At 71.9% G+C, this 56,320-nt stretch carries 52 protein-coding genes and 1 pseudogene (1 of these 53 cut by a window edge); 29 read left to right on the top strand and 24 right to left on the bottom strand.

Annotated features, from left to right (window positions below; genetic code table 11):
- From LCH29_RS32615 to LCH29_RS32575, 9 genes are all read left to right on the top strand, one after another.
- Window positions 1-1,302: the 3' portion of an ABC transporter substrate-binding protein gene (locus LCH29_RS32615; protein WP_446465296.1), read on the top strand. Its footprint begins 303 nt before the window's first position; only the last 1,302 of its 1,605 coding nucleotides appear in the window; the start codon falls outside the window, past its left edge; the stop codon is at window positions 1,300-1,302.
- 3 nt (window positions 1,303-1,305) lie between these two features.
- Window positions 1,306-2,235: an ABC transporter permease gene (locus tag LCH29_RS32610; protein WP_446465295.1), complete on the top strand. Its 930-nt coding sequence runs from the start codon at window positions 1,306-1,308 to the stop codon at window positions 2,233-2,235.
- Window positions 2,236-2,238: 3 nt separating this feature from the next.
- Window positions 2,239-3,165, top strand: coding sequence for an ABC transporter permease (locus LCH29_RS32605; RefSeq protein ID WP_446465294.1), 927 nt, complete (start codon window positions 2,239-2,241; stop codon window positions 3,163-3,165).
- The gene (locus tag LCH29_RS32600; RefSeq protein WP_446465293.1) at window positions 3,165-4,037 is read left to right on the top strand and encodes an ABC transporter ATP-binding protein; all 873 of its coding nucleotides are present in this window, start codon (window positions 3,165-3,167) and stop codon (window positions 4,035-4,037) included. Before LCH29_RS32605 ends, LCH29_RS32600 begins: the two co-directional genes overlap by 1 nt.
- Window positions 4,034-4,906, top strand: a complete 873-nt coding sequence (locus LCH29_RS32595; protein WP_446465292.1) for an ATP-binding cassette domain-containing protein — start codon at window positions 4,034-4,036, stop codon at window positions 4,904-4,906. The genes LCH29_RS32600 and LCH29_RS32595 overlap by 4 nt, the downstream gene beginning before the upstream one ends.
- Entirely contained in the window at window positions 4,903-5,922 is a 1,020-nt protein-coding gene (locus LCH29_RS32590) for an aldo/keto reductase (RefSeq protein WP_446465291.1), read from the top strand. Before LCH29_RS32595 ends, LCH29_RS32590 begins: the two co-directional genes overlap by 4 nt.
- A 341-nt stretch (window positions 5,923-6,263) precedes the next feature.
- Complete coding sequence (locus LCH29_RS32585; RefSeq protein ID WP_446465290.1) at window positions 6,264-7,469, top strand: sialidase family protein; 1,206 nt, start codon at window positions 6,264-6,266, stop codon at window positions 7,467-7,469.
- Window positions 7,462-8,163 carry an SDR family NAD(P)-dependent oxidoreductase gene (locus tag LCH29_RS32580; protein WP_446465289.1) on the top strand — a complete coding sequence of 234 codons (702 nt, stop codon included), beginning with the start codon at window positions 7,462-7,464 and terminating at the stop codon, window positions 8,161-8,163. The genes LCH29_RS32585 and LCH29_RS32580 overlap by 8 nt, the downstream gene beginning before the upstream one ends.
- A 138-nt stretch (window positions 8,164-8,301) precedes the next feature.
- Window positions 8,302-9,099, top strand: coding sequence for an endonuclease I family protein (locus LCH29_RS32575; RefSeq protein WP_446465288.1), 798 nt, complete (start codon window positions 8,302-8,304; stop codon window positions 9,097-9,099).
- Between the two features lie 24 nt (window positions 9,100-9,123).
- Here the strand turns inward: LCH29_RS32575 and LCH29_RS32570 are convergent, their stop codons facing one another.
- The gene (locus LCH29_RS32570) at window positions 9,124-9,756 is read right to left on the bottom strand and encodes a ScbR family autoregulator-binding transcription factor (RefSeq protein ID WP_446465287.1); all 633 of its coding nucleotides are present in this window, start codon (window positions 9,754-9,756) and stop codon (window positions 9,124-9,126) included.
- A gap of 187 nt (window positions 9,757-9,943) precedes the next feature.
- Between LCH29_RS32570 and LCH29_RS32565 the strand changes: the two genes are divergently transcribed.
- Window positions 9,944-10,804, top strand: coding sequence for a ScbA/BarX family gamma-butyrolactone biosynthesis protein (locus LCH29_RS32565; RefSeq protein ID WP_446465286.1), 861 nt, complete (start codon window positions 9,944-9,946; stop codon window positions 10,802-10,804).
- Between the two features lie 287 nt (window positions 10,805-11,091).
- Window positions 11,092-11,769 (top strand): HAD family hydrolase, encoded by a 678-nt coding sequence (locus tag LCH29_RS32560; RefSeq protein ID WP_446465285.1) that lies wholly within the window; start codon window positions 11,092-11,094, stop codon window positions 11,767-11,769.
- A 28-nt stretch (window positions 11,770-11,797) separates the two neighbouring features.
- Here LCH29_RS32560 and LCH29_RS32555 read toward each other — a convergent pair whose 3' ends face one another.
- From LCH29_RS32555 to LCH29_RS32540, 4 genes are all read right to left on the bottom strand, one after another.
- A complete protein-coding gene (locus LCH29_RS32555) occupies window positions 11,798-12,307 on the bottom strand; it encodes a hypothetical protein (RefSeq protein WP_446465284.1) in 510 nt (169 codons plus the stop codon).
- 83 nt (window positions 12,308-12,390) lie between these two features.
- On the bottom strand, window positions 12,391-13,383 hold the full coding sequence (locus LCH29_RS32550) for an SCO0930 family lipoprotein (RefSeq protein ID WP_446465283.1): 993 nt from the start codon (window positions 13,381-13,383) through the stop codon (window positions 12,391-12,393).
- A 220-nt stretch (window positions 13,384-13,603) separates the two neighbouring features.
- The gene (locus LCH29_RS32545; protein WP_446465282.1) at window positions 13,604-15,118 is read right to left on the bottom strand and encodes an NADH-ubiquinone oxidoreductase-F iron-sulfur binding region domain-containing protein; all 1,515 of its coding nucleotides are present in this window, start codon (window positions 15,116-15,118) and stop codon (window positions 13,604-13,606) included.
- Window positions 15,115-15,855 (bottom strand): hypothetical protein, encoded by a 741-nt coding sequence (locus LCH29_RS32540; RefSeq protein WP_446465281.1) that lies wholly within the window; start codon window positions 15,853-15,855, stop codon window positions 15,115-15,117. Before LCH29_RS32540 ends, LCH29_RS32545 begins: the two co-directional genes overlap by 4 nt.
- Before the next feature lie 496 nt (window positions 15,856-16,351).
- Here LCH29_RS32540 and LCH29_RS32535 point away from each other — a divergent pair, with 496 nt between their 5' ends.
- Entirely contained in the window at window positions 16,352-17,530 is a 1,179-nt protein-coding gene (locus LCH29_RS32535) for a PucR family transcriptional regulator (protein ID WP_446465280.1), read from the top strand.
- A gap of 117 nt (window positions 17,531-17,647) precedes the next feature.
- Here the strand turns inward: LCH29_RS32535 and LCH29_RS32530 are convergent, their stop codons facing one another.
- The 3 genes from LCH29_RS32530 to LCH29_RS32520 are packed head-to-tail and all read right to left on the bottom strand — an operon-like array spanning window position 17,648 to window position 20,702.
- The gene (locus LCH29_RS32530) at window positions 17,648-18,625 is read right to left on the bottom strand and encodes an RNA polymerase sigma factor (RefSeq protein ID WP_446465279.1); all 978 of its coding nucleotides are present in this window, start codon (window positions 18,623-18,625) and stop codon (window positions 17,648-17,650) included.
- Window positions 18,625-20,145 carry a DUF1996 domain-containing protein gene (locus tag LCH29_RS32525; protein ID WP_446465278.1) on the bottom strand — a complete coding sequence of 507 codons (1,521 nt, stop codon included), beginning with the start codon at window positions 20,143-20,145 and terminating at the stop codon, window positions 18,625-18,627. The genes LCH29_RS32530 and LCH29_RS32525 overlap by 1 nt, the downstream gene beginning before the upstream one ends.
- 20 nt (window positions 20,146-20,165) lie before the next feature.
- Window positions 20,166-20,702, bottom strand: a complete 537-nt coding sequence (locus tag LCH29_RS32520) for a DUF4142 domain-containing protein (protein ID WP_306664808.1) — start codon at window positions 20,700-20,702, stop codon at window positions 20,166-20,168.
- Between the two features lie 958 nt (window positions 20,703-21,660).
- Between LCH29_RS32520 and LCH29_RS32515 the strand changes: the two genes are divergently transcribed.
- The 8 genes from LCH29_RS32515 (at window position 21,661) to LCH29_RS32480 (ending at window position 30,650) form a co-directional block, all read left to right on the top strand.
- Window positions 21,661-22,263, top strand: a complete 603-nt coding sequence (locus LCH29_RS32515) for a hypothetical protein (RefSeq protein WP_446465277.1) — start codon at window positions 21,661-21,663, stop codon at window positions 22,261-22,263.
- Window positions 22,264-22,384: 121 nt separating this feature from the next.
- Window positions 22,385-23,470 (top strand): LacI family DNA-binding transcriptional regulator, encoded by a 1,086-nt coding sequence (locus LCH29_RS32510; RefSeq protein WP_446465276.1) that lies wholly within the window; start codon window positions 22,385-22,387, stop codon window positions 23,468-23,470.
- 120 nt (window positions 23,471-23,590) lie between these two features.
- Window positions 23,591-24,940: an ABC transporter substrate-binding protein gene (locus tag LCH29_RS32505; RefSeq protein WP_446465275.1), complete on the top strand. Its 1,350-nt coding sequence runs from the start codon at window positions 23,591-23,593 to the stop codon at window positions 24,938-24,940.
- Between the two features lie 67 nt (window positions 24,941-25,007).
- Window positions 25,008-25,970: a carbohydrate ABC transporter permease gene (locus LCH29_RS32500; RefSeq protein ID WP_446465274.1), complete on the top strand. Its 963-nt coding sequence runs from the start codon at window positions 25,008-25,010 to the stop codon at window positions 25,968-25,970.
- Entirely contained in the window at window positions 25,967-26,854 is an 888-nt protein-coding gene (locus LCH29_RS32495; protein WP_446465273.1) for a carbohydrate ABC transporter permease, read from the top strand. Before LCH29_RS32500 ends, LCH29_RS32495 begins: the two co-directional genes overlap by 4 nt.
- Window positions 26,855-26,910: 56 nt before the next feature.
- Window positions 26,911-27,891: a hydroxyacid dehydrogenase gene (locus LCH29_RS32490; protein WP_446465446.1), complete on the top strand. Its 981-nt coding sequence runs from the start codon at window positions 26,911-26,913 to the stop codon at window positions 27,889-27,891.
- A 48-nt stretch (window positions 27,892-27,939) separates the two neighbouring features.
- Entirely contained in the window at window positions 27,940-29,895 is a 1,956-nt protein-coding gene (locus LCH29_RS32485) for a DUF2264 domain-containing protein (protein WP_446465272.1), read from the top strand.
- Entirely contained in the window at window positions 29,892-30,650 is a 759-nt protein-coding gene (locus LCH29_RS32480; protein WP_446465271.1) for a sugar phosphate isomerase/epimerase family protein, read from the top strand. Before LCH29_RS32485 ends, LCH29_RS32480 begins: the two co-directional genes overlap by 4 nt.
- A 28-nt stretch (window positions 30,651-30,678) precedes the next feature.
- Here LCH29_RS32480 and LCH29_RS32475 read toward each other — a convergent pair whose 3' ends face one another.
- The gene (locus LCH29_RS32475) at window positions 30,679-31,212 is read right to left on the bottom strand and encodes a hypothetical protein (RefSeq protein WP_446465270.1); all 534 of its coding nucleotides are present in this window, start codon (window positions 31,210-31,212) and stop codon (window positions 30,679-30,681) included.
- A 317-nt stretch (window positions 31,213-31,529) separates the two neighbouring features.
- Between LCH29_RS32475 and LCH29_RS32470 the strand changes: the two genes are divergently transcribed.
- Together LCH29_RS32470 and LCH29_RS32465 are read left to right on the top strand one after the other, a co-directional pair.
- Window positions 31,530-33,011, top strand: coding sequence for an NCS1 family nucleobase:cation symporter-1 (locus LCH29_RS32470; protein WP_446465269.1), 1,482 nt, complete (start codon window positions 31,530-31,532; stop codon window positions 33,009-33,011).
- A 129-nt stretch (window positions 33,012-33,140) separates the two neighbouring features.
- Window positions 33,141-34,133, top strand: a complete 993-nt coding sequence (locus LCH29_RS32465) for a pirin family protein (protein WP_446465268.1) — start codon at window positions 33,141-33,143, stop codon at window positions 34,131-34,133.
- Window positions 34,134-34,267: 134 nt separating this feature from the next.
- On the opposite strand, the gene LCH29_RS32460 is transcribed toward LCH29_RS32465, so the two are convergent.
- From LCH29_RS32460 to LCH29_RS32440, 5 genes are all read right to left on the bottom strand, one after another.
- On the bottom strand, window positions 34,268-35,026 hold the full coding sequence (locus LCH29_RS32460) for a lysophospholipid acyltransferase family protein (protein ID WP_446465267.1): 759 nt from the start codon (window positions 35,024-35,026) through the stop codon (window positions 34,268-34,270).
- Between the two features lie 74 nt (window positions 35,027-35,100).
- A complete protein-coding gene (locus LCH29_RS32455) occupies window positions 35,101-35,859 on the bottom strand; it encodes a GNAT family N-acetyltransferase (protein WP_123107641.1) in 759 nt (252 codons plus the stop codon).
- Window positions 35,860-35,999: 140 nt separating this feature from the next.
- Window positions 36,000-36,668 (bottom strand): peptide deformylase, encoded by a 669-nt coding sequence (locus LCH29_RS32450; RefSeq protein ID WP_446465266.1) that lies wholly within the window; start codon window positions 36,666-36,668, stop codon window positions 36,000-36,002.
- Between the two features lie 336 nt (window positions 36,669-37,004).
- Window positions 37,005-37,502: a DUF2267 domain-containing protein gene (locus LCH29_RS32445; RefSeq protein ID WP_446465265.1), complete on the bottom strand. Its 498-nt coding sequence runs from the start codon at window positions 37,500-37,502 to the stop codon at window positions 37,005-37,007.
- Between the two features lie 70 nt (window positions 37,503-37,572).
- Complete coding sequence (locus LCH29_RS32440) at window positions 37,573-38,079, bottom strand: winged helix-turn-helix transcriptional regulator (RefSeq protein ID WP_446465264.1); 507 nt, start codon at window positions 38,077-38,079, stop codon at window positions 37,573-37,575.
- An 85-nt stretch (window positions 38,080-38,164) separates the two neighbouring features.
- Here LCH29_RS32440 and LCH29_RS32435 point away from each other — a divergent pair, with 85 nt between their 5' ends.
- The 3 genes from LCH29_RS32435 to LCH29_RS32425 are packed head-to-tail and all read left to right on the top strand — an operon-like array spanning window position 38,165 to window position 41,201.
- Window positions 38,165-38,935 (top strand): methyltransferase domain-containing protein, encoded by a 771-nt coding sequence (locus tag LCH29_RS32435; protein WP_446465263.1) that lies wholly within the window; start codon window positions 38,165-38,167, stop codon window positions 38,933-38,935.
- Window positions 38,936-38,985: 50 nt separating this feature from the next.
- Complete coding sequence (locus tag LCH29_RS32430; RefSeq protein ID WP_446465262.1) at window positions 38,986-39,468, top strand: NUDIX domain-containing protein; 483 nt, start codon at window positions 38,986-38,988, stop codon at window positions 39,466-39,468.
- A gap of 20 nt (window positions 39,469-39,488) precedes the next feature.
- Window positions 39,489-41,201 carry a sensor histidine kinase gene (locus tag LCH29_RS32425; RefSeq protein WP_446465261.1) on the top strand — a complete coding sequence of 571 codons (1,713 nt, stop codon included), beginning with the start codon at window positions 39,489-39,491 and terminating at the stop codon, window positions 41,199-41,201.
- On the opposite strand, the gene LCH29_RS32420 is transcribed toward LCH29_RS32425, so the two are convergent.
- Both LCH29_RS32420 and LCH29_RS32415 read right to left on the bottom strand, forming a co-directional pair.
- Window positions 41,140-42,036, bottom strand: coding sequence for a hypothetical protein (locus LCH29_RS32420; RefSeq protein ID WP_446465445.1), 897 nt, complete (start codon window positions 42,034-42,036; stop codon window positions 41,140-41,142). The genes LCH29_RS32425 and LCH29_RS32420 overlap by 62 nt on opposite strands.
- Before the next feature lie 98 nt (window positions 42,037-42,134).
- On the bottom strand, window positions 42,135-42,854 hold the full coding sequence (locus LCH29_RS32415) for a response regulator (RefSeq protein ID WP_446465260.1): 720 nt from the start codon (window positions 42,852-42,854) through the stop codon (window positions 42,135-42,137).
- 200 nt (window positions 42,855-43,054) lie between these two features.
- Between LCH29_RS32415 and LCH29_RS32410 the strand changes: the two genes are divergently transcribed.
- The gene (locus tag LCH29_RS32410) at window positions 43,055-43,636 is read left to right on the top strand and encodes an Rv1733c family protein (protein WP_446465259.1); all 582 of its coding nucleotides are present in this window, start codon (window positions 43,055-43,057) and stop codon (window positions 43,634-43,636) included.
- A 24-nt stretch (window positions 43,637-43,660) separates the two neighbouring features.
- On the opposite strand, the gene LCH29_RS32405 is transcribed toward LCH29_RS32410, so the two are convergent.
- The 5 genes from LCH29_RS32405 to LCH29_RS32385 all read right to left on the bottom strand — a co-directional run bounded on the left by LCH29_RS32405 (window position 43,661) and on the right by LCH29_RS32385 (window position 48,301).
- Window positions 43,661-44,326 (bottom strand): CBS domain-containing protein, encoded by a 666-nt coding sequence (locus LCH29_RS32405; RefSeq protein WP_446465258.1) that lies wholly within the window; start codon window positions 44,324-44,326, stop codon window positions 43,661-43,663.
- Between the two features lie 23 nt (window positions 44,327-44,349).
- Window positions 44,350-45,045, bottom strand: coding sequence for a helix-turn-helix domain-containing protein (locus LCH29_RS32400; protein WP_446465257.1), 696 nt, complete (start codon window positions 45,043-45,045; stop codon window positions 44,350-44,352).
- 6 nt (window positions 45,046-45,051) lie between these two features.
- Window positions 45,052-46,119: an alcohol dehydrogenase catalytic domain-containing protein gene (locus LCH29_RS32395; protein ID WP_446465256.1), complete on the bottom strand. Its 1,068-nt coding sequence runs from the start codon at window positions 46,117-46,119 to the stop codon at window positions 45,052-45,054.
- A gap of 644 nt (window positions 46,120-46,763) precedes the next feature.
- Entirely contained in the window at window positions 46,764-47,672 is a 909-nt protein-coding gene (locus tag LCH29_RS32390; protein ID WP_446465255.1) for a universal stress protein, read from the bottom strand.
- Window positions 47,669-48,301, bottom strand: a complete 633-nt coding sequence (locus LCH29_RS32385; protein WP_446465254.1) for a CBS domain-containing protein — start codon at window positions 48,299-48,301, stop codon at window positions 47,669-47,671. The genes LCH29_RS32390 and LCH29_RS32385 overlap by 4 nt, the downstream gene beginning before the upstream one ends.
- A 181-nt stretch (window positions 48,302-48,482) precedes the next feature.
- On the opposite strand from LCH29_RS32385, the gene LCH29_RS32380 reads away from it, so the two are divergent.
- Complete coding sequence (locus LCH29_RS32380) at window positions 48,483-50,876, top strand: phosphoketolase family protein (protein ID WP_446465253.1); 2,394 nt, start codon at window positions 48,483-48,485, stop codon at window positions 50,874-50,876.
- 6 nt (window positions 50,877-50,882) lie between these two features.
- On the opposite strand, the gene LCH29_RS32375 is transcribed toward LCH29_RS32380, so the two are convergent.
- The gene (locus tag LCH29_RS32375; RefSeq protein WP_446465252.1) at window positions 50,883-52,172 is read right to left on the bottom strand and encodes an FAD-binding protein; all 1,290 of its coding nucleotides are present in this window, start codon (window positions 52,170-52,172) and stop codon (window positions 50,883-50,885) included.
- Between the two features lie 225 nt (window positions 52,173-52,397).
- Between LCH29_RS32375 and LCH29_RS32370 the strand changes: the two genes are divergently transcribed.
- Window positions 52,398-53,255 (top strand): MIP/aquaporin family protein, encoded by an 858-nt coding sequence (locus tag LCH29_RS32370; RefSeq protein ID WP_446465251.1) that lies wholly within the window; start codon window positions 52,398-52,400, stop codon window positions 53,253-53,255.
- A 10-nt stretch (window positions 53,256-53,265) separates the two neighbouring features.
- On the top strand, window positions 53,266-54,783 hold the full coding sequence (gene glpK / locus LCH29_RS32365; RefSeq protein WP_446465250.1) for a glycerol kinase GlpK: 1,518 nt from the start codon (window positions 53,266-53,268) through the stop codon (window positions 54,781-54,783).
- A gap of 9 nt (window positions 54,784-54,792) precedes the next feature.
- Here glpK and LCH29_RS32360 read toward each other — a convergent pair.
- Together LCH29_RS32360 and LCH29_RS32355 are read right to left on the bottom strand one after the other, a co-directional pair.
- Window positions 54,793-54,966, bottom strand: a pseudogene (locus LCH29_RS32360) (beta-galactosidase); the annotation flags it as partial.
- A gap of 213 nt (window positions 54,967-55,179) precedes the next feature.
- A protein-coding gene (locus LCH29_RS32355) for an IS630 family transposase (protein WP_446465249.1) occupies window positions 55,180-56,261 on the bottom strand; the annotation gives its coding sequence in 2 pieces (ribosomal slippage) (window positions 55,180-55,778 and window positions 55,778-56,261; 1,083 coding nt in all).
- Window positions 56,262-56,320 lie beyond the last annotated feature (59 nt).

The following is a 56,320-nucleotide window of genomic DNA, read 5'->3' as shown; positions in this document are numbered from 1 at the left end:
GCCGACCGCTTCGAGATGACCGAGCCCACCCGCTGGACGGTGCGGCTGCGGGACGGGGTGCGCTACTCCGACGGCAGCCCCGTCACCGTCAAGGACGTGGCGACCGCGCTGAAGATGTACTGGGGCGTCAACGGCTCGTTCATCGTCGGGCTGTTCCCCGAGCGGCCCGCCCTCGAAGCGGTGGACGAGCGCACGTTCTATCTGCACACCAAGCGCCCGGTCCCCATCCTCGACCAGCTGATGGCCAACATCCTCATCAGCCCGGCCGCCAAGAACCGGCCCGAGGAGCTGTCCGGCGGCGTCGGCTCCGGTCCGTACGTGGTCACCTCGGCGAACTCCGGCACCGGCGAATACGCGCTCGCCGCCAACGACCGGTACTGGGGGCGGCGTCCCGCCACCCCGGGGGTGCGGGTCCGCTTCGTCCCCGAGGAGTCCAGCCGCGTCGTCTCGCTCCGCAGCGGCGAACTGGACGTCATCGACACCATCACCCCCGACTCGGCCGAGCAGTTGCGCGGACTGCCCGGGGTGCGCCTCGACCGCACCACCGGCACCCGCGTCAACCAGCTGTTCTTCAACTTCCGCAAGCCCCACGGCCATCCGCTGGCCGACCCGCGGGTGCGCGAGGCGCTGAGCTACGCCATCGACGGCAAGTCCCTCGTCGACGACGTGCTCACCGGATCCGCCCAGCAGGCCGAGGGCGTGGTCCCGCTCGCCCTCAAGGGCGCGATACGCACCGGCGGTTACGTCCACGACCCCGGCAAGGCGCGCAAGCAGCTCGCCGCGCTCGGCCACCGTGACCTCAAGGTGAAGATCATCTGGGAGTCCGGAGAGTTCCCCGGCGACACCTCGGTGATGGAAGCGGTCCTGGAGATGCTGCGCGCCGTCGGCGTCCGCCCGACGCTCCAGCAGTTCGAGCCCGGCGGCGACATCCAGCAGTGGCGGCAGGGCCGCCGCGGCGACTGGGACGTCCTCGGCAACGGCTTCTCCGTCCCCACCGGGCACGCCAGCACCAGCCTCCAGGGCATGTACGGCGGCACCCCGGAGAAGGAGAAGACCCGCGACACCTACCAGGGCTACGTCTTCCCGAAGATCGCCGACCGGCTGGCCGACGCCTCCGCCGAAACCGACGAGAAGACGCGGAACGCCAAGCTCGCCGCCGTCCAGAGGGAAATCTGGAACACCCGCCCCTGCCTGTGGGCCTTCGTCCCCGACGTGGTGCTGGCCCGCCGCTCCCGGGTCCGGGACGTGACGCTCCTCCAGCTCAACTCCTACGACCTCGCCGCCGTGCGCCTGGAGGGCTGAGCCGTGCTGCGCTATCTGATACGCCGCCTTGGCCAGAGCGTCCTGACCATCTTCCTGACCCTCTCCACCGTCTTCGTCCTGGTGCGCATGGCACCCGGCGACCCGGCCGCCGCCCTGGCCGGACCCAACCCCAGCACCGCGGACCTCGCCCGGATCCGTGAACAGTTCGGGCTGGATCAGAGCCTGCTCACCCAGTACGGCGTCTTCCTGCGCGATCTGTTCACCGGCGACCTCGGGACCAGCTACTCCTTCCACGCCCCCGCCTTCGACGTGGTGTTCGACCGGGTCCCCTACACCATCACCCTCGCCCTCTCCGCGATCGTGCTCACCACCGTGGTCGCCGTGCCGCTGGGGGTGTGGATGGCCCGCCGCGCCGACACCAAGCGCGAACTCGGTGCCAATGTGCTGACCATCGCCGGACAGTCCATGCCGGACTTCTGGATCGGCGTCATGCTGCTGACCGTCTTCGCCGTGCTGATGCCGGTCCTGCCCGCCTCCGGCTTCACCACCTGGAGCGGCCTGGTGCTGCCCACCGTCACGGTGGCAACCCTTCAGATGGCGCTCATCTCCCGGCTGGTGCGGCGCGAGATGGTCGCGGCCCTCAGCTCGCCGTACGTCACCACGGCCCGCTCCCGCGGTGTCTCCGAGCGCGCCCTGACCTGGCGTTACGCCATGGGCAACTCCGCCATCCCGGTGCTCACCGCGCTCGGCACCCGGTTCGCCGCGATGCTCAACGGCGTCGTCGTGGTCGAGGTGGTCTTCGGCTGGCCCGGCGTCGGCTCGCTGGTCGTCCGCGCCCTGGAGACCCGCGACTACCCGCTGATCCAGGCCACCGTCCTGGTCACCGCCGCGCTGGCGGTCCTCGTCCAACTCCTCATCGACCTGGCGTACCCGCTGCTCGACCCGCGGGTACGCCTGGGAAAGGCGGCCTGAGACATGAAAGGCGCCCTCGAACCCCCGGCCCCCGCCGAGGCCATGCCCGCGGCCCGCGCCAGCCGGGTCACCGCCCGCGACCTGGTCCGCGCGACCGCCACCCGGCGCCGCCGCAGCGCGGGCCTCAAGCTGTGGACGGGCACGGTGTGCACCCTGCTGGTGGTGGTGCCCGTCGCCCTCGCGCAGCTGCTGCCGCTGCCCGGCGCGAACGACCAGGACCTCTCCCGCCGACGGCTCGCCCCGCTGACCGACGGCCATCTCTTCGGCACCGACCAGCTCGGCCGCGACCTGCTCTCCCGGGTGCTGCACGGCGGCCAGGTGTCCCTGTCGATCGGTGTGCTCGCCGTCCTCGTCTCCGGCCTCATCGGCATCGTCGCGGGCGCCGCCGCCGGATACTTCGGCCGCTGGGTGGACGCGATCGTCTCCCGGCTGCTGGAGGCGCAGATGTCGCTGCCGCTGCTGATGATGCTGCTGCTCGTCGTCGCCCTGTTCGGCCCGTCCGTCACCGTCATCACCTGCGTGATCGCCATCGCCCAGTGGCCCGAGGTGGCCCGGTTGACCCGCTCACTGGTGCTGGTCGAACGCGAGAAGCCGTACGTGGCCGCCGCCCGGGTGCTGGGGCTGCGCCAGATCGCCATCCTGGCCCGCCACATCATCCCCAACATCGTCCGCCAGGCGTCCCTGGTCGTCCTGCTGCTGCTCGCCCAGGCCGTCCTGCTGGAGAGCGCGCTCAGCTACCTCGGCGCCGGACCCCAGCGGCCGTTCGCCACCTGGGGGCGCATCATCTCCGACGGCCAGGACTACATCACCACCTCCTGGTGGCTGGTGACCCTGCCCGGCCTCGTCATCGCGCTGCTGGTGGTCGGGGTCAACCTGCTGGGCGACGGGCTGCGCGACCGTACCCGCCGACGCGCGACGGAGGGATCCTGATGAGCGACGCGACCGGCAACGCGACGATCGACCGGCAGGCTCCGCTGCTGGAGGTCGAGGACTTCCAGATCGAGCTGATCACCGACCGCGGTGTGGTCCGCGCGGTCGACGGCGTCGGCTTCACCCTCGCCGCGGGCGAGACCGTGACCCTCATCGGCGAGTCCGGCTCCGGCAAGTCCACCACCGCGATGGGCCTGCTGCGGCTGCTGCCCGAGGGGCTGGCCGTGCTGTCCGGCACCGCCCGCATCCAGGGCGTCGACGTCGTCGCCGACCCCCGCGCGGCCCGCCGGATCCGTGGCCGCGGCGTCTCCCTCATCCCGCAGGACCCGATGACCGCGCTCAGCCCGGTGCACACCATCGGCCGCCAGCTCGCCGAGGCGCTGCGCATCCGCCACCCGGAGCTGTCCCGCGCCGACGCCCGCGCCCAGGGCATCGACCTGCTCGGACGGGTACGGATCCCCCGCCCCGAGACCCGGTGGGGTGCCTACCCCCACCAGTTCTCCGGCGGCATGCTCCAGCGCGTCCTCATCGCCATCGCGCTCGCCGCCGAACCCGAGCTGCTGGTCGCCGACGAGCCGACCTCGGCCCTCGACGTCACCGTCCAGGCGGGCGTCCTCGACCTGCTGATGGAACTCCAGGAACGCACCGGCATCGGCATCCTCATGATCACCCACGACCTGGGGGTGGCCCGGCTGGTGTCCGACCGCATCCATGTCATGCGCGGCGGCCGCTTCGTGGAATCCGGGCCCGTCGAACAGATCGTGGAACACCCCGCCGAGGCGTACACCCGCGATCTCCTCGCCGCCGTCCCCACCCTGGGCCCCTGGGACGAGACCCCTGCCGCTCCTTCCGCAAAGGAGGCGTCGCTGTGACCACACCCCTGCTGGCCGTCGAGGACCTGGTGGTCGAATACCCGGTCCCGGGCGGTGTGTTCCGCGCGGTGGACGGCGTCGGCTTCACCGTCGCGCCCGGCGGGGCGCTCGCCATCGTCGGCGAGTCCGGCTGCGGCAAGTCCACCATCGCCCGCTCCCTCGTCCGGCTGCTGCGCCCCACCGAGGGACGCATCCTGCTCGACGGCACCGACATCGCGTCGCTGCCCGAGCGGCGGCTGCGGCCGCTGCGGCGCCGGGTGCAGATGGTTTTCCAGGACCCGTATGGATCACTGGACCCGCATCTGACCGCCGAGGAGATCGTGGCCGAGCCGCTGCGGCTGGCCGGGATGCGGTCCGCCGCCGAGCGCGGCCGCCGGGCCGCCCAGCTGATCGACCAGGTGGGCCTGCCCACCAGCGCCCTCCAGCGCCGCCCCGCCGAGTTCTCCGGCGGCCAGCGCCAGCGGATCGGCATCGCCCGCGCCCTGGCCAGCGGGCCCGACCTGCTCGTCTGCGACGAGGCCACGTCCGCGCTGGACGTCTCCGTACAGGCCCAGGTGCTCCAGCTGCTGCGCGAACTCCAGGCCGAACGGAACCTCGCCTACATCGTCATCTCCCACAACCTCGGAGTGGTCCGCGAGATCAGCTCCGAGGTGGTGGTGATGCGCGGCGGGCGGATCGTCGAATCGGGCCCGACCGCGGACGTGCTCGCCGCGCCCACCGAGCCGTACACCAGGGCGCTGCGGCGCGCGGCGCTCGACCCGGCGACGATGCGGGGGCGCAAACCGCGCGCCCTGGTGTCCGCGATCGCGACCGACCAGGACCATGGTCCTGGCCAGGACCCTCACCGAACTTCAGGAGCAACGCAGTGAACGCGCACGCGCAGACCCACACCACCTCCCAGGCGTCGCCCGGCGGGGTGACCGTGCCCGGAGCCCCGGTGCCCCTGTCCCGGCTGGTGCTGGGCACCATGACCTTCGGTGACACGGTGGACCGGGCGGGCGCCGAGGCGATGCTGGACGCCGCGCTCGACGCCGGGGTCACGGGCGTGGACACCGCCAACGCGTACGTCGGGGGCGTCACCGAAACCCTCCTCGCCGCACTGCTGCCCGGCCGTCGCGACCGGATCGTCCTCGCCACCAAGGCCGGGATGCCGCACGCCGACGCCGGTGAGCACTCCCCGCTGTCCGCGCGCGGCATGCGCGCGGCCCTCGAAGGCAGCCTGCGCCGCCTCGGCACCGACCACGTCGACCTCTTCTACCTCCACCAGCCCGACCGCGCGGCCCCGCTGGAGGAGACGCTGAGCACGGTCGCCGAGTTCGTCGCCGAGGGCAAGGTCCGCGCGCTCGGCGTCTCCAACTACGCCGCCTGGCAGATCGCCGAACTGACCCACACCGCCGACCGGGTGGGCGCCCCGCGCCCGGTGGTGGCGCAGCAGCTGTACAACCTGCTGGCCCGGCGCATCGAGGAGGAGTACCGGGAGTACGCGGCCACCACTGGCCTGCGCACGATGGTCTACAACCCGCTGGGCGGCGGCATGTTGACGGGGCGTCATGTCTTCGGGGAGGCCCCCGAGTCCGGCCGCTTCGGCGACTCCAGGCTCGCCGCGATGTACCGGCAGCGCTACTGGGACCCCCGCCTCTTCGAGGCGGTCCGCGACCTGGGGCGCATCGCCGACGAGGCGTCCATCCCGCTGACCGACCTCTCGCTGCGGTGGCTGCTGGGCCGCGACGGCGTGGACGCCCTGCTGCTGGGCGGCTCCCGGATCGAGCACCTGCGCGCCAACCTGGCCGCGGCCGCCGCGGGGCCGCTGCCGGAGGACGTGGTGGCGGCGTGCGACGAGGTGGGCGCCCGGCTGAGGGGGCCGATGCCCGCGTACAACAGGTAGCCCCGTGGATTCTCCCCACCCCGCCCCTTCCCGAACCGAGGGCTCCGCCCCCGGGCGCCCGAACGCCTCGGGCGTGTTCCCGCGCGGCCGGGGTTCCGGACGGGCCTCGCCGCGCCACTCCGGCCGCGAGCCGGGCGCCGAGGGAAGACCCTGGATCCCCGAACCGGGGGCCCGTCACCGGGCCATGGACGCCTTGGGCGTGTCCCAGGCAGGCGGGTTCCGGACCGCGCCCCGCCATGCTGTCCGGCCGCAGGCCGGACGCCGGGTCGGCGCGGGGCGGGGGCGACCGGCCGATGACGTACACAGACCTACCACCGCACACCACGAGGAGCCCGGCGCCCATGACCGCCGACCATGACACCGCGATACCCGTGACGGACGGGCGGCTCCGGCCGCGGCCGGGCGACCCGGCGCGCCAGGAGGCGTTCCTGCCCGCACCCGCCGTCCAGAACCACGCCGCCAACCTGACCGCGCTGCCCGGCGGCGACCTCGGCTGCGTATGGTTCGGCGGCACCCAGGAGGGTGTGCCGGACATCTCCGTGTGGTTCTCCCGGCTGGCACCCGGCTCCGACACCTGGTCGGAGCCGGTCCGGCTGTCCGACGACCCGGCGCGCTCGGAGCAGAACCCGCTGCTGTTCCCCACCCCGGCCGGTGAACTGTGGTTGCTCTACACCGCCCAGCAGGCGGGCAACCAGGACACCGCGGAGGTCCGGGTCCGGGTGTCGGACGACAACGGGGACACCTGGGGCGCGCCGCGCACCCTCTTCCCGGCCACCGCCGGGGGCGGGGTGTTCATCCGTCAGCCGATCGCGGTCCTGGACGGCGGGCGGTGGCTGCTGCCGGTGTTCCACTGCGTGTCCACCCCGGGCGCCAAGTGGGTCGGCGACCATGACACCAGCGCGGTGATGATCAGCGACGACGAGGGCCGCACCTGGCGGGAGCGGCCCGTGCCGGGCTCCACCGGCTGTGTGCACATGAACGTCCACCCGCTCCCGGGCGGCACGCTGCTGGCCCTGTTCCGCAGCCGGTGGGCCGACGCGGTGTACCGCTCGCACAGCACGGACGGCGGGGAGAACTGGAGCGAGCCGGAGCCCACCGGGCTGCCCAACAACAACTCCTCCGTCCAGTACGTCCCGCTCGGCGACGGACGGCTGGCGCTGGTGTACAACCACAGCAGCCGCGCGGACGCGACGGCCCGCCGGGTCTCGCTCTACGACGAGATCGACGACGACGGGGAGGCGGGCGACGCTCCGGCCGCCACCCCCGCGCAGGCGGAAGACGCCCCCGGTGCCTTCTGGGGCGCGCCCCGGGCGCCGATGACGCTGGCGCTGTCGGCCGACGGCGGCCGCACCTGGCCCGTACGGCGCGATCTGGACGTGGGCGACGGGCACTGCCTGACCAACAACTCACGCGACCGGCTCAACCGGGAGCTGTCGTATCCCACCATCCGGCAGACCCCGGACGGCACGCTGCACATCGCGTACACGTATCACCGCCAGGCCATCAAGTACGTCCGCGTCAGCCCGGACTGGGCGGCCGATGACTGAGCCCCCGGCCGCGCCCCACGCCGTGGTCACCGGCGCCAGCTCCGGCATCGGTGCCGCCATCGCCGCCCGGCTGCTGGACGAGGGGTGGCGGATCACCGGGATCAGCCGTACGGCCCCGCCGGGCGCCCGCGACCGGCTGCGCTGGCTCCCGGCCGACCTGGCCCGGCCGGAGGAGCTGCCGGAGGCGCTCACCCCGATGGACGAGGACGGCCCGCTGGACGCCCTCGTGCACGCGGCGGGCGTCCAGCGCTCCGCCCGGCTGGGCGAACTGGACGCCGAGGACGGGTCCCTCATGTGGCGTATCCACGTCCAGGCGGCGACCGTCCTGGCGGACGCGCTGGTGGACCGGGTCCGGGACGGCGGCCGGGTGGTGCTGGTGGGCAGCCGGACGATGACCGGCGTCCCGGGCAAGAGCCAGTACGCGGCCACCAAGGCGGCGCTGACGGGCCTGGCCCGGTCCTGGGCGGCCGAACTGGCGCCGCGCGGGATCACCGTGAACGTGGTGGCGCCGGGGCCGACGGACACCCCCATGCTGCGGGACCCGGGCCGCAGCCGTACCCCGCCCGTCCTTCCGCCGCTCGGGAGGCTCGTACGCCCCGAGGAGGTGGCCGGGCTGACGTCGTTCCTCCTGGGCCCGGAGGGCGCTGCGATGACCGGCCAGACGCTGGTGATGTGCGGGGGCGCCTCGCTCTGACAACCGGGTCCGGGGGCCCTGTTTCGGTCATGGCCCTGACACGGAATCTCTTCGTGATGTTCACCATTGGACGATCCTGTGTCTGCCACGCTTTCGGGGATCGAACAACGGTCGTAAATCGGGGAGAGGACACCACACATGACCCGTGTGACCCGCTGGAAATCCCTGGCACTGCTGGCCGGCGTCGTGACGGTCGCCGTCACGGCGCAGACCCCGGCCACCGCGGTACCCACCAGCACGGCGTACGACGACACGTACTACAAGGACGCGATAGGCAAGACCGGGGAGCCGCTGAAGGACGCCCTGAACCAGATCATCAGCAGGGACGTCAGCAAGCTCTCGTACGACGAGGTCTGGGACGCCCTCAAGAAGACCGACGAGGACCCGGACAACTCCGCCAACGTCATCCTGCTCTACACCGGCCGGTCCCAGAGCAAGGACGCGAACGGCGGAAACGCCGACGACTGGAACCGCGAACACGTCTGGGCGAAGTCGCACGGCGACTTCGGCACGTCCACCGGGCCCGGCACGGACATCCACCATCTGCGCCCGGCCGATGTCTCGGTCAACAGCACCCGTGGCAACAAGGACTTCGACGAGGGCGGCTCGGAGGTGGGGGAGGCGCCGGGCAACCGCACCGACGACGACTCCTTCGAGCCCCGTGACCAGGTCAAGGGCGATGTGGCCCGGATGATCCTGTACATGTCGGTCCGCTACGAGGGTGGCGAGGGCTACCCCGACCTCGAGCCCAACGACAAGGTCGACAACGGCAGCCAGCCCTTGATGGGACGGCTCTCCGTGCTGAAGAAGTGGAACGACGAGGACCCGCCGGACGCCTTCGAGAAGAAGCGCAACCAGGTCATCTACGACGACTTCCAGCACAACCGCAACCCGTTCATCGACCACCCGGAGTGGGTCGCCGAGATCTGGAAGTAACCCGGCCCCGCATCCGGCCCCCGGTCACGCGCCCCGGGCCGCCGCCAGCAGCTCGGCGGTGCGTCCGGGGTGTCCGGGGGCGGCCCGCAGCGAGGGCAGCAGCAGGGTCCACAGTTCGGCCAGATGGTCCTCGACGAGCCGCCGCCCGTCGAGGGCCTCGGACACCGTGTGCAGGCCGAAGAAGGCACACACGATGGTCCTGGCCGCGGGCAGCGGATCGACGTGGGCGGCCAGCTCGCCCTCGCCGTGGGCCCGTTCCAGCATGGCCCCGACGGCGTCGATCCACCCGATGAACGGGGGCGGGAAGGGCGCCGCGATCAGGGAGCGCTCGGTCCACAGCCGGGCCCCCGCCCGTACCACGATGTCATCGCGGAAGGCGCGGGCCACCGCGAAGCTGAGCCGGACGAGCTGCTCCAGGGCGGGCACATGGAGTCCGGAGTGCCGGTCGATCAGGGGCGGCCAGGTGGCGAAGTGTTCCTGCACCACGGCGAGGGCGAGTCTTTCCTTGCTGGTGTAGTGGAAGTAAATCGCCCCGCTGGTGTGACCCGAACGGGCGGTGATGTCGCTGATGCTCGTTCCGGCGTAGCCGCGTTCGTCGAAAAGGGATGCGGCCGCTTCCAGAAGAGACCGGCGTGTTTGTTCGGCCCGTTCTTGCACGTGTTCGTCGTCCTATCAATCAGCCGGTCCGGTGTGACGGAGTGAACTTAGCGGACTTTCGGCCGCTGATGGTGATGAGGACAGACAGGTCAAACATTATTAGTATTTTATGGTGATCGTTCGCGAGGCTCGCGGCCTCTCGGAGCCGACCGGTCCCACCGGTCGGCCGCTCAGTTGGTCCCGCACCGTGGCGCGTGAAGCCGTGCACCGGGTTTCGGTGGCCGAGGTGCTGCTCACCGACGTCCGTACGCTGGGTGACGGACGGTTCGAGGCGGCCGCCCAGTGGCCCCGCTCCCATCCGACGTTCCCGCACGGCGGGGACGGCCGGCACCATCCGCTGATGATCGCCGAAACGCTGCGCGAACTGGGGATCTACATCCCGACCCGGTACTACGCCGTGCCCGCGGGCGCGCACTTCCTGATCCGCGACCTGTTCTTCCGGCTCGACCCGGAGACCGAGCCCCGCGCCCCGCACGGGGCGACCGACATCACCTGCCGGATCGCGGTGACGGACGTCCGCACCGCACAGCCCACCGGGCGGTGCGTGTCCGGCATGCGGCTCGACGTCGGTCTGTGGGCGGGTGGCCGGATCTTTGCGCGGGCCGGGGGCACCGCCCGCTTCCTCGACGGCACGGCCTACGCGGAGACCCGCTCCGCCCACTCGGGCCAGACCGCGAGGCGCCGACTGCGCGCCGCCGTACGGCCCTCACCAGGGCAGTTGGGCGTACCGGCGGCCCGGGACGTGCTGGTGGTGCGGGACGGGGGAGTGGTGTACCTGGACCCCGCGGACCCCCGCCACCCGTTCTTCTTCGACCACTGGAGCGACCATGTGCCGGGGCTGGTGCTGCTGGAGGGCGCCCGGCAGGCCGCGGCGCTGGCCACCGGGGGCCTGCTGATCCGCCCCCTGGCCTGCCGGATGAAGGCGATCCGGTTCACCGAGTCCCATCCGCCCGCCGTGGTCGAGTGCGTCTCCCACGGCAGAACGTGTGTCTTCCGGCTGCGCCAGGCGGACATCTGCACGGCGGTCGGTGTGCTCCAGTACGGCTGACCGCACACCAGGACGACGAACACCCCGAACGACGAACACCACGAGCGGCGAACGCGCTGAGCGACGAACAAACCGCCGACGCTGAGTGACCCCTTGCTTACTCGGGGTCATCTCACTAACGTAGTGATCGTTATGTTTCGGGCAGGCAATTCTCCGCCTGTACGGCTTTTCCATGCCACATCCGGCATTCGGCGCGCAGCGCCCGCCCAGAAATTCACCGCGCTGCTCCCCGTGGCTACAGGCGAATCCTGCGCCGATTCCCCCATCTCTCCTGGAACGGCAGGCAGATGACAGCAGAAACCCTTCTCGCATGGACCCCCGCCGCCATCGTCTTCGACTGTGACGGCACTCTGATGGACTCCGAACGGCACTGGGAAAAGGCCCGCGAAGTGGTGCTCGCGGACTACGGGGCCGTCTGCGACGAGGAGTTCGCGGGGCGCACCAAGGGGCTCCACTACACCGAATGCGGCCGCATGATGGCCGAATTCGCCGGACTCCCGGACCTCGCCGACGAGATGACCCGGCAGCTGCTGAGCGCATTCCGCAGACTGGTCGCCGAAGACCCGGTCACCATGCCGGGCGCGGCCGAACTCGTCCACAAGGCGGCGGCGTTCGCACCGCTGGCCGTGGCGAGCAACTGCCCGCGCGACGTGGTCGAGGACGGGCTCTCCAAGGCCGGGCTGCTGCGCTACTTCGACCATGTGCTCGTCCCCGGCGGGGAAGTGCGGCCCAAACCCCATCCCGATGTGTATCTGGCGGCCGCCCGCCTGTGCGGTGCGGCCCCCGGTGACGCGCTAGCGGTGGAGGACTCCCACTGCGGCTTCCTGTCCGCCTCCCGGGCCGGGCTGAGGGTGCTCGGCGTGGGACCGCGCAAACCCGTCGACGAACGTCCCCCGGTGGATCTGTGGGTCTCCACGCTCGCCGACCCCGACCTCCTCAAGTGGGCCGAATCCCGGGCGGCTTGAGGCCCTAAAGGGAGGATCCGTGCACCGGTCAGTCCATCTTCATCCCGTCGTGCTCCTTGCCGCCGCCCGACTCGGAACCACCCTGGGACTTCGACCCACCGTGGTGCATCATCGAGCCCTGCTCGATGGCGCCGCCGAGCTTCGCGCGCAGGGGCTTGAGGGATTTCGAGGACTGACCGGTGACCGACCAGCGGGCACCGACCAGATACATGCCCCCGTAGTCCTTCGAGGTGTTCAGCCAGTCCGTCTGGCCCTTCGCGGTGGCGAAGGTGACCATGGTGTACCGGTCGCCCTTGCTGGACTGGCAGGAGCCCTGGCGCAGTTCGTCCGCCTCGGTGACGATGGTCGCCTTGCAGCCGATGGCGTCGGCGATCTGCGTCAGGGCCGCGGGCTTGCCCGGCTTCCCCAGCTCCTTGGCGGCGTGCGCCTGCTCCTTCTTCTTGCCGTCCGCATGGCTGCTTCCGCCACAGCCGCTCACCAGGCCGCCCGCACAGAGCAATGCCGCACCGAGCGCGGCGGCACGGAGTACGCGTGACACTTCAAACCCTCCCGTCGAGGTCCGGCGGGGAGCCCGAAGCGCCGCCGCTCCGGGCCCCCGTCGGGATGGACCATCGTGCCGTCTTACTGGGTCACCTTCTTGCCCTTGTCGTCGAGCGCGAACCAGGTGCCCTTGACGCCCTGGCCGTTGGTGTCGCCCGGCTTCTTGTCCCCGGCGAAGGTGTAGAGCAGCCAGCAGTCGAAGGCGGCCTGCTTGGTGCCGTCGGGGCGGGTGAAGGAGGTCACCTTCGAGGCGTCCACCCCGGAGACCTTGGTGGTGTCGATGGCCTTGACCGGCTTCCACTTGTCCAGGCAGGCGGCGTCGACGCAGGCCGTCTTCATCGGCCACGCGCTGTCCTTGTCGAACCGGTAGACGGTCATGCCCTCGCCGTTCACCATGATCTTGCCCAGGTCGGCGTTGTTGTTGACCATCAGCTCCAGGGCGCCGCCCCCGGCCTTCTTGCCGGCCGGCTTGCCGTCCGGGGCCAGCGCGTTCCAGGTGCCGCCCACGCCTTGGCCCTTGGTGTCGCCCGCCTTGGTGTCGCCCGCGTAGCGGTAGACCGGCCAGCCCTCCAGGGTCAGCTGCTCGCTGCCGTCGGAGCGCTTGACCTTGCCGAGCTTCTTGGAGTCGATGCCCGCGCCGGCCGTGGCGTCGTCCGCGGGGACCGGCGGCCACTTGGTGGCGCACGCGTCGTTGCAGTTGGACTTGGCGGGCTTGGGGGTGTCCTCGTCGAACCGGTAGAGGGTCATCCCCGCGCTGTCGGACACGAACTTGCCGAGCTTGGCGTCGCTCTTGACCGCGAGCTCCTTCGCCGCGCCGGTCTTGCTCCCGCCCGCCTCGCCACTGCCCGCCGCCGCGCCGGTGTCACTGCCGTACCCACCGGTCGCGCCGGCCCCCGCGGCCGCCGCGCCCGCACCCGCCGACGCCGATGCACCCGCACTCGCCGTCTGGCTGCTGCCGCCCACGGGCTGGACGTTCGCGCTGCCCGCGGAGGTGTCATTGCTGCCACACGCCGCCGTCAGCATGACCATCGCCGCGGACACTCCCGCAAATGCGATCTGACGCCGCTTCTCCATGACCACTCCCTGCGAAATCCTTATCGGTGTCCGGCGGTGAAGGCGCCGACACCATGCCCATACGGAGCCCGTGGCGAGGGACGTTCAGTCAGTTAAAAATTTGTCACCAGACGCAAAAAACGCTGGATACGAGCGCGCACGAACACGGGATACGAGGGCGCACAAACAAGCGACGGCCGTTGCGCAACGGCCGTCGTGGGAGGGGGTCTTCGAAGGCGGACTACTCCTCGATGCGCAGCGCCAGCGCGGGGCAGCGGCGCACCGCGCGCACCGCCTGTCCGCGCAGCTGGCGGGGCACGTCCATCCGGGCGGAGGACGGGTAGCCGTCGATGCCGAGCGTCAGCACCTCGGGCGGCAGGATGTCCGCGCACAGCCCGTGGCCCTGGCACAGCGACCAGTCCACCAGGAGCTTCTCCATCGGGCCCCGCTGCTGCCGCTCCGCGCGCGGTGGCGCGGACGCCTGACCGGTCGGCAGGGCCAGCGGCTGGGTCTCCTCGGGCATCGGCAGTACGCCGAGCGTGGGCCGCCCGCAGCCCGCGCCCATCGCATGGGACTCGAACTCCTCGGGAAACGCGTCCAGCGCCGTGGTCACGAATCCGGCCGTGCCATCGGGGTGGCTGCACGCGCCTCGCTTGCGCACCGAGTTGATGTACGCGCGCACATTGTCGATGGCCGACTGCCCGCCGCCCCGCTCCACCTGCCCGATCGCATCCGCGAGGGCGGGCAGCCCGATGAAGCAGGGACCGCACTGACCGGCCGTCTCGGCGGCCAGCCAGCGGGCCACCCGCGCGGTCTCGCCGAGCGGGCAGGTGTCCTCGGGGATGGGCAGCACCGCGCCCGCGCCCAGCCGCGCGCCGTACTTCTTCATGGACTCGCGCGAGATGGTGGTGGCGTTGATGCTCTTCGGGTCCAGCCACTTGCCGTGGTAGCCGCCCACCAGCACGCCCTGGCCGGGGGTGAGCCCGCACAGTTCCAGGACGTAGGTCAGCGGCACCCCGGTCGGCGTCTCCATCACGTACTTGCCGCCGACCGTCAGCAGGGTCGTGCCCGGCTCGGTGGGCAGCCCCACCGAGCGGTACGGCAGGGCGCCCATCCGCGCCGCGACGGCGAGCTGGGCGTAGGTCTCGGTGTTGGACAGCAGGGTGGGCAGCCCGCCGAGGCCGTTCTCGCTGGACCGGATCTTCCGGCCGTTGGGGATGGCCGGGGCGCCGCTGATGCCGTTGATGACGGCGCCGCCCTCACCGGCCACGAACCGGTCGGGCGTCACGCTCACTTCCACCGGGACCCCGCTGGGCCCGCGCTCGGCGATGGCGGCCTTCAGCGACTCCTCGACATCCGGTCGGTGGCAGGCGATGACGACCTCCTCGGCGCCGATCGCCTCGGCGGCCAGTGTGGCGCCGTCGATCACCAGATGCGGGGTGTGCAGCAGCAGGGCGGTGTCCTTGAGGCAACTGGGCTCGCCCTCACTGCCGTTGACCACCACGTTGCAGCGGCCGCCCGCACGGCCCGCCGCCTCGACGACCGCCGTGACCTTCTTGGCGAAGGGGAAACCGGCCCCGCCGCGCCCGCGGAGATCGATGTTCTCCGCGAGCGCGACGAGTTCGTCCGCCCGCAGGGCGGGCATCGTGCCGTGCACCGTCAAGTGGCCGACCCGGTCGAGTCGGTACGCCTCGTCCAGCCCGGCGAGCAGCCGGGGCGGATCGACACAGGCCAGCCTGGGTTTTGTCGTGATCACCGGTCCCACCCACGGGAGGCACCGAGGCGTTCACCGTCCCGTCGGCCCGAGTTGGCCGAACGGGGCCGCGGCACAGTGGGCGCGGCGCGCCGGGTGCGGCCTTCCTGAAGGCCGCGGGCAGGCGGGTTCCTCACCGAGATGCCGTCCCCTCGATCGTCGTCCTGGCTGCGCCGGGCTGCGAGCCGCATCCACAGCGCGATGGCCACTCCGGCGAGAGCCGCGATGTAGCCGTATGTCGCCCAGATCTTGGCCTCACGTCCGGCCTTCAGACCATGGATCAGCGCGAGGCCCCAGGCGGGGTAGGCGCCCACGTGGAGCGCCCGCCACCACCGGTACCGCCAGCGGGAGTTGCCCGCCGCGGCGAACGAGCTGCGGACCGCTCCGGTCACCGCCGCGATGACGAAGAGGTAACCGGCAATGGTTCCGAGCCCGATCAGCATCGGCTGCTTTGCGTCAGCGAACGGTAGCACGATCGAAGCTGCGTTCGTGTGGCTCTCGGCGACCTTCACCCAGATGTGAATGCCGAGAAAGAGCAGGCCGGCCACTGCGGCCGCCCGGTGGATGCCCTGGGCGATGAGCCGGTGGTTGGAGTGCAGGATCAGTTGGTCGGTCGCGGCGAGCCCCCACAGCACCGCTGAGCTGAGGCAGACCAGGGCGAGCACCCCGGCGCCGAAGTCGAGGAAGAGGAAAGTCTGGCTGAAAGCGCCGGCGTTGTACGTCACGATGAGGGACAGCACGACGGTCGCGACGATAGCGTAGATGCGGATGTTCCGGGACCACCCGATACCGGGCTGGTCCCGCCGAGTCCGGCGAGCGGCTCGTCGTCCTCCAGGTGCTTGGCGTCCCCCGTGGCGCCCCTGTGAGGGAGAAGGCGTTTGGGACATGGACATGGAGCCTCCCGATCGCGCGTGTTCCGCGCGGATGACGAGATACGTCAAAGTCGTCTTGGGGGCAGCAGCTTCTCGGAACTACACCTGATCTCCATAAGATTTGTCGTAACGTGACAACTTCTCGTGTATGAACACTGCCCAGACCGTCTACGGCTGATCCACTGTCATCCCGATGGCAAAGACCCGGCAAAGCGCCGGGACCGGTAGGGGTTGGGGTCCTCTATGAGGTAGCGGAGGACCCTCGACTCCCTTTCCGGACCGGATGAGACCGGAGACGGAGGCAACCTCCACGGGTCCGACCGACCCCCCAACGGTCGGGCCTCCCCCCGGCAAGAACGAGGTAATGATGGGCGAACTGGTGAACCGCATCTGGTCCCGCCCCCGTGGCGAGTGGACCCGCGTGCTGCGCAATGAGCTCCCGTCCCTGGCCGACGAGGTGATCGAGAACCTCCGGCACAGAATCCCGGGATTCGCCGACCTTCTGGAGGACTCTGAGCGTGAAAAGGTCCGCTGGGAAGTCGAGCAGGCTCTCCTGGCGGCGCTCGGCTACCGGAAGCCGGGCGAGGAGGGCGCCGGAGCCCCGGCCCTCTCCGACGCCGCTTACGGTGACGAGGCGCCCACCGACATCCCGCCCGAGCGGGCCCGGCGCGACCTGTTCGAGGCCCTGATCGGCGAAGTCTCGGTGTCCGAGCGGACGTTGGCCGAGCTGTCCCGGGCGGCCCGGTGGCCGCTGCCGGAGACCGTCCAGGCCATCGCCCTGCCCACTCCGGGCGAGGCACCGCCACTGGCCTCCGTGCTGGGAGACACGCTGATCGGCGCCGTCGGCGACGAGCTGTGCCTGCTGATCCCCGACCCGGACGCCGACGCCGACCCCGCTCCCGACCAGGGCGCGGAGCGGCTCCAGGACGGCGAACGGGACCCGGACCGGGAGGCCCCCGTGGACCCCGGCACCCGTGGCGCGCTGGAAGCCGCGCTGCGCGGCCGGACCGCCGCCGTGGGCCATGTGGTACCGCTGAACGACGCGGCGTCATCGGTCCGTTGGGCCCGGCGGCTGCTGACCATGGCCCCCGGCCGCGGCGGGCCCGAACCCCGGGTGCTCTTCGTCGACGACCACCTGTCGATGCTGCTGCTGCTCCAGGACGAGTCCCTCGTCCGGGCGCTGGCCGCGCGCTGGCTCAAGCCGCTGGTCGGGCTGACCCCCCGGCAGAGCGAACGGCTCCAGATGACCCTGCTGGCCTGGCTCGAGGGCGGTGGCGCGCCCGAAGCGGCCAAGGCGCTGAAGGTGCATCCGCAGACCGTGCGATACCGCCTGCGCCAGATAGAGAAGCTCTTCGGCCCGGGCCTGCGTGACCCGCGAATACGGTTCGAGCTGGAGATGGCATTGCGCGGCCGCAGGCTGATGGCGCAGATGGACCGCATCCGGCGCCATGCGTCCCGGGTGAGCCGACGACCCCGCACCGGCGCTGCCCCAGGCGTCCGTCCGCTGGGAATCGCCCGGGAGGCACGCGTCAACGGCCTCTGACCACAGAGGCGAACACACCGGCACCACCCAGGACTGCCGGCCGCGCGTGCGCGGTCGGCAGTCCGGTGCGTGGCGGGTGAGTCTGCGTGGTGCGGTGAGCCCGCGTGGTGCGGTGCGTCAGTGCGGGGACGGCGCCGCGGTGCGGTTCGCCGTGGGGTTCGCCGTGCGCATCGCGGCGTTGAGACCCAGCAGTTCCTTGTACGCGTGGGCACAGAAGGCGCACTCGGCCAGGTGGCGCGCGAGCGCGTGGCCACGTACCCCGCCGCGCCGCACCGAGGCGCCGAGCATGGCGCTGAAGTGGCGGCAGCGGTCGTTTGCCGCGGACTCCAGATGGGACTGGAGATACGACTCCCGCAGCCCCTCACGGGCGCGGAAGGCCAGTGAGGTGACCCCGCTGGGGGAGATGCCCAATAACGACGCCACGCGCTGCGGGGGTTCCTCCTCGACCAGGGTGTGCCACAACACGGTCTGCCAGCGTTCCGGAAGGCTGCGGAAGGCGCGGACGAGCAGCTGACGGTCCTCGCGCGCCACCACGTGCCACTGGGGGTCGGCCATGGGTGCGTGCTGGAGCCAGGTCTCGAAGTCCGCGGTCAGCAGGATCTGACGCTCGCCCTCGCTCCATTCCAGCGCCGTGTGGCGCACGACGGTCAGCAGATACGGCCGCCACGGCCCCCGTGGGCCGCCGCCCGCCCTGACCGCCTGGAACGTGCGGATGAACGCCTCGGAGGCCAGGTCCTCGGCGTCATGGAGCGCCCGGCAGCAGGTCCGGGCGTACGAGAGCGTCGCCTGGTGGTGGCGGCGGTACAGGATGTCGCCCGAGGCCGGGCTGGTGGCGCCCAAGGCGTACTCCTCCTTGAGCCGACGGGTCAGCTCCTGGTCGGAGGGCGCACCGGCCTCGGTGGCGCAGACCCCCCGCACGCACGGACCGCCCGGCTCCCGGGTGGCGGGAAGGACCGGACGGTCGGGGTGGCCGGGGTGGCCGGGATGGTCTCCGGCGGTGTCGTCGGCGGCCGCGTCACCCGCGGCCCGGTGGTGCGATGCAGCGCGGCGCGCGCCGGCCTTGCGGCCGGCGCGCGCCAGGTGATCATCTGCCATCAGTTTTTGCACTGCTGGCCGCTGTTGATGCAGTCCACAGCCTTCTTCATGAGCTCTTCCGACATCACGTTGATGAAGTCGTCGTGGTCGGTGATGGGCTTGTGCAACTGCTCGGGGAAACCGTCCACGGCGAACGGGGTGTCACCCGGGTTCTCATAGCTGATGGTGTTCACCAGCTGGGGGATGGCCTTGAAGCCCTGCGGGCAGGAGCCGTCCTCGTTGGCGTTGGCCACGTGGTCACGGTGGTTGGCGCTGTCGATGTTCTGGCCGTCCCAGCAGCTCTGGAAGTCGAAGGTGCGCAGCAGGTCGCTGCCCTCGGGGCAGAGCGGGTACTTGTCCGTCAGCTGACGGTCCTCGAAGCCGGAGCAGCTCCAGGAGGCGTTGGCGTTGGCATCGCCATTGGTGAAGGCCTTGGCGTCACCGGTGATGATCCGGAGAAACTTCGGCATGGCCTCGACCTTGCTCTGGGCGTTGCCCTTGAACTCGATCTTGGACTCCTTGGGAGTCAGGATCGTGCCGACGTTGCCTTCCTGGCCACCGCCGAGCTGGTTGGCGTCGGCCTCGTCCTTGCCGTCCTGGAGGCGGAGCACCGGCCAGTAGTAGGTCGACTTGTCGTCCTGGTTGGCGCAGGAGGTGCCCCCCTGCTCGAACGTCTGGTTGTTGGCGAAGGCGTCGTTCTGGTCGCTGCCCACGTAGTCGTGCATGTGGTGGGCGCCGTTGCCCACACCGGGGGCGACGATGACGTTGTCGCTGTTGCGGAGCTTCGGGTCGCCGACGCCGCACTCCGAGGTGAAGGTGCCGGTGGAGCCGTTGCCGTTGGCCTGCGGGGCCTGCTCGGCGTTCGGCTGCACCTGGGTGATGTCGACGAAGTCGTCCTGCGCGGGGCCGTTGCCCGCCTGGCCGCCGGCGTTGCCGGGCACGTCGTTGGCGCCCTCGCCGCCCTGCTGCTGGCCGCCCTGGTCGCCGCCCTGCTGCTCGCCGCCCTGTTGCTGGTCGCCGCCTTGCTGCTGGCCGCCCTGCTGGTCGCCGCCCTGTTGCTGGTCGCCGCCTTGCTGCTGCTGGCCTGCCTGTGCGACCTGCTGCATCTTGCATTCGCTCATGTCCTGGAGCTGGGAGTTCTCCCCGCCGCCCTGGCCCATTGCCTGGCCCATCTGGCTGAGCGTCTGCTGGCGCTGGTCGTTGAGCTTGGACAGGGCTTCGTCGCCCGAGACCTGGCCCTTGTTCATCTGCTGGTAGGCGGTGGCCACCTGGTTGTCCAGCTCACCGAGACCCTTGGCGACTTGGGCCTGGGAACCCTTCGGCACATCGCCGCTCAGCTTCTGGCTCACGTCGGGGCAGCTGATCGTGCCACCGGCGGATTTGGCCGATACGGCGCCACCTTGAGCGGAGGTGTTGTTGTCCCCGCTTGCTGATGCGTTGGCGGTGATGATGGCGGCCCCGCCGCCGCCCAGTGCCAGGGCGGCGACGATGGCGACCGTTTTGTTCTTGAACCGCCCGCGCTTGTGGGTCTGTTGCCTCATGAGATCACTTCACTTAGTCGTTAGAGGGCGTCGTAGTCGACAAGCCCGGTGTCCTCGAGGACCGTGATGTGGTCGAGAACGATGGTGTTGGCCCTGGTGGCCAGAGACCTGACCATGGAGTTCTTGCTCTGGGCACGAACCTGCGCCACCAGATTGAACACCTTTCCGTGGGCACTTCGCAGGAATTGCGCGAACAAACGCTCGAATTCTGCGCTGCTCGGTGCCTGGGACATCTCGTTCAGCCAGCCCTGCTGCTGGTCGTTGGGCTGGGTGGGCAGGCTGACACCCAGGGCCTGGGCGACTTCGTTCGTACGGCGGTCGAGTTCGGTGTGGCCGTCGATGAGGTGCTGGCCCGCGGTCTTGACGGCCTCCGAGGTCCCGCGTTCCTTGCCCATCCGCCCGGAGGGAAGTTCCCAGAGGCCGGCGAGCTTGACCTTGCGTACGAAGTCCCGATCGGTCGGCGTGAGCGGTCCGTACTGGGTGGTGACCGTCCCGCCGCCGTCGTCCGAGACACCGTTGGGCAGTACCGCGGCGCTGCTCGAGCTGAACAGGCTCACGGGGATGAGAATTGCCGCGAGCGTAACGGCGAGCGCACCAATGATGAGCCCGCTGCCGATCGTACGGCTGGATGCGATGGATCTGCTCAGGTTTGCTGATCGCACAGCGCCCTCCTTGCTTCGGAGTGACACCGGACGCTAGTGCCTGGTGTGGCACGGTCGTGGAGACCTCATCACTAGTGAATAAAGCCGGGACAGGGATCTCTACTCGTTGGTACTCTTCGCGCCCGCGCGTTGGAGGCGTGGATTCGCCCCTGGATATGCCGATTTCGGCATCGCTCAAATTTTTTTTTCCGGCGGATTGAGCACGGCGGCGCGGCCGTACGTATGGCAGGGAGAACCCCCCGCCATCACCACGACCGGAAGGGCCCAAGCCGTGCGAGCGACCGCGATGAACCCGACGCCGGTGCCCCGTGTTGCGCGAACCGTCCCGGGACACCGTTCTGCGCCGAAACCGCCGGTGCTGTCACTGGCCGGGGACCGGACCCCGACGCGACGGGAGCCCGCACCCCACGAGCCCGCCGAGGAGGGGACGGGCGCCGCGGTGATCCGGCTGCTCCCGGGGGGCCGGGGTCTCCCGCCGGATGGTGACGGCGAAGCGGATCCCGCCCCGGGCCGTCTCCCCTCTCCTTCTGTCCTCTCTATAGGAGAGGGCCGTAAGAGGGGAGAGGCTCGGTACAGGGGGCAGGGCCGCTATAGGGGAGAGGGCCGTTACAGGGGAGAGGGCCGGACCGGGCGACCGCCCGGCGGACCCGACGCCGCGTAGACCGTACGGTCCCCGCGCCCAGGTCGCCCCCGTGCCGAGGCCCGTTGACCGGCCGTCATCGTCGGTTTCCTGACGTATGACCCTATGCCGAGCGGTTTTCGACCACCTCTGACCTGCTGCTACGGCCCCACCACGGCGCAGGTAGCGTGTGCCCGGTCAGCCGGTCGTGCAGGGTGCAACAAGAGGTGGGACGTGGCCGCGGAGCGAGGGACGTTGTCGAAGCGGGTGGCCCAGGCGCGGCGGGAGTTGCCCGGCCACTACGCCCATCTCTTCGACGGGCGGCCCGAAGTGGACATCTCCACCACCGAACTCCGCCCCGACCAGGCGATCCAGCTGGCCACCGCGTACGGCTACCGCCACCATCGCACCCGGGGCTCCAAGTCGCTCCGCTACCGCGTCTTCGTACCGGACCACGACGCCGGGGCGCAGCGGGAGGCGGTGCCGCCCGGCACCCCCTTCGAGGTGGCCGCCCGGCATCCGGCCTTCCACGACCGCAGCGCCCGGGCCGCCCGGAACCACGCCGAGATGATCGAGCGGGAGCGCAGCATGGTCAAGCTGGTCCCGGCCATGGCGGTGGTGCCGTTCGTCGCCATCTGGCTGGTGGTGCAGCTGACACTCACAGGCAAGCCGGTGCTGCTGGTGCCGATCGCCTTCTTCGTCTTCCTGGAAGTGGCGCTGGTTCTGATGGTCCGCGCCGGCCGGCGCAAGCAGCGTGTCCTGGAGGTGCAGGCCGAGTGGCTGATGCGCCGCTACCCCCCTGATGGCTTCCCCGACGGCTTCCTGCCGGGTGTGTGACGACGCCCCCGCTGCCGCTGATCGAATGATCGCTACTATGGCGGTGTTCAGCGGATAACGAAAGCCGATCGCGTCGACGCACAGTCCGGCCGTACGCGTCCGGCGAGACGGGCGGTAGGACATGCGGGAGTCGGCGCGGAAGCGACAGGCGCGGATCACGGACCTGGTGGAGTCCCGGGGCATCGCGCGGATCACCGATCTCGCGGATGAACTGGGGGTTTCCGTCGTCACCGTACGGCGGGACGTCGAGGAGCTGGCCCGCCGCGGCGAGGTGCGCCGCGGCCATGGGGTGGCCCGCTCGCTCCAGCCGAGGGCCCCGGAGTCCACCGCCACCGGCGACACCGTCGGCATGGTGATCCCGGAACGCAACACCTATCTGACCGAGGCCGTGCAGGCGGCCCGGGAGGTCGCCGAGAAGGCGGGGCTGCGGCTCGCGCTGCACATCGCGGCCGACGAGCCCGACGCCGAGCGCACCGCGGTGCGCTCGGCGCTGGAGGCGGGTGCGCGCGGCCTGGTGCTCTCGCCGCACTGGCGCACGGCGGCCGAGGCGGCGCGCGATCATTCCTGGCTGCGCGCCCTGGACGTCCCCGTGGTGCTGATGGAGCGGCGCCCCGAGCGCGGCAGCTCCCTGTACGAGCTGGACTGTGTGCGCTCGGACCACGGGTACGGGGTGCATCTGGCGCTGGGGCACCTGACCTCCCTCGGCCACCGGCGCATCGTGCTGGCCGCACGCGACGACAGCCCGACCGCCAGGGTGATCCGGTCGGAGTTCGCCGAGCAGACGGCGGCCCGGGGCATCGCCGAGGGGTGCCCGACCATCCTCAGCTCGCGCACCGCGGGCCCCGATCCGCGTGCCGACGACGCGCGGGCGGCCGACCTGGCGGAGACGCTGCGCAGGGCCGGGGCCACCGCGGCGCTGATCCATGGCGACATGGAGGCGCTGGTGCTGGTCCAGCGGCTGCGGGAGGCCGGGGTCGAGGTGCCGCGGGACTGTTCGGTGGTCGCGTACAACGACGTGGTGGCCGACATGGGCCAGATCGCGCTGACGGCCGTCGCCCCGCCGAAGGCGGAGGTGGGCAGGGCCGCCCTCGGGCTGCTGCTCCGGCAGCTCGACCACGCCCGGGAGGGCCGGTGGCCGGGGGCCGCCCGCCACCTGGAGCTGCTGCCCGGTCTGGTGGCCCGGGATTCGACGGTGCCGCTCGCCTGATCCGAGCGTCTGATCGTTTGACCGCTTTGGTTTCTTCTGTTCGATGTATTGACGGTATTTCCGTCAAGCGATCAGGATTCCCCCTGACTCCACCGCTCCACCGCGAACAGGGGAGGGTTCATGCCTGGTCACCGACGCCCAGGACGCCCGGCTACCGGACGCCGGGCGACAGCCGGAACAACGGCACTGCTCACACTGCTCGCCCTCCTGCTGACTGGTTGCTCCGGCGGCGGCGGAGCGGACACCGCCAAGGACGGCCCCGTCCGCCTCACCTTCTGGTCCGCGCTGCGCGGCAGTCAGGAGGTGGTGGACGAGTTCAACCGCACCCACACCAACATCAAGGTCGACTTCGCGCAGGTTCCCTCGGGAGAGCAGGGCGGCTGGGCCAAGCTCAGCAACGCCGCCCGCGCGGGCAACGCCCCCGATGTGGCCACCATCGAATACCCCCAGCTGCCCGGCTTCACGATCGACGGGGTGCCCCGGGACATCAGCAAGCTGCTGCCCGACTCGGTGCGCCGCAAGATCCTGCCGCAGGCGCTGGACCTCACCACCTTCGACGGACGTACCTATGCCGTGCCGGTGGACATCGAGCCGATGGTCTTCCTGTACCGCAAGGACATCTTCGCCAAGAACCACATCCCGGTCCCCAAGACCTGGGCGGAGTTCGAGAGTTCGGCCCGCAAGCTCAAGAAGGCCGCGCCCCGTTCCCGTATCGCCAGCCTCTTCACCACCGGCGGCACCCTGTACATGGCCGCGTACGCGTGGCAGGCCGGGGCCAAGTGGTACGAGACCTCCGGCGACACCTGGCGCGTGTCGATGGACGATGCCCCCACCCGCAAGGTCGCGGACTACTGGCAGGGCCTGAAGGACGACGACCTGGTGCGCGTGGAGCCCGGGTCCAGCCAGCAGTGGCGGGCCCATCTGCGCAGCGGTGAGACGGCCGGTTATCTGGCGGGCGCCTGGGCCGCGGGCTCGATGATGGCGTCCACCCCCGACGGCAAGGGCAAGTGGGCCATCGCGCCGGTGCCGCAGTGGGACGCGGCCAAGCCGAAGGTGAGTACCCAGGGCGGCTCGACGTTCATGGTCACCAAGGACAGCGACCATCCCAAGGAGGCCATGGAGTTCATCTCCTGGATGGTCACCAGCCCCGACGCCCTGCGTGCCAAGCTCGCCAGCGGTGTCAGCAGCGCCTTCCCGTCCGTGCCCGGCCTGGTCCCGGTCGCCCGCAAGGAGATGGACACCAGCTACTTCTCCGGCCAGGACATCTTCGGCCTCTTCGACGAGCAGGCCAAGCTGATCGCCCCCACCTGGCAGTGGGGACCGCGGATGGTGTCGACGACCACCTCCGGTGACGACGGGCTCGCCAAGGCCGGGGCCGGGAGCGGCAGTGTCCTGGAAGCCCTGCGCGACGCCCAGAGCCGGACGATGCCCGATCTGAAGAGCCTCGGCCTGTCGGTCACCGAGCGCTGAATCCCGCCACCCGCGCTGTGTCTCCCCTTCAGCCGGCTTCCCCTTTCACCGTGAGCCGAGGTATCCCGTGAGTACCGTCATCTCCTCGAAACGGACGGCGCCGCCACCGGCGTCCGCCGCCGAACCGCCCTCCAGAACCGGCCGGCGCCAGCAGCGGATCGCCGCCGCGGTGCTGCTGACCCCCTTCACGGCCCTGCTCGTCGCCGTGTTCCTGGTCCCCGTCGGGTACGCCATCTACCTCAGCTTCTTCGGCGAGGACCACGAGGGGCTCGGCTTCGGTGGCGGGCGTACCGTCTTCACCGGACTGCGCAGCTATCTCGCGGTGCTCCAGGACCCGAGCTTCCTCACCGGGTTCGGCACCATCGCCCTGTATTGCGTGATCTTCGTTCCGCTCGTGGTCCTCAGCGCCCTGGCGATCGCCCTGCTGCTGGACTCGGGCCTGGTCCGGCTGCGGCGGACCGCGCAGATGCTGCTCTACCTGCCGCACGCCGTGCCCGGCATCATCGCGGCCGTCCTCTGGCTGTACCTCTACACCCCCGGGCTCAGCCCGATCATCAAGGTCTTCGCCCAGGCCGACATCACCATCGACTTCCTCGGGCTGCACACCGTGCTCCCGTCGATCGTCAACATCGCCCTGTGGAGCGGACTCGGCTACAACATGATCATCTTCTACGCCGCGCTCCAGGCGCTGCCGCGCGAGGTGATCGAGGCCGCGACCATCGACGGCGCGGGCGGCATCCGCACCGCGCTCCAGGTCAAGGTGCCCATCATCCGCGGTTCCCTGGTGATGGTGTGCATGTTCTCCCTGATCGGCGCGCTCCAGCTGTTCACCGAGCCCATGCTGATGAACCAGGCCACCCCGATGGTCAACTCCCGCTTCACCCCCAACATGTACATCTACGACGCGGCCTTCCGCCGCAACAACTACGGACTTGCCTCCGCGGCCTCGGTGATCCTCCTGATCGTCACCTGCGCCCTGTCGTACGCCGTGACGCGCTGGTCGGGCCGCCGGGAACGGAGCGCGCGATGACCACCACCACCCCGAACAGCACCCTGCACACTCCCAGAGCCGGTGTCCGGTCCCGGCTGACCAGCCGCGGCGTGGCCAACGCCGTCGTCCTGATCGCGGCGCTCTACACCCTGCTGCCCGCCCTGTGGCTGCTGCTGGCGTCCACCAAGAACGCCGACGCCCTCTTCGGCAGCGACATCCTCTCCTTCGGCGACTTCTCCTTCGCGAGCAACCTCTCCGACCTGTTCGCCATGGACGGCGGGCTGTACGGCGAGTGGTACGTCAACAGCCTGCTGTACGCGGTCGTCGGCGCCCTGACCGGCTCGCTGATCAGCGTGGCCGCGGGCTACGCGTTCGACAAGTACGAGTTCCGGCACAAGGAGAAGCTGTTCGCCCTCGTGCTCACCGGTGTCATGGTGCCGCCCACCGTCCTCGCCCTGCCGCTCTACCTGGTGGCCTCCGGCGTCGGCATGGTGAACACCTTCTGGGCGGTCTTCATCCCTGTCCTCTTCAACCCGTTCGGCGTCTACCTCGCCCGCCTGCTCAGCAGCGGCTACGTACCGAACGAGGTGCTGGAGGCGTCCCGGGTCGACGGCGCGGGGGAACTCCAGACCTATGTGCGCGTCAGCCTGCGCATGCTCGGCCCCGGCTTCGTCACCGTCTTCCTGTTCCAGCTCACGGCCATCTGGAACAACTTCTTCCTTCCCATGGTGATGCTCTCCGACCAGCATCTGTATCCGCTCAGCCTCGGCCTGTACACCTGGAACAGCTCCGCTACCGTGTCGCCCGAGTACTACCCGCTGGTCGTCATCGGCTCGCTGCTCGCCGTCGTACCGCTGATCGTCGCGTTCGTGATGCTCCAGCGCTACTGGAAGTCCGGACTGACCGCAGGGAGTGTCAAGTGATCGCATCGCAGCCGCCGCAGCCGCCGTCCCGCCCTCGCCCGCGCGCCGCCCTGGGCATGGCGGCGCGCACCGCCCGCCAGGTGCTCGGCTCCGGCGCGCTGGACCGGCTCACCGCACTCCTCGACCTCGACCCGGACCTCGTCCTCGACGACTTCACCACCCCCGCCGCGCGCCGCACCCTCGCCGACACCGAACTCCTCGTCACCGGCTGGGGCTGCCCGCCCCTCGACGACCGTGCCCTGGACGCCGCGCCCCGGCTCCGCGCCGTCGTCCACACCGCCGGGACGGTACGCCACCACATCACCGACGCCTGCTGGGAGCGCGGCATCGCGGTCTCCTCGGCGGCCGCGGCCAACGCCGTACCCGTCGCCGAGTACACCCTGGCCATGATCCTGCTCTCCAACAAGCGCGTCCTCGCCATGGCCCGCGACTACCGCACCGAACGGCGCACCATCGACTGGAGCGGCCGCTACCCGGACGCGGGCAACTACCGCAGAACGGTCGGCATCCTCAGCGCCTCGGAAATCGGCCGCCGGGTGATCGCCCTGCTGGAGCCGTACGACCTCGACGTCCAGCTGTACGACCCGTATGTCACGGCGCAGGACGCCCGGGAGCTGGGCGTACGGCAGGTGGGGCTGCGGGAGCTGTTCGCCACCAGCGACATCGTCAGCGTGCACACCCCCCTGCTGCCCGCCACCCGCGGTCTGGTCAGCCGGGAGCTGCTGGCCGCCATGCCGGACGGCGCCACCCTGATCAACACCGCGCGGGGGGCGGTGCTGGACCAGGCGGCGCTGACGGACGAGGTGGTGGCGGGACGCCTCCACGCCGTCCTCGACGTCACCGTGCCGGAGGTCCTGCCGGCCGAATCGCCGCTGTACACATGCGACAACGTGCTCCTCACCCCGCACATCGCCGGATCGAAGAGCGGTGAGCTGCGGCGGCTGGCCGACCTCGCGATCGGCGAGGTCGAAAACTACGTGGCCGGACGGGCCTTCGCCCATCCCGTCCTCCACGAACGGCTGGACCGCTCCGCGTAACCGCCGTAGCAAGCACGGCCGCCCCCGGACAAGGAGACCCACCCCCACATGTTCGTACTCGACCTCCCCGAAGACGACCGCGACCTCAGCCCGCACACCGGATACACCCGCGCCCACTGGGAAGCCGCCGCCGACGGACTGCTGCGGGCCGCGCTCCGCTTCGCCACCCCCCACCACGGGCTGCTCGACCTGCCGGGGCCGCCGTCCCGGTCCGGGGTCCGCTCCGACGGGCTCGAAGGGTTCGCCCGCACCTTCCTGCTCGCCGCGCTCCGCGGCGCGGGCGCCTACGGCAAGGACCCGCACGGCTTCCTGGAGCGCTACACCGAGGGCATCGACCACGGCACCCGCACCCCCGGGCGGGACGACGCCGAGTCCTGGCCGCTCATCGGACACCACGGGGTGCAGGGGCAGCCCATGGTGGAGTCCGCCTCCATCGCGCTCGGGCTGCGCCTGACCGCGCCCTGGACCTGGGACGCGCTGCCCCCCGACGCCCGGGACCGCACCGAGGAGTGGCTGCGCGGCGCGCTGCGCCACGCGCCCGCGCCCAACAACTGGTACCTCTTCCAGCTCACCGTCGCAGGCTTCCTGGAATCCGTCGGACGCGGCGACGCCGAAACCGCCCGCGCCATCGACCGCCCGCTCGGCCTGCTGGACGGCTGGTACCAGGGGCAGGGGTGGTACTCCGACGGCGACGGGCGCGCCTTCGACCACTACAACGGCTGGGCGCTGCACATGTATCCGCTGCTGCACGCCCATCTCGCCGAGGACCGCGCCCTCCTGGACCGCCTCGGCCCCCGCCTCGAGGAGTTCCTCGACGGCTTCGCGCTGCTCTTCGACGCCAACGGCGCGCCCATCCACCACGGGCGCTCCCTCACCTACCGCTTCGCTGCCGGAGCCGCCGTGGCGCTCGGCGCGCTCACCGGCCACACCCCGCTCGCACCCGGCACCACCCGCCGCCTGCTCAGCGGCGCGCTCCGCCACTTCCTCGACCGCGGCGCCCTCAGCCCGGACGGCATCCTCGGCCTCGGCTGGTACGGGCCGCACGCCCCGACCGTGCAACGCTACTCCGGACCCGCGTCGCCGTACTGGGCGTCGAAGGGCTTCCTCGGCCTGCTGCTCCCGGCCGACCACCCCGTGTGGACCGCCCCCGAGGAGGCCGCCCCCGCCGAAGGGCCCGACCGGGCGCTCGCGCTGCCCGCCCCCGGGCTGCTCGTCCAGACCACCGCGAGCGACGGTCTGGTGCGGCTGCACAACCACGGCAGCTGCAAGGTGCGCCCCTGGGAGGCGGAGCGGCCACCCGCCGAACCCCTCTACGGGCGGCTCGCCTACTCCACCCGCACCGGCCCCACCAGCGCCGACAACATCCCCGACAATCACATCGCCCTCCAGATGCGCGGCGTACGCAGCGACCGGCTGCGCATCGAGCCGCTCGCCGCGGGCCCCGGCTGGCTGGCCTCCTCCCACACCCCGCTCTTCCCGCCCGGCGGCCCCGTCCTGCCCGCGGCGCGCCTGGACAGCCTGACCCTGGTGCGCGGCAGGCTCGAACTGCGGGTCCACCGCACCGTGAACATCCCCGCCGGGACCACGGTCCACCACACCGGCTGGGCCATCGCGCTGCCCCCGGGCGCGGCCACCGAGACCGACGCCACCGACGGGGCACCCGAAGTGTCCCTCGCCGGGGCGGAGGTCACCGGCCAGCTCCTCGGGCTGCACGGCTGGGACACCTCCCGTACGGTACGGGCGCCCCGGGGCACCGCGTACGGAACCTGGGCCCTGGTCCCCGAACTGACCGGCACCGTGGGCGACGACCCGTCCGGCACCCTCTTCGCCGCGCTCGCCTCGCTCACCGGCGACCCCGGGCCGGCCCCGCTCACCAGGCTCGCCGCGGTCGACGTCAGCGGGCACACCGTCACCGTGCGCTGGCCCGACGGGATGCGTACCGTCGTGGACTTCGGCGACGGGGGCGCGGACACCGTCCCCACCGTGAGGGAGGAGACCACGTGAGCCGGCTGGGCATCTGCTCGGTCACCCTTCGCCACCTCGACCCGCCCGCGGTGATCTCCGCCGTGGCCGGTGCGGGCCTGGAGTGCGTCGAATGGGGTGGCGACGTCCATGTGCCCCCGGGCGATACGGCCGCCGCCCGGGCGGTGCGCGCGGCCACCCTGGACGCGGGGCTCGCCGTCGCCTCGTACGGCTCGTACTACCGCGCCGGGCACACCGACCCGGGGGAGTTCGACGCCGTGCTGCGCTCGGCCGTGGCCCTCGGGGCGCCCCGGGTGCGGATCTGGGCGGGCGTCACGGGCACCGACGCGACACCGCCCGAACGGCGCCGGGCGGTGGTCGAGGACACCCGGCGTGCCGCGGTGCTCGCGGCGGACGCGGGCGTGGAGCTCGCGTACGAGTTCCACCGCAACACGCTCACCGACGGCGCCGCGCACACCCTCCGCCTGCTCGACGAGGTGGACCGCGCGGAGGTGCGCACCTACTGGCAGCCGCCGGTCGACCTGCCCGACGCGGAGGCGCTGACCGGGCTCGATGTGCTCGGTGGCCGGGTCGCCGCCGTCCACGCCTTCTCCTGGTGGCCCGGCACCACCCGGCTGCCGCTGACCGCGCGCGCCCCGCTGTGGCGCCGCGCGTTCGAGCGGCTGAGCACCGAGGACGCCGCCCCCCTGGACGTTCTGCTGGAGTTCGTCCCCGGGGACGACGAGCGGCTGCTGCCGCGGGAGGCGGCGACGCTCCGGGCCCTCGCCGCCGTGTGACCTCCGCGGGCCGGGTGCGGGCGACGGATCAGCCCGCACCCGGTGAGGACGCCACCGGTGAAGACGCTGCGCCCGGTGAGGAGCCGAACGCGCCGTTCTCCTCGATGGTGCCGCCGAACTCGCTCCGGAACGTCTTCATGTTCTTCGTCGGCGACGACGACAGTGCCCAGCGGTTGCCGACCAGATAGACGCCGCCGTACATCTGCGCGGTCTCCAGCCAGTCGCGCTGCGCCTTCATGCTGATGAAGTCGAGGAAGAGGAATTTCCCCTTGGAGTTGCGGCAGACCGCCTGCCGGTAGTCGTCCACCTGGGTGGTGAAGTCCGGCTTGCAGCCCGCGGACTTCGCCAGCTGTTCCACCCGCGCGGGTTTGGGCGCGGCGCTCGCCTCGCCGCCCGGCCCCGCCGTCGCACTTTTGCCCCCCTTGCCGCCCGTCCTGGCGTCCGTCGCTCCGCCGCCGTCGCCGCAGCCTGCGGCCAGCAGCACGCTCGCCACCGCCAGCACCGGAGCGATGCGCCGACCGGGGCGGCGCCGCGTTCTGACCGGGTGGGGTGAAGCTTCCATCAGGCTCCCTCTCGTTCTGGTTCGGCCGGGGCGTGCGCACACCGCTGCGTACCTCACGCCCAGGGGTACGGACGAGCGGAACGGGTTGTTCAGTGCGCCGTACCCATTGACACCTGACGTCCAGCAGGTATGTTCTGGCCATCGAAAAATGACTTCCGGATTACGGAAAGTAATTTCCGTCTTTCCGGAGCATATGAGGCGGACGGTGCCGAGGTGATCCTCCCGACCCGGATCGGCAACGTCCCCGACATCGCGGCACACCACCCTCGGTGAACCGCCCGACGAAGAACTCCCGCTCGTCCCCCCCGGAGCGCCCGATGACCTCACCGACGCCAGGGCCCGCCCGGCCCGATCCCCGCCTCTACAACGAAGACCTCGCCCCTGCGGCAGAGCGCAAGTGGGGCACGTACAGCATCTTCGCGCTGTGGATGTCCGATACCCACGCGATCAGCAACTATGCTTTCGCCGCCAGCCTCTTCGTGCTCGGCCTGCCCACCTGGCAGGTCTTCCTCTCCCTGCTGGCCGGCATCACCATCGTCCACTGGTTCATGAACCGCATGGGCCACGCGGGCCACCGCACCGGCGTCCCCTTCCCGGTCCTGGCCCGCGCGAGCTGGGGCGTGTACGGGGCCAACATCCCGGCGCTGATCCGCGCGGTGATGGCCGTCGCCTGGTACGGCATCCAGACCTGGCTGGCCTCCGAGGCCGTCGTGCTGCTGGGCATCCAGGTCGCCCCCGGGCTCGCCGCGTACGACCACAACTCCTTCCTCGGTCTCTCCACCCTCGGCTGGATCGCCTTCCTCCTGATGTGGGCGCTTCAGGCGGTGCTGCTCACGCGCGGCATGGAGTTCATCCGCAAGGTGCAGGACTTCGCGACCGGCCCGGTCGTCTGGCTGGTCATGCTCGCGCTCGCCCTCTGGCTGTTGGTCAAGGCGGACGGCGACATCTCGCTCACCGCGAGCCTCACCGGCCTCAGTGGAGGCGAGCAGCTGCATCAGAGCCTGATCGCGGTCAGCCTGACGGTGGCCACCTTCCTCACCCTGGTGCTGAACTACGCCGACTTCGCCCGCTTCACCCCCGATCACCGCTCCTACCGGCGCGGCAATCTGCTGGGGCTGCCGGTGAACTTCACCGCCTTCGCCCTCGTCTCGGTGCTGATGACGGCGGGCACCATCTCCGTGTTCGGTCAGGCGATCTCCGACCCGGTGCAGGTCATCGCGAAGATCGACAATCCGGTGGTCACGATCGTCGGCGCGATCTCCTTCGTCATCGCCACCGTGGGCATCAACGTCGTCGCCAACTTCGTTTCCCCCGCGTACGACTTCGCCAACCTCGCCCCCAAATACCTGAACTTCAAGCGCGGCGGCATGCTCACGGCGGTCCTCGCGGTCGTCGTCATGCCGTGGAAGCTCTACTCCAACCCCGTCGTCATCCAGTACTTCCTGGGCGCCCTCGGCGCCTTCCTCGGCCCGCTGGTCGCGATCCTGCTCGTCGACTACTACTTCGTACGGCGCGGGCACATCGACATCGATGCGCTCTTCTCCGCCGACACGGCGGGGGAGTACCACTACCGCAAGGGCTTCAACCCGGAGGCGATCATCGCCTTCGTCCCCGCGGCGGCCGTCGCCGCGGTCCTCGCCCTGGCGAAGGCGTTCAAGGACGTCGCCCCGTTCTCCTGGGTCTTCGGTCTGGCCGTGGCCGGGGTGATCTACTACCTGCGCGCCGGGAAGACCCGCAAGGGCGGCGAGCCGATGGCGGACGGGCTGATCCGGTCGCAGTCCGTGAAGAGCGCGGCCTGACGCGTTACCGGGGACGCGGCGGCATGGCGTGATGCGGCGTGGTGTGCGGGAATACGGCGAGATGGTTTAGCGTTCAACCAGACGTCGGTGGCCGACCGACCGCTGAACACCCGCAGGGAGGAGAGCGTCATGCCCGCCGTGACCGTCGAGAGCACCGTGCAACTGCCCCACATCCCCGCGCCCGACCCGCAGACCGCCCCGCCGCGCCCGGTCCGCTCGGTGACCGGCGCCCCGCGCGGCTTCGAGGGCGAGGGCTTCCCGGTCCACCGGGCCTTCGCCGGGGCCTCGCTGCGCGATCTCGACCCGTTCATCCACATGGATCAGATGGGCGAGGTGGAGTACGCCCCGGGCGAGCCCAAGGGCACCCCCTGGCACCCGCACCGCGGCTTCGAGACCGTCACCTACATCATCGACGGCCAGATGGAGCACCAGGACTCCAACGGCGGCGGAGGGCTGATCGCCGACGGCGCCACCCAGTGGATGACCGCCGGTGGCGGCATCCTGCACATCGAGACGCCCCCGGAGCACCTGGTGGTCTCCGGCGGTCTCTTCCACGGCATCCAGCTGTGGGTGAACCTGCCCCGCGCCAACAAGTGGAACCCGCCGCAGTACCAGTCCATCGAGGGCCCGCAGGCCGCGCTGCTCTCCTCGCCGGACGGCGGGGCGCTGGTGCGCGTCATCGCCGGAGAGGTGGCCGGGCGCCGGGGGCCGGGCGGCACCTTCACCCCGATCACCATGATCCACGCCACCCTCGGCCCGGGCGCCCGGCTCGACCTGCCCTGGCGCCCCGACTTCAACGCGCTCGTCTACTCCCTGTCCGGACGCGGCACGGTCGGCGCGGAACAGCGCCCGCTGGACGCGCACGAGCTGGCCGTCTTCGGTCAGGGCGGCTCCCTGAGCGTCGCCGCCACCGAGCGCCCGGACAGCCGCACCCCCAACCTCGACGTGCTGATCCTCGGCGGCCGGCCGATCCGCGAGCCCGTCGCGCACTACGGCCCGTTCGTGATGAACACCAAGGCCGAGATCGCCCAGGCGGTCGAGGACTTCCAGAGCGGACGCCTCGGCGTGATCCCGGCCGGGCGGATCCCGCACACCGGCGGCGACGGCGGGGGACAGAACTAGGGAACGGGACGTACGGTGTCCGCAGTGTGGCTGACACCGTACGTCATCTGACAGCTGTCATCTGCTCCTTGTCGCATGCCACTTGATAGTCGTCATCTGTCGGCCGTCAGCCGTCAGCCGCGATCCGTCATCTGTCAGTCATGAGCCGACAGCTGCGCACCGCACACCGTCGCCTGCGCACGGGCGGCCAGGGTGCGCCGGTCGTCGGTCCCGCGCGCGGGCAGCAGCGGCGGGTGCGTGTGCACCCGCACCGTGAGCCCGGTGGCGCTGGCCACCCGGCGCAGCGAGGTGCCGAAGTCGTCCTCGCCGACGAAGGCGGCCACCGTGGTCGGTGCGCCGTGCTGGACGTAGTCCAGCGAGACCGGCCGCACCGGGGCGCCCGCGTCGAGCGCCGCCTGGAAGGTGGCCCGCCGGAAGCTGCCGCCCGTTCCTGCGCACCAGGTGACGCCCTGCGGGAAGACCATCACCGACTGGCCGGAGCGCAGCCGATCGGCCATCTCCCGGACGCGGCCGGGCAGTTGGCGCAGGGAGCCGCGGTCGATGAACATCGTGCCCGCCCGCTTCGCCAGCGGGCCGACCACCGGCCAGGTGCCCACCTCCCGCTTGGCCAGCATGACCACCGGCTCGACGGCGAGCAGCGCGATGATGTCGAGCCAGGAGATGTGGTTCGCCACCACCAGGGTGCCGGTGCGGCCCGGGGCGCTGAGCGTGCGGTCGCCCGCCACCTCGAGCCGGATGTCCAGCGCGTCCAGCATCGCCGCGGCGGTCGAGCGCAGCGCTTCCGGGCCGCCGATGCGGTCGCCGCGGAGCAGCGCGCTCATGATCGCCCGGCTGAACGCCGCGTAACGGCGGGCGATCCGGGTGGCGGGCAGCCGGTCCGCGGCGTGTGACACGCAGCTGGGGGAGCACGGCGACCAGGCCGCCCACGCATGCGCCGGAAGGTTCGCGTCGACGCTCACCGGCACGGTCACCGGGACTCGCCGAGGAAGTAGCGGCGGTAGCGGTCGTTCATCCGCTCCGTGTCCAGCAGGACGAAGAAGTCGGCGTCGTTGAAGCTCCGGTCGTGCTGCGGGGAGCCGCACATCCAGGCGCCGACCCGCAGATAGCCGCGGAGCAGCGGCGGCAGTTCGGCGTAGCTGGGCCGGGCGTCCAGCGTCTGCGTCGGAACCCACGGGTCGAGCGGGTGGACCCGCAGCTCGGGCGGGGCGGCGTGCTTGGTGGTGCCCAGCAGCCAGGCGTTCGACGCGGCCTGTTCGCCGTCGCCGAGCGGGACCGAGGCGCAGCCCGCGAGGTAGCGGTGGCCGGACAGCAGGACGTAGCGGGCGAGACCGGCCCACATCAGGTTGATGACCGCGCCCGAGCGGTGATCGGGGTGTACACAGGCCCGGCCCGCCTCGACCATCGAGGAGCGCACGTCCTCGGGGAGCCCCCGCAGATCGAACTCGGTGTCGGAGTAGAGACGCTCGCTGCGCCCCGGGGGCAGTAGCCGGTAGGTGCCGACCACGGTGTCCGTCGCGGTGTCCGTGACGATCAGGTGGTCCATGACGTCGTCGAACTCGTCCACGTCACGGCCCGGGAAGGGTGAGGTGAGCACCCCGCCCCGTTCTTCGCCGAACACCTGGTAGCGCAGTCGCTGCGCGGCGTGGATCTGCTCCTCGGTATGGGCGATGGAGGTGACGTACGAGCTCGTGGAGGCCGCAGCCGGGGACGTCGTGAGCACGGACATTCCTGTTCTCCGTTCAGGGGACCGTCAGGAGCGGTGACGACACCACTCTTGCTCCGGCTCCGAACGGCACAGTGTCCGCGTGGTGATTCGACGACTGCCAGCCGATGACGAAAACATGCCGCAGGTCGAACGGCGAGGTGTTATAGAGCGCCGTGCGGTCCCTGAACCCCGCGATCCCCGGGGAGCGGGAAGCCGAGCGCCCGGGCCGCGGCGGCCGGGGTGGGCTGCGACCAGTGGTCGGCGACGGCCTGCGCGGACGAGAGGGAGCGGGTTTCGGCCAGATCCAGATAGAGCACCCCGTCCAGATGGTCCGTCTCGTGCTGGACGATCCGGGCGGGCCATCCGGTGAACTCCTCGTCCAGCTCCCGCCCCGTCTCGTCCTGCCCGCGCAGCCGGATCCGCTCGGGCCTGCTGACCACGGCCTGCCAGCCGGGGACGCTCAGGCACCCCTCGAAGAACGCCGCCCGGGCGTCGCCGACCGGTTCGTACGACGGATTCACCAGCACCCGGTACGGCTGCGGCACCCGGCCGCGCGCCTCGCGCACCTCGGTCGCCACCTCGGCCGGGTCCTCGATCACCGCGAGCCGCAGCGGCACGCCGATCTGCGGAGCGGCCAGCCCCACCCCGGGAGCGTCGTGCATCGTCTCGCGCATCGCCCGCAGCAGCCGGTCCAACTGCCCGCCGGGCAGCTGACCGTCGTAGGGGAGGGCCGCTTCCCGTAGGACGGGGAGACCGGCGGAGACGATGGGGAGCGGACGGCAGCCGTCGAGCAGCTCTTCGACCAGCTCGGACAGGGAGGTGGTGGGCATGGGGACAGCCTGACAAGGAGGCCGGTCGGGGGCAATCCATCGGGCGGGCGGCGGCCCCCGGAACGGGCAGTTCGATGCTCACGATCGGACAAACGGTGAACCCGATGCGGGCGCGCTCCGTACCCGCCCGTGAGCCGCCGGGGAATCCCACGCCTCCGCGGCTCATCCGGGTCCTCCCGAGACTCGGTTCGCTGCCGCTCCGCGGTGTCTGTCCCCGTTTGTGCACGGCGGAGCGGCAGCCCCGGCCAGCTCCCGGCCGGAGGCGAACCACCGGCGGCCGCGGAGGCCCTGGCCTCCGCGGCCGCCGGTGCGTCGCCCCGCGCTCAGCCGCCCCGCTCAGCCGCCCGCGCCGCCGCGGCCCTCCGCCTCTCCGGCCCCTGTGCCTCCGGCCCCCGCGGCGTCGGACTGCACGGCCCGGGCCTCGGGCAGCAGCTCGCGGATGTCGTTCGGCAGGGCGCCGTACACCTTCTCCATCAGCTCCGGGTCCACGGCCGAGTCCAGCACCTCGAAGAAGGCGCTCGCCTCCCGGATCGCCTCCTCCTCGGTACTCCCGGCGCGCCAGGCGATCCGGCCCGCGAAGCCGGTGAGGCCGAACCGCTCACCGTGGTCACGGTGGTGCGCCCGCTGCTCCGGAGAGCCCTCGTGGGATGCGGTGACCCGGCGTATCGGCTCGGCGGCCTCCGCGGGCAGCTGCGCCGACAGATGATCGGCCAGCCCGCCCGGAATGCGCTCGGCGAGCGTTTCGAGCGTCGCGCGCACGGTCCGCTCGGCGGCCTGCCGGTCGGGCAGCTGCGCCCGGGCCTGGACCTGGCCTGTCAGTTCTTCGTAGCGCATGATCGGCGCTCCTCGGATCGGGTGTGCCCGGCGTCCCGCGCCGAGTGCCCGGGGTCGCCCCGGCGAATCCTCACTCCGGTTCGCGGGAGGCGAGCAGCGGGCCCAGGACCCGGGTGCCGGGGCCGGTGCGCCCGCCGGGGCCCGGCAGCTGGGTGGTGTTGTGCACGGTCAGCGGATCGCCGCAGTGCGCGCACGCGGTGACGGGGGCGGTGTCCCGGCCGCAGGTCAGGTGGTGGACGCGGGCCGGTGCCCCATCCGTGCCGGCGCACCAGCGGTCGCCCCAGCGCATCAGCGCCAGCAGCACCGGGTACAGCTCCTCGCCCTTCTCGGTCGCCCGGTAGTGCTCGCGCGGCGGCCGTTCCTGGTAGCGCTCCTTGCTCAGGACGCCCTCCTCGACCAGCCGGGCCAGCCGGGCCGCCAGCACCTTGCGCGAGATGCCGAGGTCATGGGCGAGGTCGTCGAACCGGCCGACCCCGGTCAGCACGTCCCGCATGATCAGCGCGGTCCACGCGTCGCCGAACAGATCGGTGGCGCGGGCGATCGAACAGGCCACATCGGCGAGCGGAGTACGGGTCATGCCCCGAGCCTACCTGAGTTCCCTCGGGGAACCCAGAGTGCTAGGTTCCCTCAGGGAACCCATCGGTTGGACGAGGGAGAAGAGCATGGCCGCCGCCCCGCGCATCGAGCTGGACGCAGACGAGCCCGACACCGTCGACGGCCGCCAGATCAGGGCCGTCGCCTTCCAGGAGTGCCGCATGGCGTACGTCCGCGGCACCCTCGCGGCCCTCGGCCGCGCCCCGGACGGCCGCCCCGCCCTGGTCATGGGCAGCGGCCGCGGGCTGCTGGCGCGCGGGCTGGCCGGGCTCGGCTTCGACGTCACCGCCGTCGACCCGTCCGCCGCCGCCACCCGCATCGCCCGCGCGGCGCACCCGCACGATCACCCCGCCGTCGCCTACCGGACCGCGCCCGCCGAGGAGCCGGGCCTCGCGGACGCCGCGTTCGACCTCGCCTATTACGCGGACACCTTCGAGATCACCCCCGATCCCGACCGGGTGCTGGCGGAGGCAGCCCGGCTGCTGCGCCCCGGCGGCGTCCTCGTCTACGACACCGTCAACCGCACCCCGCTGTCCCGGCTCGTCTACCTCGGCGCCTTCCAGCGCCTCCCGCTCACCCGGATCATGCCCACCGGCCGCTACACGGCGGCCCGGCTGCGCACCCCCGCCGAACTAGCTGCCGCCCTCGACCGGCACGGCCTGCGCGAGGAGGACATCTGCGACTTCCGGCCCCGGGATCCGCGCGGCCTCATCCGGGCCACCGTCGCCCGCCGCCGCGGCCGGATCACCGACGAGCAGATCCCGCCGCTGGCCGATTTCGTACTGGCCCCGGACGCCCGGCCCCGCGTCACCTACCTCGGCTACGCCCTGAAGGGCTGATCGCGGCGGCTGAACGCGGCAGTGCGCGCGTTCCGGCGCACACTGGCACTGTGACGGGAAAGCGCAGCGCCGGGATCCTGCTGTACCGCGGGACGGGCCCGGCCACCGAGGTTCTGCTCGGCCACATGGGCGGGCCGTTCTGGGCCGCCAAGGACGAGCACGCGTGGTCCGTGCCCAAGGGGGAGTACGAGGAGGACGAGCTTCCCGAGGCCGCCGCGCGGCGCGAGTTCCAGGAGGAGCTGGGGCTGCCGCCGCCCGCGGGCGACCTCCGTCCGCTGGGCACCGTACGGCAGACCGGCGGCAAGCTGGTCACCGTCTGGGCCCTGGCGGGCGACCTCGACCCGGAGCGGATCACACCCGGCACGTTCGCCATGGAATGGCCGCGCGGGTCCGGGCGGACGCGGGAGTTCCCCGAGGTCGACCGGGTCGCCTGGCTGGACCTCGGCCGGGCCCGTACGAAGATCATCGCGAAGCAGCAGGTCTTCCTCGACCGGCTCGGCGAACTGCTCGACGGGGCGGCCGGGACACGCTAGCGGGAAACACGGTGGTGGGCATGGAGAACGTGAGGAGTTCCGAGTACCTGCCCCGGCTGCGCCTGGACGAGCTGCTGGAGGAGCTCCAGGTGCGCATCGACGCGGTGCGCGGCACCCAGGACCGGCTGCACAGCCTGCTGGAAGCGGTCCTCTCGGTCGGCCGCGAGCTCGATCTGCGCCAGGTGCTGCGGCGGATCGTCGAGGCCGCGGTGGTGCTGGTGGACGCCGAGTACGGGGCGCTGGGCGTGATCGGCGACGATCAGCGGCTGGCCGAGTTCCTGCCGGTGGGGGTCGGCCCGGAGCAGCGCGCGGCGATCGGCTCGCTGCCCGCCGGTCACGGCATCCTGGGCGAGCTGATCCGCCACCCCGAGCCGCTGCGGCTGGCCGAGCTGTCCGAGCACCCCGCCTCTTACGGCTTCCCGCCCGGCCATCCGCCGATGCACTCCTTCCTGGGCGTGCCCATTCGGGTGCGGGACGAGGTGTTCGGGAACCTCTACCTCACCGAGAAGCGCGGCGGGAAGGAGTTCGACGGCGAGGACGAGACGGTGCTGTCCACCCTCGCCGTGGCCGCCGGGGTCGCCATCGAGAACGCCCGCCTGTACGAGGAGGCCCGGCACCGCCAGCACTGGCTGGAGGCGAACGCCGAGGTCACCAACAACCTGCTGTCCGGCGTGGACGAGACCGGGGTGCTGGAGCTGATCGTCGACCACGCCCGCCGGATCCTCGCCGCCGACCTGGGCGTGCTGATGCTGCCCGTCACCGGCTCCGACTCCCTCCAGGTCGCGCTGGCCTCCGGCACCGACGCCGAGGCGCACCGCGGTCTGGTGCTGCCCCGCGAGGGCACGTTCGCCGGTGCCGCCTTCACCGCGTCCGAGCCGGTCACCAGCACCGATGTGGCGAACGACCCGCGGATCACGGTCGGGCCCCAGCGCTGGGACGGCCTCGGCCCGGCCGTCGCGGTCCCGATGCGCACCAGCGACGGGGTCGGCGGCGTCCTCTCCCTCGCCCGTACGGAACGCAGCCCCGCCTTCACCCAGATCGAGACCGACACCCTGCTCGGCTTCGCGGGCCAGGCGGCGATCGCCATGAAGCTGGCCGAGCGGCGGCGCGACGCCGAACAGGTCGCCCTGCTGGAGGACCGCGACCGGATCGCCCGCGATCTGCACGACCTGGCCATTCAGCGGCTGTTCGCGGCCGGGATGACGCTCCAGAGCACCCTGCGCTTCGTCCAGCACCCGGAGGGCTCCGAACGGCTGCTGCGGGTGGTGGACGACCTCGACGACACCATCAAGATCATCCGCTCCACGATCTTCGGGCTGCGCTCCCACGAGGCGGGCCCCGCGGTGCAGGGACTGCGGGTCCGTACCGCCAAGACGATCGAGGAGGCGGTGCCCGCGCTCGGCTTCACCCCCGCGCTGCGCACCGAGGGACTGGTCGACACCGATGTGCCGCGGCCGGTCGCGGACGACATGGTCGCGGTGCTCGCCGAGGCCCTGTCCAACGTGGCCCGGCACGCCCGGGCGCACGCGGCCGAGGTCACGCTGATCGTGAACGGCGGACGGCTGACCCTGACCGTGACGGACGACGGCGTCGGCATTCCGGACGGCGGCCGCCGCAGCGGCTTGCGCAACCTCGCGGAGCGCGCCGAGAAGCTGGCCGGGCGGCTGGACCTCACCGCGCCCGCGGACGGTGGCACCCGGCTGGTGTGGTCCGTACCGCTTCCGGACCGCTGACGCCCGGACCGCCGATGCCCGGACCGCTGACGCCCGGGCCCAGCCGGATCAGCATCTGCACATGGCCGGGCGCGCGCCGCCCATCGCTCAGCGCCCAGCGCAGATCGGACCACTCCAGCGCCTGGTGCAGCAGCGAGGCCCGGATGCCGTGCGCCGTCGCCAGCAGCAGGACGTGTTCCAGCGCCTGACCGGCCCGCAGCCAGTCGGCACGCCGGTCATGGGCGGTGGTGAGCACGGCGATCGTCTGTCGGCCGCTCCCGCGCACCCGGCCGCCGCCCGGCGCGTGCTCGCGGCGGTCCTCGGCGGTGCGCCGCTCGGCCTCCGCGGTCAGGTGCAGCAGTCGCGCGGTCTCCTCGGGGCCCGCCGAATACAGCGTCGCCCCGTCCCCGCGTGCGGCCTCGGCGAACACACCCAGCTCCGTCGGCGGCAGCCGCCGCCCAGGGAACGGGAACCGGCTGCCGGGCCGCCGCCAGATCATGTCGTACAGGCCGTCGGGGTGCGGGGCGGTGCCGCCGCGCGGGGACACGGCCAGCCCCACGGTGGCCAGCAGGTCCGGCTGGGAGCGGTGCGGCAGCAGCCGTACCACCGGCTCCCAGCCGAAGTGGGCCACGGCCACGCGCAGATTGCACACGGCGGCTCCGGCGGAGACGCACAGCGCCCGCCCCATGGGGTCGGCGTGCCGCAGACCGCGGTCCGGGGCGGCCCGGACCTCCAGGGTGACGGTGTCCGGGTTGAGCCGGTACCGCCATGGCTGGGCGTGGAGCATCGACGGAGCGGCGACCGCGGCGGAGATCAGCTTCTCCAGCGTCGCCGCGTCCAGTACTGCGGGCTCCATGATCTTCTCCTCGCCGGGCGGGCCGGTCACGGTCACGGTCGAATGGTCGAATGGTCGGAGGGGGCACAGGGGCAGGTCGGGTTCGGAGGGGGACGGGGTCAGCGGGGCGGGGCCGGACGGGCGTCGGGGTCCTGCGCCGGGGACGTGTGGCTGGCCAGGACGGCGGCCTGGATACGGCGTTCCACGCCCAGCTTGGCCAGCAGCCGCGAGATGTGGTTCTTGACCGTCTTCTCGGACAGGAAGAGCCGCTTGCCGATCTGCCGGTTGGTCAGCCCCTCGCCGATCAGCGCCAGGATCTCCCGCTCGCGCGGCGACAGCCCGGCCAGCGCCTCGTCCCGGGGCTCCTGCGGGGTGTCGTCGCCGCGCAGGGTCCTCATCAGCCGGGCGGTGGTGGCCGGGTCCAGCATCGACTGGCCGGACGCGACGGTCCGTACGGCGGACACCAGGTCCGACCCCTTGATCTGCTTGAGCACATAGCCCGCGGCCCCGGCCATGATCGCGTCCAGCAGCGCATCGTCGTCGTCGAACGAGGTGAGCATCAGACAGGCCAGTCCCGGCATCCGGGAGCGCAGTTCGCGGCAGACCGTGATGCCGTCCCCGTCCGGCAGCCGGACGTCCAGGATGGCCACGTCGGGCCGCAGCGCCGGGCCCCGGGCGAGCGCGTGGTCCACCGTTCCCGCGTCACCGACGACCTCGATGTCCGGCTCGGCGTCCAGCAGATCGTGCAGCCCGCGCCGTACCACCTCGTGGTCGTCGAGCAGGAACACCCTGATGGGCGCAGGGGGTGTCACCCGTGTCCCGGCCCAGGTCTCGGTCATGGCGCCCTCGCACCGCTCGTCCGCTCGTCGGTCCCGCTCGTCCGTCCACCCGGCCCCCGGTAGACGAGCGTGGCGCATCCACCCCGTGCACACCAGGGCCGAACGGGCCCCCGCACGGCCGCGACGGGACCGAAAGGCCCACGACGGAGAGGGCTGCACGGCCCTCGTATCCCCACCGCGCGCGTGTCACGGTCTGAATCATGGGCACGAAAGTGCGGGGGCGGTGGTTGTGGCGATGGCGGCGCAATCCCCTCAAACGCCGCTCGGACGTGGTGGAAGCCTGGGTGGTCCTGGTGACCGGCCTGGTGATGGTGGTCGGCGGCCCCGCGGCGGGAGTCGCGACCGGCGACGCCGTGGCGGAGGGCCTGCGGCAGGAGCGCGCGGACCGGCACCGGGTGCCCGCCGTGCTGCTGGAGAACGCCCCCGCCGCGCTGCCCGCCGCCGACGGTACGGACACCGCCCGGGTGCGCGCCGAGGTGCGGTGGACCGCGCCCGACGGCGTCGTGCACACCGGTATGGCGCGGGTCGACGAGGGCAAGCGCGCCGGTACGGCCACCACGGTCTGGACCGATGAGCGCGGCCGTCTCGTCTCCGACCCGCCCACCGAGCGGCAGGCGGCGACCCGGGCCACGCTGGCCGGTGCGTCGGCGTCGGCGGGGGTGTGCCTGGTGTCGCTGGCGGGCCGTGGGGTGGTGCGGTGGCGTCTGGACCGCGGCCGGGAACGTGAGTGGGAGCGGGCGTGGGCCGAGGTCGGCCCCCGCTGGACGCGCCGCCACACCTGAGCCGCCCCGCGACAGCTGGTGATCTCAGGCCGGTGGCCCCGTCAGATGGGCGGTGGTCAGCTGGTTGTCGAAGTCCACGACGCCCTCGATCGCACGGATCAGCCGGGCCGCGGCCGGGATCAGCACGGCGTCCCGGACATGTCCGGTGAGGGTGACGACGCCCTCGCTCACGTGCACCTCGACCGACTGCCCCGGGGCCGGGAAGAGATGGGCCACCACCTCGCGGCGCGCCTCCTCCTCGATCTCCTCGTCCGGCCGCAGGAACACCTTCAGCAGATCCGCGCGGCTGACGATGCCCTCCAACCGCCCCTCGTCGTCGACCACCGGAAGCCGCTTGACCCGCTTGTGGGTCATGATCCGGGCCGCCTCGGCGAGCGTCGCGTTCGCGTGCACCGTGATGGCCGGGCTCGTCATCAGCTCATCGGCGCTCACCGCGCCCGCCTTGGCGATGCCGGGGAGGTCGCGCAGCTGGGCCAGCCGCGCCGGATCGCTGTTCCGGAACTCCTCCTTGGGCAGCAGATCCGCCTCCGACACCACACCGATGACCCGGCCCTCGCCCGCCAGCACCGGCAGGGCGCTCACCTTCCACTGCTCCAGCGTCCTGACGATCTCCTTGAACGGCGCCTCGCGGCCGACGGCGACGACGGTATGGGTCATCACATCGCTCACGATGCGCGCGGTCCGGGACACGGAATCCTCCTGTCGGCGTCCTGTCAGCCCGGCTCGCCGCGCGCCCGGATCCGACGGCCGGTGATGCGTTCGGGCTCGATGCGCAGCCACAGGTCGCGGCCGCCGCCCGGCCACGGCGGGGTGTACGCCGCGTCGTCCAGCCGCCGTACCGCCGCCGGGTCGGTGACCCGACGGGCGCGGCCCACGACGAGCACGCTCCAGCCCTCGCTGAGCGCCTCGTCGATGTGGTCCACCTCGAAGGCCACCTCGGCGCCCGCCGCGGCCGCCGGTGTGGCGTCGGGTGCGGTCCGGAACACCACGGTGTCGTCCACGACGCTGTAGTTGACGGGCACGATGGCCGGGCCCGGCGCGGTGGAGACCGAGACCCGGCCCACGCCGTGCGTGGCGAGCCGCTCCCGGCACTCCCACGGGCTCAGCTCCAGCAGATCGGCGCGGCGCGCGGCCCGTCCGAGGCCGGGCGGCGACATGGCGGTGCCGCCGCGCAGTTCGGCCGTGCTGGTCTCCAGCGCCGAGGCCAGCCGCAGCAGGACCCCGGCGCCCGGATCGGCGGGGTACTCCTCGATGTAGCGCACATAGCCCGGCGAGGTGCCCGCCCGCGCGGCCAGGTCCGCCCGGGAGAGGCCGAGCTCTTCGCGCCGCAGCGCCACCCGCCGACCGAGGTCGCCTCCGCCGCCGGTGGGCCGGGAGCCCGCGTGAGCCGTCCTGGATGTCTCGGACATCGCCGTTCACTTCCCTCGGGTGACCAGGGGCGGGTGGTGCCCGCCGATCGCGACCTTGAGCGCGCCGGTGTCGGCGGACCGGGCGAACACGTCGTACGCCTCCTCCATCTGGTCGAGTTCGAACAGGTGGGTGATCAGCGAGGACGCGGGCAGCCGTCCGGCGGCCAGCATGGACAGCAGCGTGGGCGTGGAGTACGTGTCGACCAGCCCGGTGGTGATCGTGATGTTCTTCTTCCACAGCTCTTCGAGGTGCAGCGTCGCGGGCCGGGCGTGCACGCCGACGTTGGCGATCCGTCCGCCCGGTCGCACCATGCGGGTGCAGACCTCGAAGCTCCGCGGCGTCCCCACGGCCTCGATCACCACATCCGCGCCCAGCCCCTCGGTGAGATCGTCGATCAGCCGCTCGGGCTCCTCGGCGGCGTCCGCCACCGCGTCGGCGCCGACCTGCTTGGCCGCGTCGAGCCGGAACGGGGTGAGGTCGACGGCGATGATCCGGCCGGGGGAGAAGTACTCGGCGGTGGCGATCGCGGCCAGCCCGACCGGGCCCGCGCCGACCACCGCCACCGTGTCGCCGGGCGCGACCCGGCCGTTGAGCACGCCCACCTCGTAGGCGGTGGGGAAGACGTCCGCCAGCAGCACCGCGTACTGCGCGTCGGCCGCGGCGGGCAGCGGATGCGTGGACAGGTCGGCGAACGGCACCCGGACGTACTCGGCCTGCGTGCCGTGCACCGAACGCCCCAGGATCCAGCCCCCGCCGCCACGGCACTGCCCGTACGCCCGCTCCCGGCAGAACCGGCAGTGGCCGCACGCCGAGATGCACGACACCAGCACCCGGTCCCCGGGCCGTACGCCGCGCACCTCGTCGCCGGTCTCGACCACCTCGCCGACGGCCTCGTGGCCGAGCACCGTCCCGGCCCGGACGTCCGGCACCTCACCCTTGAGGATGTGCAGATCGGTGCCGCAGATGGTGACCGTGTCGACGCGGACGATGGCGTCGGTGGCGTCCTCGATGCCGGGGTCGGGCACGTCCTGCCAGGCGAACAGCCCGGGCCCCTGGAAGACGAGTGCTTTCATGGCCGCTTCCTCTCGTGCGGGGCGTGCGATGCGTGCCGCCGCGTACGGGGCAGGCGGCGCCGGGGGCCGCCCGCTTCTCGTGGGCCCGGATTGCGCGGTGCGCGGTACTCGGCATGTGGCGCTTGACCGGTCCGCTTCTCCGCGTCGTGTCGAATGCCCCCGGTGCCGCTTCCAGGCGACCACGCCGGGGGTACCCGCCGCCTAGGGCCAACCGGCCCCCGCCCAGGTCATCCGGCCCAACCACCCCGCCGCGACGCCGACGCCCGGCCGCGCTTCCGGCCCCTTCGGGCGGTTGATTCCCCGCCCCGCCCCTTCCCGATACCGGGGGCAGGCCCCCGGACCCCGCCGCCAACCTGGCCGGGGCGCAGGTCGGGGCCGGGGCCCGGACTCGGCCGGAGCTGGGGCCGGTGGTTGGTCTCCGCCCCGCCCCTTCCCGCTGCATCCGATACGCGGCTCCGTCGCGCGGCGGAGGGGCAGGCCCGGCCCCTCCGGTCCGGCCGCATCGGGATCTGGCCGGGCCCGGCCAGGCTTGGCCAGGTCGAGGGTTGGGCCCGGACGCCCGCTGGGCCGGGCCCCGGCCCGGCCGAAGCAGCCGGGGGGCTGGGGGCTCGCCCCCAGTTTCGGGAAGGGGCGGGGTGGGGGAACTAGCCCACCGGGACTAGGACCACCGGGCAGTGGGCGTGGTGGAGGACCGCGTGGGTGACCGGGCCCAGTTGCATGCCCAGGCGGGTCGTCCGCCGCTGGACGGCCAGCACCAGGACGTCCGCCGCGCGCGATGCCTCGACCAGGGCCTGGGCGGGGGCGCTGTGGGCCGTGTGTTCCTGGACCCGCACCTGCCCGAACTCCTCGCGCAGCTGGGCCACCACGCGGTACGTCACCTCCTGCTCCCGCTCCGCCCGCAGGGCCACGGCCTCCCGCGAGGGCAGCGCGTGGTCACCCGCGAAGAGGCGGGGGCGGGCCCAGGCGTACAGCACGCGCAGCCGCGCACCGCGCCGTATCGCGTCCTCGAACCCGTAGCGGGCCGCCGCCTCGTCCGCGCCGCTCTCCACCCCGACCAGCACCTTGCGGTGGCCCTCGGGCCCGTACGCGGGCGCCGGTGCGTCGCCGCGCACCACCAGCAGCGGGCGGTGGGTGTGGGCGGCCAGGCGCAGCCCGACCGAGCCCAGCAGCAGCCCGGTGAAGCCGCCGAGCCCCCGGGTGCCGATGACGATGAGCGAGGCGCGTCCGCCGATCCGCAGCAGTTCGGGCACCGCGTCCTGCGGGGTGAGGGTGGGGACGATGCGCAGCTCCGGGTCCTGCTCGGCGGCCCGGGCCATGGCCAGCCGCAGGACGGTCCGGGCGATCTCGACCGGCGGCCGCTGCGGTTCGGCGTCCGCGTCGAAGGTGAGCGGATCGGTCCGCGCCCAGGGCCAGGCGTGCACGATCTCCAGCGTGGCGCCGCGCCGCCGCGCCTCGCCGACCGCCCGGTCCAGGGCGTGCCAGGCGCTGTCGGAACCGTCCAGGCCGACCACGACCCGGCCGCCGTTCCGGATCGGCCGTACGGGTTCGGTCATGGCGCACCGCCTCCGGCCGCACCGCCCGAGGGGGCCGCCGGGCGCGAGTCGTCCACGCGGTAGGTGAGCCGGTCCACGACCGCCACCACCCCGTCCACCTGCCCGGCCATCCGCACCGCGATGGGGACCTCGCTGTGCCGGTCCAGCTCCCCCTCCAGCCGTACGACGCCGTCGGTGACGGTCACCGTGACGGACTGCGGGCGGAGCCACAGCGAGCGCACCAGCACCTCGTCGATGACCTCCGCGCGGATCTCGTCGTCCGGGCGGAGGAAGACCCGGAGCAGATCACGGCGGGTGACGATGCCGATCAGCCGGTCCTCCTCGTCGACGACGGGCAGCCGCTCCACGCGGTGGCGCGCCATGGTGCGGGCGGCGTCGACGATGGTGTCCTGCGGGCGCACGGTGACGGCGGGCCGTGACATGAGATCCCCCGATGACACCGCACCGTCGGCCCGGGCGGCCAGATCCGTGCCGGTGATGACGCCGACGACCTTGTCGTCCTCGTCCACCACGGGCAGCCCGCCGATCCGGTGCCGTTCGAGCAGCGCGCCGGCCTCCTCGGACGAGGCCCCGTGCCCGACCCGGACGACGTCGTCGCTCATCACGTTGCCGATCTTGCGATGCTTCATCCCCGCCTCCTCGCGGACCAGCCTCCACCGGCCGGCCGCCCGCCCTCTTGGGCTGCCCGGGGTCGGGTCCGGGCCGAACGGCCCCGGGTCCGGTCGTGACCCGATCGGCAAAAGGGGTACGCATCACGCATACAGGACGAGTGGATACCGACCGAGTCAGGACGAGCGGAATGAGAGGCCCATGTCCGACGCACCGGGGACGACGACGAACGACCTCACCGAGCACGAACTGCACGCCCTGGACGCCCACTGGCGCGCCGCGAACTACCTCGCGGCCGGGCAGATCTATCTGCTGGCCAACCCCCTGCTGGCCGAGCCGCTGCGCCCCGAGCACATCAAGCCGCGGCTGCTCGGCCACTGGGGCACCTCGCCCGGCCTGAACCTGGTCCACACCCACCTCGGCCGGGTGATCAAGGCCCGCGACCTGGACGCGATCTGCGTCTGGGGCCCGGGCCACGGCGGGCCCGCGGTGCTCGCCGGGTCGTGGCTGGACGGCAGTTACGCCGAGGTCTACCCGGATGTGAGCCGGGACGGGGCGGGTATGGCCCGGCTCTTCCGCCAGTTCTCCTTCCCCGGCGGGGTGCCCAGCCACGTGGCCCCGGAGACCCCGGGCTCGATCCACGAGGGCGGTGAGCTGGGCTACTCGCTGGCGCACGCCTACGGCGCGGCGCTCGACAACCCGGAGCTGCTGGCCGTCTGCGTCATCGGCGACGGGGAGGCCGAGACCGGGCCGCTGGCCGCCTCCTGGCACGCCAACAAGTTCCTCGACCCGGTCCACGACGGCGCCGTGCTGCCGATCCTCCACCTCAACGGCTACAAGATCGCCAACCCGACGGTGCTGGCCCGGCTCCCCGAACCGGAGCTGGACGAGCTGCTCCGCGGCTACGGCCACGAGCCGATCCACGTCGCCGCGCGGCCCGGGGACGATCCGCTGCGGACGCACCGGGCGCTGGCCCGGGCCATGGACCAGGCGCTCGACCGGATCACCCTGCTCCAGCGCACCGCCCGCGAGGAGGACGCCGTCGAGCGTCCGCGCTGGCCGGTCATCGTGCTCCGCACGCCCAAGGGCTGGACCGGTCCGGCCGAGGTCGACGGCCTGCCCGTCGAGGGCACCTGGCGCTCCCACCAGGTGCCGCTGCCGGCCGTCCGGGAGAACCCGGACCATCTGCGGCAGCTGGAGCGGTGGCTGCGCTCGTACCGCCCCGAGGAGCTGTTCGACGGCGAGGGACGCCCGCGCCCGCAGGTCCTCGCCTGCGTACCCGAGGGGAAGCGTCGCCTCGGCGCCAATCCGCACGCCAACGGCGGACTGCTGCTGCGCGATCTGCCCGTGCCCGACCTGGCGCGGTACGCCGTGCACGTCGACAAGCCCGGGGCCACCCTGCACGAGCCGACCCGGGTCCTCGCCGGGCTGCTGGAGCAGATCATGGAGGACACCGCCGACCGCCGTGACTTCCGCCTCGTCGGCCCCGACGAAACCTCCTCCAACCGGCTCGACGCCGTCTACCGGGCCACCGGCAAGGCGTGGCAGGAGGAGATCGTCGTCACCGACGAGCATCTGAACCGGCACGGCCGGGTCATGGAAGTCCTCTCCGAACACCTCTGCCAGGGGTGGCTGGAGGGCTATCTGCTCACCGGACGGCACGGCATGTTCTCCTGCTACGAGGCGTTCGTGCACATCGTGGACTCCATGGTCAACCAGCACATCAAGTGGCTGAAGGTGGCCCGCGACCTGCCCTGGCGACGCCCCATCGCCTCCCTCAACTACCTGCTGACCTCGCACGTGTGGCGGCAGGACCACAACGGCTTCTCGCACCAGGACCCCGGCTTCGTCGACCATGTGCTCAACAAGAGCCCCCAGGTCGTACGGGTGTATCTGCCGCCGGACGCCAACACCCTGCTCTGCGTGGCCGACCACGTGCTGCGCAGCCGCGACTACGTCAACGTCGTCGTCGCGGGCAAACAGCCCTGCTTCGACTGGCTCGACCTCGACCAGGCCCGTGTCCACTGCGCCCGCGGCGCCGGAAGCTGGGACTGGGCGGGGACGGAGACCGGCGCGGGCGAGCCCGACGTGGTGCTGGCGGCCGCGGGCGACGTGCCCACCCAGGAGGTGCTGGCGGCCGCCGGGATCATCCGCCGCCATCTGCCCGATGTGGCCGTGCGCGTGGTCAACGTCGTCGACATGACCCGGCTGCTGCCCAAGGAGGAGCATCCGCACGGGATGTCGGATCCCGAGTTCGACTCCCTGTTCACCCGCGACCGGCCGGTCATCTTCGCCTACCACGGCTACCCGTGGCTGGTGCACCGGCTGGCCTACCGCCGCGCCGTCCATCCGCATCTGCACGTGCGCGGCTACAAGGAGGCGGGCACCACCACCACGCCGTTCGACATGGTGGTCCGCAACGACCTGGACCGCTACCGCCTGGTCATCGACGTCATCGACCGCACCCCGGGGCTCGCGGTGCGCGCCGCGTCCGTACGGCAGCGGATGCAGGACGCCCGCACCCGCCACCACCAGTGGATCCGCGACCACGGCACCGACATGCCCGAGGTCGCCGAGTGGTCCTGGACCGGCTAGACCGCTCTAGCGGTCGGCCCGCCAGGAGTCCGCCGGGAAGAAGTCGTCCAGGAAGGGGTTGCGGAACTTCCCCGCGGGGTCGTGGTCGGCCAGCAGCCGCCCGAAGTCGGCGGCCCGCTCGTACGAGGCGACGATCCGCTCGGGGGCCACCGTCGTGAGCTTGCCCCAGTGCGGCCGCGCCCCCAGCGGCAGCAGCAGCTCCTCCATCGCGGCCACCACCTCGATGACCGCGGCGTGGTCCGGCACCCAGGTGAAGTGCAGCGCCACACTGTCCCGCCCGTACGCGGGGCTCAGCCACAGGTCGTCCGCCGCGACCGTGCGGACCTCGGACACCTGGACCACGGGCGCGATCCGGTCCCCGAGACTCCGCAGCGCCGCGAAGGCCTCGGCGGCCGCGGTGCGCGGCAGGATCAGCTCCGACTGGAGCTCGTCGCCGTTGCTGGGCGTGAAGTCCGGCCGGAAGTGCGGCAGCCGCTCGTGCCACGGCCCGGGCGCGCCCAGCTGCTCGGTGCAGTGCAGCGGTGGCATCGCGGGCACCGGATGGTGGTGGCGGTCGGCCGGGCGGGCACCCAGCCACGGCTGGCCGGGCTCGGGCGGGCCCGGCAGGTCCGTACGGCACTTCAGCCACACCACGGCCTCGTCCGACTGCCAGTCGGTGAAGACGCTGACGCTGTACGCGGCGGCGAAGATCTCGTCGAAGCTGTCGCCCAGCCGGTCCAGCGGCAGCCCGGTCCACACCCACTGCGCCACCTCGTACGCGGGCTCGATGTCCAGGGTCATCGAGGTGACGACGCCCAGCCCGCCGAGCCCGACCACGGCACCGGACAGCCGGTCGACCTCGATGTCCCGGCGCAGCTCGGTCACATCGCCCTCCGGGCCCACGATCTCCAGGCCCGCCACCGACGCGGCCAGACAGCGCTGCACGTTGCCGGAGCCATGGGTGGCGGTGGCACAGGCCCCGGCGACCGTGATGTGCGGCAGCGAGGCGAGGTTCGCCAGGGCGTAGCCCGCCGTGTGCAGTTCCTCGGCCACCTGGGCGTAGCGCATGCCCGCCGCGATGGTGGCCGTCGAGCCGTCGGGGGCGATCTCGACCCGGTGCGGCATCCGCTCCAGGGAAACCAGATCGCCGTCGGTGTCGGCGATGCGGTTGAAGGAGTGGCCGGTGCCCAGCACCCGGACCCGGTCGGCGGAGCCGACGATCCGCCGCAGTTCGTCGGGCGTGGCCGGGCGGTGCAGCCGGGCCGCGCCGAAGGTGATGTTGCCTGCCCAGTTGGTGGTCGCTCCGGTAGTCAGCATCCGTGGGTCCTGTTCCTGCTGGGGGGCTGGGCCCGCTCCGGGCCTGGGGTGATGTGGCAAGGACCTTGGTACAGGCCCGCCCCCTGATCCGTACAGACCGCCCCGTCCGCCGCCGGATGTGACCCGGACGGAGCAGCAGGACGGGCCACCCGGGCGGGGGCGCGCACACGATGGTGCGGAACGCGATCGGTACCGCCGCTCGCGCACCGCTGGAGAGGGGCGGCCATGGCGGACGAGAAGGACACCGGTAGGCGCGGCGGCATGCTCGGCGAACTCTGCGCCGAGTTCGCCGGCACCATGATCCTCGTTCTCTTCGGCTGCGGTGTGGTGGCCCAAGTGGTGGCGGGCGGGGCGCTCACCAAGCCGGTCGGCGCGCTCGGCGACCACGACTCCATCGCCTGGGGCTGGGGGCTCGGTGTCACTCTCGGCGTGTACGTGGCGGCGCGGCTCAGCGGCGCGCACATCAACCCGGCGGTCACCCTCTCCCTGGCGGCGTTCAAGGGTTTCCCCTGGCGCAAGGTGCTTCCGTACGTCGCGGCCCAGACGCTCGGCGCGTTCGTCGCGGCCCTCCTGGTGCGCTGGAACTACACCGAGGTGCTGGGCCACGCCGACCCGGGGCACACCTTCAAGACCCAGTTCGTGTTCTCCACCCTTCCCGGCAACGGGGCGCTGCCGGTCAGCGAATGGGGCGCGCTGCGCGACCAGATCATCGGCACCGCCATCCTGGTGCTGCTGATCTTCGCCCTCACCGACCTCCTGAACGATCCGCCCCAGGCCAACCTGGCGCCGCTCATCATCGGTCTGGTCGTGGTGGCGATCGGAATGGCGTGGGGTGCCGACGCGGGCTATGCCATCAACCCGGCCCGTGACTTCGGCCCCCGGCTCGCCAGCTTCCTCACCGGCTACGACACCGCGTGGCGCGACCAGTACGGAAACTTCTACTTCTGGGTGCCCATCGTCGGCCCGCTGATCGGCGGACTCGTCGGCGCCGCGCTCTACAAGGTCCTGGTCAGCCGCTTCCTCCCGAAGGCCGGACCACAGGAAGTGGGGCGCATCCCGGCCCCCGAGGGACCCGAAGCCTGAAGGAGGCGGCATGCCGGACTTCGTCGGTGCGGTGGACCAGGGGACCACCAGCACCCGCTTCATGATCTTCGACCACGACGGCGGCGAGGTGGCGAGGTACCAGCTCGAACACCACCAACTCCTGCCCCGCGCGGGCTGGGTCGAGCACGATCCGGTGGAGATCTGGGAGCGCACCAACTCCGTGATGCAGAACGCCCTGCGCGCGGGTGGGCTCTCACCCGCCGACCTGGCCGCGATCGGCATCACCAACCAGCGCGAGACCACCGTCATCTGGGACCCGCGCGACGGCCGCCCGTACTACAACGCCATCGTGTGGCAGGACACCCGCACCGACACCATCGCCTCCGCCCTCGAACGCGACGGCCACGGCGAGACCATCCGCCGCAAGGCGGGACTGCCGCCCGCCACCTACTTCTCCGGCGGCAAGATCAAGTGGATTCTGGAGAACGTCGACGGGGTCCGGGAGGCCGCCGAAGCGGGCCACGCCCTGTTCGGGAACACCGACGCCTGGGTGCTGTGGAACCTCACCGGCGGGCCCTCCGGCGGCATCCACGCCACCGATGTCACCAACGCCAGCCGCACCATGCTGATGAACCTGGAGACCCTCGACTGGGACGACGAGCTGCTGGACATCTTCGGCATCCCGCGCGCCATGCTCCCCGCGATCAACCCCTCCTCCCACCCCGAGGCGTACGGCCAGGCCCGCACCTCCCGCCCGCTGCGCACCGCCACCCCCATCACCGGTGTCCTCGGCGACCAGCAGGCGGCCACCGTCGGGCAGGTGTGCTTCGCCCCCGGCGAAGCCAAGAACACCTACGGCACCGGAAACTTCCTGCTCCTGAACACCGGCTCCGAGCTGGTCCGCTCGACCAGCGGACTGCTCACCACCGTGGCGTACCAGTTCGGTGACAGCCCCGCCGTGTACGCCCTGGAGGGCTCCATGGCCGTCACCGGCTCGGCCGTGCAGTGGCTGCGGGACCAGATGAAGATCATCGACGACGCCCCGGGCAGTGAACGCCTCGCCCTGACCGTCGAGGACAACGGCGGGATCTACTTCGTCCCCGCCTTCTCCGGCCTCTTCGCCCCGTACTGGCGCTCCGACGCCCGTGGCGCCATCGTCGGCCTCACCCGCTACAACACAGGCGGCCATCTGGCCCGGGCCACCCTGGAGGCCATCTGCTACCAGAGCCGGGACGTGGTGGAGGCCATGGAACGCGACGCGGGCATCCACCTCGACGTCCTCCGCGTGGACGGCGGTGTCACCGACAACGAGCTGTGCATGCAGATCCAGGCCGATGTCCTCGGCGTCCCGGTCAGCCGCCCCGTCATCGCCGAGACCACCGCCCTGGGCGCCGCCTACGCCGCGGGCCTGGCCACCGGCTTCTGGCGGGACACCGACGAGCTGCGCTCGCACTGGAGCGAATCCCGGCGCTGGGAGCCGCAGTGGAGCGAGGAGCAGCGCGCGGAGGGCTACGCGGGCTGGAAGAAGGCCGTGGAACGCACCCTGAACTGGGTCCCGGTGGACTGACCCGGCGGAATCCGCCTGCCAGCCGATGAACTCCGTGGTCAGCCGGGCCTGGAAGCGCCGCCACGCGTAGTCGTACTGGGGCTGGGCGTTGCCGTCCGGCGTCCACAGGTCGGCCCAGGTGGAGAGCCGGTGCGACCAGTAGACCAGCCCCCACTCGCGGTTGAGGGGCCTCCACGCGCCGTACGGCGCCGGGTGTGCCGGTGCGGAAGAACGTTTCGTAGCCTCGTCATGCGTCCGGAGGGAGAGGTTCACGGGGCCGGAGGTACGGACGGCGGTGGCGCGGTGGCCCGCGCAGGCGGTGGCGCCGAGCGCGAGCCCGCCGCCGAGGAGTGTGCGTCGGGTGAGGTGCGGGGACGGTCCTCTCCTCTGCGGCTCCAGAGAGATGTGCTGCCGTAACTACTGAGGTTTTCGGTTCGGGGTGACGTCATGGCAGGTCTGGGATGAGTCCGGTCTCAGGACGTCTGGCCGGTACTGCAGGCGTTTGAGGCGGGTGCGGGTGAGGGCTGCGAGTTCGTCGATGGTGCACGGAGCGAGGTTGGCCAGGCTGTGCTTCACATGTGCCCAGACGCCCTCGGCGGGGTTGAGGTCGGGCGCGTAGGAAGGGAAGCGGAAGACGGTCAGCCACTGCCGGGCCGCGATCAGCTCGCGCATGGCCGCATCCACGTGGTGGGTGTAGTTGTCCCACACCAGCACGATGGGACCGCCGAGCTGCTGGTGGGCCGCATCCAGCAACGCGGCGAAGTCCTTCTCCCGGAAACCCTTCTTCTCGCCCTTGCGTCCGTGATGCGCCAGCATCCGGAAGATGAGCCGGGTGCGGCCACCGGGTCTGCGGCAGACCAGACCGGCCATCGAGATCCGTCCCGATCCCGCGGCCCTGACCGTGACCCGCGGTGTGTGACCGCGCCGGGACCAGGTGCGCGCCTTCGGCGGACGCAGGAGCTGTCCCGCCTCGTCCGCGAAACACAGCCAGGCGCCCCGGTCCCTCACCGTCTTTCCACGCGNGGCCAGGTCTCCTTGATCCAGGTGGCCACCGCCTCCTCGTCCCGCTCGGCCGCCCGCCGTGCCGGGACCTGCACGGTGAAACCCATCTGGCGCAGGATGCGCCAGGTCTGCGCCGGGCTGAAGCGGACGTGGAAGCGGCGGGCGATCACGGTGGCCACCCGGGCCAGCGTCCACCGCTGGTCCTCCACCCAGCCGTGCGCTGCCGGTCCCTTCTCCAGCTCAGCGGCCAGCCAGTCGCGCCAGTCGGGTTTCATGCGCGACGGCCGCCCCGACGGCCCCTTGGACCGCAGAGCCTGAACGCCGGCCTCCCGCCAGCGTGCGTGCCAGGCGTAAGCGGACTTACGGGAGACCCGTAACCGCCGTGCGACCTGTGGTGGCGCCACTCCTTGTGCGAATAACTCAGCTGCCTGGAAGCGNACTTGCTCTCGCCGAGCCCGCTGCTTCGCAGTCAGACCGCCTCCATCGGGATACCGCATAACACCGGGATACACCCACCAGCGAGATCACCATCACCCCGAACCGAAAATCTCAGTAG

This window comes from Streptomyces sp. BRA346 (assembly GCF_052851135.1).
The sequence above is the reverse complement of the archived record's forward strand: the minus strand, read 5'-3'. Positions and strand labels throughout refer to the sequence as shown.

What these genes read in the sequence shown, in the direction of transcription:
- LCH29_RS32465 (WP_446465268.1), top strand. Translation starts at nt 33,141, where the DNA reads ATGCCCGCCGTGACCGTCGAGAGCACCGTGCAACTGCCCCACATCCCC.
- LCH29_RS32530 (WP_446465279.1), bottom strand. Translation starts at nt 18,625, where the DNA reads ATGGCAGATGATCACCTGGCGCGCGCCGGCCGCAAGGCCGGCGCGCGC.
- LCH29_RS32380 (WP_446465253.1), top strand. Translation starts at nt 48,483, where the DNA reads ATGTCCGACGCACCGGGGACGACGACGAACGACCTCACCGAGCACGAA.
- LCH29_RS32505 (WP_446465275.1), top strand. Translation starts at nt 23,591, where the DNA reads ATGCCTGGTCACCGACGCCCAGGACGCCCGGCTACCGGACGCCGGGCG.
- LCH29_RS32510 (WP_446465276.1), top strand. Translation starts at nt 22,385, where the DNA reads ATGCGGGAGTCGGCGCGGAAGCGACAGGCGCGGATCACGGACCTGGTG.
- glpK (WP_446465250.1), top strand. Translation starts at nt 53,266, where the DNA reads ATGCCGGACTTCGTCGGTGCGGTGGACCAGGGGACCACCAGCACCCGC.
- LCH29_RS32485 (WP_446465272.1), top strand. Translation starts at nt 27,940, where the DNA reads ATGTTCGTACTCGACCTCCCCGAAGACGACCGCGACCTCAGCCCGCAC.
- LCH29_RS32585 (WP_446465290.1), top strand. Translation starts at nt 6,264, where the DNA reads ATGACCGCCGACCATGACACCGCGATACCCGTGACGGACGGGCGGCTC.
- LCH29_RS32420 (WP_446465445.1), bottom strand. Translation starts at nt 42,036, where the DNA reads ATGGAGCCCGCAGTACTGGACGCGGCGACGCTGGAGAAGCTGATCTCC.
- LCH29_RS32390 (WP_446465255.1), bottom strand. Translation starts at nt 47,672, where the DNA reads ATGACCGAACCCGTACGGCCGATCCGGAACGGCGGCCGGGTCGTGGTC.
- LCH29_RS32605 (WP_446465294.1), top strand. Translation starts at nt 2,239, where the DNA reads ATGAAAGGCGCCCTCGAACCCCCGGCCCCCGCCGAGGCCATGCCCGCG.
- LCH29_RS32415 (WP_446465260.1), bottom strand. Translation starts at nt 42,854, where the DNA reads ATGACCGAGACCTGGGCCGGGACACGGGTGACACCCCCTGCGCCCATC.
- LCH29_RS32395 (WP_446465256.1), bottom strand. Translation starts at nt 46,119, where the DNA reads ATGAAAGCACTCGTCTTCCAGGGGCCCGGGCTGTTCGCCTGGCAGGAC.
- LCH29_RS32410 (WP_446465259.1), top strand. Translation starts at nt 43,055, where the DNA reads ATGGGCACGAAAGTGCGGGGGCGGTGGTTGTGGCGATGGCGGCGCAAT.
- LCH29_RS32400 (WP_446465257.1), bottom strand. Translation starts at nt 45,045, where the DNA reads ATGTCCGAGACATCCAGGACGGCTCACGCGGGCTCCCGGCCCACCGGC.
- LCH29_RS32440 (WP_446465264.1), bottom strand. Translation starts at nt 38,079, where the DNA reads ATGACCCGTACTCCGCTCGCCGATGTGGCCTGTTCGATCGCCCGCGCC.
- LCH29_RS32450 (WP_446465266.1), bottom strand. Translation starts at nt 36,668, where the DNA reads ATGCCCACCACCTCCCTGTCCGAGCTGGTCGAAGAGCTGCTCGACGGC.
- LCH29_RS32495 (WP_446465273.1), top strand. Translation starts at nt 25,967, where the DNA reads ATGACCACCACCACCCCGAACAGCACCCTGCACACTCCCAGAGCCGGT.
- LCH29_RS32435 (WP_446465263.1), top strand. Translation starts at nt 38,165, where the DNA reads ATGGCCGCCGCCCCGCGCATCGAGCTGGACGCAGACGAGCCCGACACC.
- LCH29_RS32445 (WP_446465265.1), bottom strand. Translation starts at nt 37,502, where the DNA reads ATGCGCTACGAAGAACTGACAGGCCAGGTCCAGGCCCGGGCGCAGCTG.
- LCH29_RS32580 (WP_446465289.1), top strand. Translation starts at nt 7,462, where the DNA reads ATGACTGAGCCCCCGGCCGCGCCCCACGCCGTGGTCACCGGCGCCAGC.
- LCH29_RS32575 (WP_446465288.1), top strand. Translation starts at nt 8,302, where the DNA reads ATGACCCGTGTGACCCGCTGGAAATCCCTGGCACTGCTGGCCGGCGTC.
- LCH29_RS32550 (WP_446465283.1), bottom strand. Translation starts at nt 13,383, where the DNA reads ATGGAGAAGCGGCGTCAGATCGCATTTGCGGGAGTGTCCGCGGCGATG.
- LCH29_RS32490 (WP_446465446.1), top strand. Translation starts at nt 26,911, where the DNA reads ATGGCGGCGCGCACCGCCCGCCAGGTGCTCGGCTCCGGCGCGCTGGAC.
- LCH29_RS32375 (WP_446465252.1), bottom strand. Translation starts at nt 52,172, where the DNA reads ATGCTGACTACCGGAGCGACCACCAACTGGGCAGGCAACATCACCTTC.
- LCH29_RS32475 (WP_446465270.1), bottom strand. Translation starts at nt 31,212, where the DNA reads ATGGAAGCTTCACCCCACCCGGTCAGAACGCGGCGCCGCCCCGGTCGG.
- LCH29_RS32425 (WP_446465261.1), top strand. Translation starts at nt 39,489, where the DNA reads ATGGAGAACGTGAGGAGTTCCGAGTACCTGCCCCGGCTGCGCCTGGAC.
- LCH29_RS32560 (WP_446465285.1), top strand. Translation starts at nt 11,092, where the DNA reads ATGACAGCAGAAACCCTTCTCGCATGGACCCCCGCCGCCATCGTCTTC.
- LCH29_RS32535 (WP_446465280.1), top strand. Translation starts at nt 16,352, where the DNA reads ATGATGGGCGAACTGGTGAACCGCATCTGGTCCCGCCCCCGTGGCGAG.
- LCH29_RS32600 (WP_446465293.1), top strand. Translation starts at nt 3,165, where the DNA reads ATGAGCGACGCGACCGGCAACGCGACGATCGACCGGCAGGCTCCGCTG.
- LCH29_RS32470 (WP_446465269.1), top strand. Translation starts at nt 31,530, where the DNA reads ATGACCTCACCGACGCCAGGGCCCGCCCGGCCCGATCCCCGCCTCTAC.
- LCH29_RS32525 (WP_446465278.1), bottom strand. Translation starts at nt 20,145, where the DNA reads ATGAGGCAACAGACCCACAAGCGCGGGCGGTTCAAGAACAAAACGGTC.
- LCH29_RS32455 (WP_123107641.1), bottom strand. Translation starts at nt 35,859, where the DNA reads ATGTCCGTGCTCACGACGTCCCCGGCTGCGGCCTCCACGAGCTCGTAC.
- LCH29_RS32385 (WP_446465254.1), bottom strand. Translation starts at nt 48,301, where the DNA reads ATGAAGCATCGCAAGATCGGCAACGTGATGAGCGACGACGTCGTCCGG.
- LCH29_RS32370 (WP_446465251.1), top strand. Translation starts at nt 52,398, where the DNA reads ATGGCGGACGAGAAGGACACCGGTAGGCGCGGCGGCATGCTCGGCGAA.